The organism is Streptomyces sp. HUAS TT11 (assembly GCF_051553595.1).
Classification (GTDB): domain Bacteria; phylum Actinomycetota; class Actinomycetes; order Streptomycetales; family Streptomycetaceae; genus Streptomyces.
On sequence record NZ_CP196184.1, the window covers coordinates 8370978 to 8428648 of the forward strand.

46 protein-coding genes and 3 pseudogenes (2 of these 49 cut by a window edge) are annotated in these 57671 nt (G+C 70.9%); 30 read left to right on the plus strand and 19 right to left on the minus strand.

Annotated features, from left to right (window positions below; all coding sequences use genetic code 11):
- Positions 1–649 carry the end of a SpoIIE family protein phosphatase gene (locus ACSHXN_RS37660; protein WP_383358242.1) on the plus strand. It extends 1691 nt beyond the left edge of the window, so 649 of the gene's 2340 nt are visible here — the last part of the coding sequence; its start codon lies beyond the left edge, outside the window; its stop codon occupies positions 647–649.
- Positions 650–711: 62 nt separating this feature from the next.
- On the opposite strand, the gene ACSHXN_RS37665 is transcribed toward ACSHXN_RS37660, so the two are convergent.
- Both ACSHXN_RS37665 and ACSHXN_RS37670 read right to left on the minus strand, forming a co-directional pair.
- Entirely contained in the window at positions 712–1158 is a 447-nt protein-coding gene (locus ACSHXN_RS37665) for a nitroreductase family deazaflavin-dependent oxidoreductase (protein WP_355137559.1), read from the minus strand.
- A 191-nt stretch (positions 1159–1349) separates the two neighbouring features.
- Positions 1350–1982, minus strand: coding sequence for a LysE family transporter (locus ACSHXN_RS37670; RefSeq protein ID WP_383358243.1), 633 nt, complete (start codon positions 1980–1982; stop codon positions 1350–1352).
- 328 nt (positions 1983–2310) lie between these two features.
- Between ACSHXN_RS37670 and ACSHXN_RS37675 the strand changes: the two genes are divergently transcribed.
- Together ACSHXN_RS37675 and ACSHXN_RS37680 are read left to right on the plus strand one after the other, a co-directional pair.
- Positions 2311–3519, plus strand: a complete 1209-nt coding sequence (locus ACSHXN_RS37675) for a cytochrome P450 (protein ID WP_355137515.1) — start codon at positions 2311–2313, stop codon at positions 3517–3519.
- Between the two features lie 13 nt (positions 3520–3532).
- Positions 3533–3763 carry a ferredoxin gene (locus ACSHXN_RS37680; RefSeq protein WP_252125051.1) on the plus strand — a complete coding sequence of 77 codons (231 nt, stop codon included), beginning with the start codon at positions 3533–3535 and terminating at the stop codon, positions 3761–3763.
- Positions 3764–3926: 163 nt separating this feature from the next.
- On the opposite strand, the pseudogene ACSHXN_RS37685 reads toward ACSHXN_RS37680, so the two are convergent.
- Positions 3927–4091 (minus strand): annotated as a pseudogene (locus tag ACSHXN_RS37685) (CapA family protein); the annotation flags it as partial.
- Positions 4092–4151: 60 nt separating this feature from the next.
- Positions 4152–4706, minus strand: coding sequence for a TetR/AcrR family transcriptional regulator (locus tag ACSHXN_RS37690; RefSeq protein WP_355137517.1), 555 nt, complete (start codon positions 4704–4706; stop codon positions 4152–4154).
- Between the two features lie 119 nt (positions 4707–4825).
- Between ACSHXN_RS37690 and ACSHXN_RS37695 the strand changes: the two genes are divergently transcribed.
- The 3 genes from ACSHXN_RS37695 (at position 4826) to ACSHXN_RS37705 (ending at position 9025) form a co-directional block, all read left to right on the plus strand.
- On the plus strand, positions 4826–5359 hold the full coding sequence (locus tag ACSHXN_RS37695; protein ID WP_355137519.1) for a flavoprotein: 534 nt from the start codon (positions 4826–4828) through the stop codon (positions 5357–5359).
- A gap of 78 nt (positions 5360–5437) precedes the next feature.
- The gene (locus ACSHXN_RS37700; RefSeq protein ID WP_355137521.1) at positions 5438–6325 is read left to right on the plus strand and encodes an alpha/beta fold hydrolase; all 888 of its coding nucleotides are present in this window, start codon (positions 5438–5440) and stop codon (positions 6323–6325) included.
- 759 nt (positions 6326–7084) lie between these two features.
- Entirely contained in the window at positions 7085–9025 is a 1941-nt protein-coding gene (locus ACSHXN_RS37705) for a ricin-type beta-trefoil lectin domain protein (RefSeq protein ID WP_438305443.1), read from the plus strand.
- Positions 9026–9046: 21 nt separating this feature from the next.
- Here ACSHXN_RS37705 and ACSHXN_RS37710 read toward each other — a convergent pair whose 3' ends face one another.
- A complete protein-coding gene (locus ACSHXN_RS37710; protein WP_438305445.1) occupies positions 9047–11449 on the minus strand; it encodes a SpoIIE family protein phosphatase in 2403 nt (800 codons plus the stop codon).
- A gap of 211 nt (positions 11450–11660) precedes the next feature.
- Here ACSHXN_RS37710 and ACSHXN_RS37715 point away from each other — a divergent pair, with 211 nt between their 5' ends.
- Positions 11661–14753 (plus strand): glycoside hydrolase family 2 TIM barrel-domain containing protein, encoded by a 3093-nt coding sequence (locus ACSHXN_RS37715; RefSeq protein ID WP_438305447.1) that lies wholly within the window; start codon positions 11661–11663, stop codon positions 14751–14753.
- Here the strand turns inward: ACSHXN_RS37715 and qcrB are convergent.
- Both qcrB and sigJ read right to left on the minus strand, forming a co-directional pair.
- On the minus strand, positions 14664–16211 hold the full coding sequence (gene qcrB / locus ACSHXN_RS37720; protein ID WP_438305452.1) for a cytochrome bc1 complex cytochrome b subunit: 1548 nt from the start codon (positions 16209–16211) through the stop codon (positions 14664–14666). The genes ACSHXN_RS37715 and qcrB overlap by 90 nt on opposite strands.
- Positions 16208–17164 carry an RNA polymerase sigma factor SigJ gene (gene sigJ, locus ACSHXN_RS37725; RefSeq protein WP_356294394.1) on the minus strand — a complete coding sequence of 319 codons (957 nt, stop codon included), beginning with the start codon at positions 17162–17164 and terminating at the stop codon, positions 16208–16210. Before sigJ ends, qcrB begins: the two co-directional genes overlap by 4 nt.
- 343 nt (positions 17165–17507) lie before the next feature.
- Between sigJ and ACSHXN_RS37730 the strand changes: the two are divergent.
- Together ACSHXN_RS37730 and ACSHXN_RS37735 are read left to right on the plus strand one after the other, a co-directional pair.
- A pseudogene (locus tag ACSHXN_RS37730) lies at positions 17508–17693 on the plus strand (toxin Doc); the annotation flags it as partial.
- 567 nt (positions 17694–18260) lie between these two features.
- Positions 18261–19868: an RICIN domain-containing protein gene (locus ACSHXN_RS37735; protein ID WP_438305455.1), complete on the plus strand. Its 1608-nt coding sequence runs from the start codon at positions 18261–18263 to the stop codon at positions 19866–19868.
- Positions 19869–20243: 375 nt separating this feature from the next.
- Here ACSHXN_RS37735 and ACSHXN_RS37740 read toward each other — a convergent pair whose 3' ends face one another.
- Complete coding sequence (locus ACSHXN_RS37740) at positions 20244–21266, minus strand: LacI family DNA-binding transcriptional regulator (protein ID WP_355137535.1); 1023 nt, start codon at positions 21264–21266, stop codon at positions 20244–20246.
- Between the two features lie 138 nt (positions 21267–21404).
- Here ACSHXN_RS37740 and ACSHXN_RS37745 point away from each other — a divergent pair, with 138 nt between their 5' ends.
- Genes ACSHXN_RS37745 through ACSHXN_RS37760 form a run of 4 tightly spaced genes read left to right on the plus strand, consistent with a single transcriptional unit; the run spans position 21405 to position 26866 of the window.
- The gene (locus tag ACSHXN_RS37745; RefSeq protein WP_355137537.1) at positions 21405–22709 is read left to right on the plus strand and encodes an ABC transporter substrate-binding protein; all 1305 of its coding nucleotides are present in this window, start codon (positions 21405–21407) and stop codon (positions 22707–22709) included.
- 7 nt (positions 22710–22716) lie between these two features.
- Positions 22717–23673, plus strand: a complete 957-nt coding sequence (locus tag ACSHXN_RS37750; protein WP_355137539.1) for a carbohydrate ABC transporter permease — start codon at positions 22717–22719, stop codon at positions 23671–23673.
- Positions 23670–24488, plus strand: a complete 819-nt coding sequence (locus ACSHXN_RS37755) for a carbohydrate ABC transporter permease (RefSeq protein ID WP_355137541.1) — start codon at positions 23670–23672, stop codon at positions 24486–24488. Before ACSHXN_RS37750 ends, ACSHXN_RS37755 begins: the two co-directional genes overlap by 4 nt.
- Positions 24485–26866 (plus strand): glycoside hydrolase family 3 N-terminal domain-containing protein, encoded by a 2382-nt coding sequence (locus tag ACSHXN_RS37760; RefSeq protein ID WP_355137543.1) that lies wholly within the window; start codon positions 24485–24487, stop codon positions 26864–26866. The genes ACSHXN_RS37755 and ACSHXN_RS37760 overlap by 4 nt, the downstream gene beginning before the upstream one ends.
- Before the next feature lie 67 nt (positions 26867–26933).
- Here ACSHXN_RS37760 and ACSHXN_RS37765 read toward each other — a convergent pair whose 3' ends face one another.
- Both ACSHXN_RS37765 and ACSHXN_RS37770 read right to left on the minus strand, forming a co-directional pair.
- A complete protein-coding gene (locus tag ACSHXN_RS37765; RefSeq protein ID WP_355137545.1) occupies positions 26934–27908 on the minus strand; it encodes a 2-hydroxyacid dehydrogenase in 975 nt (324 codons plus the stop codon).
- Positions 27905–29074 (minus strand): lactate 2-monooxygenase, encoded by a 1170-nt coding sequence (locus ACSHXN_RS37770; RefSeq protein WP_356294442.1) that lies wholly within the window; start codon positions 29072–29074, stop codon positions 27905–27907. Before ACSHXN_RS37770 ends, ACSHXN_RS37765 begins: the two co-directional genes overlap by 4 nt.
- 116 nt (positions 29075–29190) lie before the next feature.
- Here ACSHXN_RS37770 and ACSHXN_RS37775 point away from each other — a divergent pair, with 116 nt between their 5' ends.
- Complete coding sequence (locus tag ACSHXN_RS37775; RefSeq protein WP_355137547.1) at positions 29191–30357, plus strand: PucR family transcriptional regulator; 1167 nt, start codon at positions 29191–29193, stop codon at positions 30355–30357.
- A 124-nt stretch (positions 30358–30481) separates the two neighbouring features.
- On the opposite strand, the gene ACSHXN_RS37780 is transcribed toward ACSHXN_RS37775, so the two are convergent.
- A complete protein-coding gene (locus ACSHXN_RS37780; protein WP_355137549.1) occupies positions 30482–31162 on the minus strand; it encodes a cyclase family protein in 681 nt (226 codons plus the stop codon).
- Positions 31162–32748, minus strand: a complete 1587-nt coding sequence (locus ACSHXN_RS37785; protein WP_355137551.1) for a purine-cytosine permease family protein — start codon at positions 32746–32748, stop codon at positions 31162–31164. Before ACSHXN_RS37785 ends, ACSHXN_RS37780 begins: the two co-directional genes overlap by 1 nt.
- A 423-nt stretch (positions 32749–33171) precedes the next feature.
- Here ACSHXN_RS37785 and dnaK point away from each other — a divergent pair, with 423 nt between their 5' ends.
- Both dnaK and grpE read left to right on the plus strand, forming a co-directional pair.
- A complete protein-coding gene (gene dnaK, locus ACSHXN_RS37790) occupies positions 33172–35034 on the plus strand; it encodes a molecular chaperone DnaK (protein WP_438305459.1) in 1863 nt (620 codons plus the stop codon).
- Between the two features lie 2 nt (positions 35035–35036).
- Positions 35037–35558, plus strand: coding sequence for a nucleotide exchange factor GrpE (gene grpE, locus ACSHXN_RS37795; RefSeq protein WP_383353603.1), 522 nt, complete (start codon positions 35037–35039; stop codon positions 35556–35558).
- A 30-nt stretch (positions 35559–35588) separates the two neighbouring features.
- Here grpE and ACSHXN_RS37800 read toward each other — a convergent pair whose 3' ends face one another.
- Complete coding sequence (locus tag ACSHXN_RS37800; protein ID WP_438306528.1) at positions 35589–36101, minus strand: hypothetical protein; 513 nt, start codon at positions 36099–36101, stop codon at positions 35589–35591.
- 412 nt (positions 36102–36513) lie between these two features.
- Here ACSHXN_RS37800 and ACSHXN_RS37805 point away from each other — a divergent pair, with 412 nt between their 5' ends.
- Complete coding sequence (locus ACSHXN_RS37805) at positions 36514–36948, plus strand: protease inhibitor (RefSeq protein WP_355141939.1); 435 nt, start codon at positions 36514–36516, stop codon at positions 36946–36948.
- A 138-nt stretch (positions 36949–37086) separates the two neighbouring features.
- On the opposite strand, the gene ACSHXN_RS37810 is transcribed toward ACSHXN_RS37805, so the two are convergent.
- Positions 37087–37275 carry a hypothetical protein gene (locus tag ACSHXN_RS37810; RefSeq protein ID WP_355141941.1) on the minus strand — a complete coding sequence of 63 codons (189 nt, stop codon included), beginning with the start codon at positions 37273–37275 and terminating at the stop codon, positions 37087–37089.
- Positions 37276–37337: 62 nt separating this feature from the next.
- Between ACSHXN_RS37810 and ACSHXN_RS37815 the strand changes: the two are divergent.
- A pseudogene (locus ACSHXN_RS37815) lies at positions 37338–37478 on the plus strand (RNA-guided endonuclease TnpB family protein); the annotation flags it as partial.
- An 824-nt stretch (positions 37479–38302) separates the two neighbouring features.
- Positions 38303–39169: a Cof-type HAD-IIB family hydrolase gene (locus ACSHXN_RS37820; protein ID WP_355141943.1), complete on the plus strand. Its 867-nt coding sequence runs from the start codon at positions 38303–38305 to the stop codon at positions 39167–39169.
- A 13-nt stretch (positions 39170–39182) separates the two neighbouring features.
- On the opposite strand, the gene ACSHXN_RS37825 is transcribed toward ACSHXN_RS37820, so the two are convergent.
- Complete coding sequence (locus tag ACSHXN_RS37825; protein ID WP_356114917.1) at positions 39183–40424, minus strand: PP2C family protein-serine/threonine phosphatase; 1242 nt, start codon at positions 40422–40424, stop codon at positions 39183–39185.
- Positions 40425–40506: 82 nt separating this feature from the next.
- Positions 40507–41511: a zinc-binding alcohol dehydrogenase family protein gene (locus tag ACSHXN_RS37830; protein ID WP_356114921.1), complete on the minus strand. Its 1005-nt coding sequence runs from the start codon at positions 41509–41511 to the stop codon at positions 40507–40509.
- Between the two features lie 137 nt (positions 41512–41648).
- On the opposite strand from ACSHXN_RS37830, the gene ACSHXN_RS37835 reads away from it, so the two are divergent.
- The 8 genes from ACSHXN_RS37835 (at position 41649) to ACSHXN_RS37870 (ending at position 51501) form a co-directional block, all read left to right on the plus strand.
- Complete coding sequence (locus ACSHXN_RS37835; protein WP_355141947.1) at positions 41649–42446, plus strand: VOC family protein; 798 nt, start codon at positions 41649–41651, stop codon at positions 42444–42446.
- Between the two features lie 129 nt (positions 42447–42575).
- Positions 42576–43265: a ribonuclease H family protein gene (locus ACSHXN_RS37840; RefSeq protein ID WP_355141949.1), complete on the plus strand. Its 690-nt coding sequence runs from the start codon at positions 42576–42578 to the stop codon at positions 43263–43265.
- 206 nt (positions 43266–43471) lie between these two features.
- Complete coding sequence (locus tag ACSHXN_RS37845) at positions 43472–45553, plus strand: SpoIIE family protein phosphatase (RefSeq protein WP_355141951.1); 2082 nt, start codon at positions 43472–43474, stop codon at positions 45551–45553.
- Positions 45554–45715: 162 nt separating this feature from the next.
- On the plus strand, positions 45716–46153 hold the full coding sequence (locus ACSHXN_RS37850; protein ID WP_355141952.1) for a PPOX class F420-dependent oxidoreductase: 438 nt from the start codon (positions 45716–45718) through the stop codon (positions 46151–46153).
- Positions 46154–46325: 172 nt separating this feature from the next.
- A complete protein-coding gene (locus ACSHXN_RS37855) occupies positions 46326–46616 on the plus strand; it encodes a hypothetical protein (RefSeq protein WP_438305464.1) in 291 nt (96 codons plus the stop codon).
- A gap of 77 nt (positions 46617–46693) precedes the next feature.
- Complete coding sequence (locus tag ACSHXN_RS37860; RefSeq protein ID WP_356114914.1) at positions 46694–47908, plus strand: PP2C family protein-serine/threonine phosphatase; 1215 nt, start codon at positions 46694–46696, stop codon at positions 47906–47908.
- A 116-nt stretch (positions 47909–48024) separates the two neighbouring features.
- Complete coding sequence (locus ACSHXN_RS37865) at positions 48025–48762, plus strand: SDR family NAD(P)-dependent oxidoreductase (RefSeq protein ID WP_438305467.1); 738 nt, start codon at positions 48025–48027, stop codon at positions 48760–48762.
- Between the two features lie 513 nt (positions 48763–49275).
- Positions 49276–51501: a glycoside hydrolase family 127 protein gene (locus ACSHXN_RS37870; protein ID WP_438305470.1), complete on the plus strand. Its 2226-nt coding sequence runs from the start codon at positions 49276–49278 to the stop codon at positions 51499–51501.
- A gap of 284 nt (positions 51502–51785) precedes the next feature.
- Here ACSHXN_RS37870 and ACSHXN_RS37875 read toward each other — a convergent pair whose 3' ends face one another.
- Entirely contained in the window at positions 51786–53306 is a 1521-nt protein-coding gene (locus tag ACSHXN_RS37875) for a hypothetical protein (RefSeq protein WP_438305472.1), read from the minus strand.
- 61 nt (positions 53307–53367) lie between these two features.
- On the opposite strand from ACSHXN_RS37875, the gene ACSHXN_RS37880 reads away from it, so the two are divergent.
- A complete protein-coding gene (locus ACSHXN_RS37880; protein WP_356110004.1) occupies positions 53368–54147 on the plus strand; it encodes a TetR/AcrR family transcriptional regulator in 780 nt (259 codons plus the stop codon).
- 74 nt (positions 54148–54221) lie between these two features.
- On the opposite strand, the gene ACSHXN_RS37885 is transcribed toward ACSHXN_RS37880, so the two are convergent.
- Together ACSHXN_RS37885 and ACSHXN_RS37890 are read right to left on the minus strand one after the other, a co-directional pair.
- Positions 54222–55250 carry a helix-turn-helix transcriptional regulator gene (locus ACSHXN_RS37885; RefSeq protein ID WP_438305475.1) on the minus strand — a complete coding sequence of 343 codons (1029 nt, stop codon included), beginning with the start codon at positions 55248–55250 and terminating at the stop codon, positions 54222–54224.
- 329 nt (positions 55251–55579) lie between these two features.
- A complete protein-coding gene (locus ACSHXN_RS37890; RefSeq protein WP_438305477.1) occupies positions 55580–56011 on the minus strand; it encodes a hypothetical protein in 432 nt (143 codons plus the stop codon).
- Between the two features lie 120 nt (positions 56012–56131).
- Here ACSHXN_RS37890 and ACSHXN_RS37895 point away from each other — a divergent pair, with 120 nt between their 5' ends.
- Complete coding sequence (locus ACSHXN_RS37895) at positions 56132–56761, plus strand: DUF3887 domain-containing protein (protein ID WP_438305479.1); 630 nt, start codon at positions 56132–56134, stop codon at positions 56759–56761.
- A gap of 581 nt (positions 56762–57342) precedes the next feature.
- On the plus strand, positions 57343–57671 hold the start of the coding sequence (locus ACSHXN_RS37900) for an MFS transporter (protein ID WP_438305481.1). 1177 nt of this gene lie beyond the right edge of the window; only the first 329 of its 1506 coding nucleotides appear in the window; the start codon lies at positions 57343–57345; its stop codon lies beyond the right edge, outside the window.

Genomic DNA, 57671 nt, shown 5'->3' on the forward strand with positions numbered 1-57671 from the left:
CATGTCCGCCGGGCCGCCGCTCGGCGTCGGCGGACTGCCCTTCGAGGAGACGGTACTGCAGCTGCCGGAGGGCTCCCTGATCGCCCTGTACACCAACGGGCTGATCGAGGGGCGCGACCGCGATCTCGACCGCGGCGCCAACGAGCTGTGCCGGGCCCTGCAGACCTCGCGCGGCTCCCTGGACGACCTGTGCGACAAGGTCGTGAAGTCGGTGCTGTCCGACGAGCCGGGCGACGACGTCGCGTTGCTGCTGGCCCGTACCCGGGCCCTGGGCGCGGACCAGGTGGCGACGTGGGACGTGCCCCCGGACCCGGCACAGGTCGCCGTCACACGGCAGTGTGCCATCGAGCAACTGGCCGAATGGGGCCTCGGCGAGGTCGCCTTCGTCACCGAACTGGTCGTCAGCGAACTGGTGACCAACGCGATCCGCTACGGCGGGGCGCCCATCCAGCTGCGGTTGATCCGCGACCGCTCGCTGATCTGCGAAGTGACCGACGGCAGTTCCACCTCACCGCATCTGCGCCGTGCGCACGTCTTCGACGAAGGAGGCCGCGGTCTGCTGCTGGTCGCCCAGCTCACCCAGCGATGGGGTAGCCGGCAGACCAACGAGGGCAAGACGATCTGGGCCGAACAGCCCCTGCCTGCCTGACCCTTCCGGCAACGGCGAAAGGCCGCACGGGCGCAGCCGTGCGGCCCGCGGAGCGGGTGCGCTCACTTCCCGGCCGGCTCCAGCACGAAGACGGGGATCTCTCGGTCGGTCTTCTTCTGGTAGTCGGCGTACGGCGGGTAGGCCGCGACCGCCCGCTCCCACCACGCCGCCTTCTCCTCGCCCGTGATCTCACGGGCCGTCATCTCCCGGCGCTCGGGGCCGTCCTGGAGCATCACGGTGGGGTGGTCCGTGATGTTGTAGTACCAGACGGGATGCTTGGGCGCGCCGCCCAGTGAGGCGACCACGGCGTAGCGGCCTTCGTGCTCGACGCGCATGAGCGGAGTCTTCCGGATCTTGCCGCTCTTGGCTCCCAGGGTCGTGAGGATGATCACCGGCAGGCCTGTGTCCTGGAGCGTCGTCCCCCGGGTGCCACCGGAGCTCTCGTACAACTCGACCTGCTCGCGCACCCACTGAGTCGGGCTGGGTTCGTACTCGCCCTCAAGAGGCATGGCATCCGTCCCATCGTCGTGTACGACTGCTGTCACGTCCGTGGTGTCCTGGTACGGGAGTTCCATACCTGGGACCACACGTGTCGAAATTCAACACCAGCCGCTCACGGTTTCATCCGCACCCCACGTCCGACACGGCCGCCCCGACAGGGATCGGCCAGGCGCGCGCGGATGCCGGGGGGCGATTCCGGTCAACTCGGCGCCACCAGCATCCGCACCGCGAGCGCCGCCATCACCGCACTGGAGGCGAACGCCGTCAGCAGCCGTCCGCGGGGTCCGGTCAGCGCCCTGCCGAGCAGCGCGCCGCTCCCGGCCAGCGTCAGCTGCCAACTGGCGGACGCGGCGAAGGCCGCGAGGACGAAGAGCCCCTGCTCCAGCGGCTCCGCCGAGTCGGTCGCACGGCTCCCGAGGACCAGCGCGGCGAAGTAGATCACGGTGGTCGGGTTGAGCAGCGTGACGCCCAGCAGTCCCAGATAGGCGCGCACGGGTCCCGGAGGCGCCGCGGGGACCGCGGCGGCGTCTCCCGCGGAGCAGTATCTGCGCAGACCGGTCACGGCCGCGTGCAGGGCGAGGGCGGCCAGTACCAGGGCCGAGACCCAGCGCAGGGGCACCAGCACCGGCTGCAGCGCGGCGGCGAGGGCGGCGCCGCCGGCGGTCGCGACCAGGGCGTAGATCCCGTCGGCGCTGGCGACGCCGAGGGCGGCGCACGCACCGGTCCGCAGGGACGTACGGGCCGTGAGGGAGACGAGGTAGGCGCCCACGGCTCCCACGGGCACCGCGATGCCGTAGCCCGCGACCAGCCCCGCGACGAGCGCGCCGGTCATGACGGTGAGAGCGAGTGCCTCCGCTGACGGCCGGGCTGCTGTCGGCGTCCCACCGGGCAGGCGGCGGAGGAGGTCGGCGGCAGAAGGGCTTCGAACGTCGGCATGCGCAGATCTTCGGCGAACGACGACGCCCCGGCAAGCGGTTTACGATGGCACTTGCGCAAGCGCGCGGCGCGTCCCGGCGTCGCGGCGCCACGAGCCGACCGACGACACGTTTCGGCCCTCAGGGCATCCGGCGGCATTCGACCGAACTTCGGGTGGCCCTGTAGATGCCTTGGGCATCTAATGGAGCTCGGCAAGAGGTGAAACTTCGCGTGCGAGGTCATTCATGATGAAACCCGCTACAACCGCGTCAGAACCGGTCACGTTCCCCCAGGACCGCACCTGCCCCTACCACCCGCCGACCGCCTACGATCCGTTGCGCGAGGGAAGGCCCCTGAGCCGGGTCACCCTGTACGACGGGCGGGACGTGTGGGTGGTCACCGGGCACGCGGCCGCCCGTCAGCTGCTCGCCGACCCCCGGCTGTCCTCCGACCGGACCCGCGTCGCGTTCCCGATGACCAACGAGCGCTTCGCCCGTTCCCGCGACCGCAGGCTCACGCTGCTCGGCGTCGACGACCCGGAGCACCACGACCAGCGCCGCATGCTGGTGCCCAGCTTCACCGTCAAGAGGGTCACCGCGATGCGCCCACGCATCCAGGAAACGGTCGACCGGCTGCTGTCGGCCATGGTGGCCGCAGGACCTCCGGCCGAGCTGGTGCGCGCGTTCGCGCTGCCCCTGCCGTCGATGGTGATCTGTGACCTGCTCGGCGTCCCCTACGCCGACCACGAGTTCTTCGAGGAGCAGTCCCGCCGTGTGCTGCGCGGCCCGTCCGCGGCCGACACCCAGGACGCCCGCGACCGGCTCGACGGGTATCTCGGGGACCTGATCGACAAGAAGCGCGCGGAGCCGGGGGACGGACTGCTGGACGAGCTGATCCAGGAGCAGCTGCGCGACGGCGCGCTGGACCGGGCCCAGCTGGTCTCCCTGGCCACGCTGCTGCTGGTCGCCGGGCACGAGACGACCGCCAACATGATCTCCCTCGGCACGTTCACCCTGCTCCGCCATCCGGAGCAGCTCGCGGAACTGCGTGCCGAGCCGGAGCTGATCTCGGGTGCGGTGGAGGAACTGCTGCGCTTCCTGTCCATCGCCGACGGGCTGCTGCGGGTGGCCACCGAGGACATCGAGTTCGCGGGTGCGACCATCCGGGCAGACGAGGGCGTGCTCTTCTCCACGTCCGTCATCAACCGGGACACCGCGGCGTTCGCCCAGCCGGACACCCTGGACTGGCACCGCCCGGCCCGCCACCACATCGCCTTCGGGTTCGGGATCCACCAGTGCCTCGGCCAGAACCTGGCCCGGGCCGAGCTGGAGATCGCCCTGCACGCCCTTTTCGAAAGGCTGCCCGGCCTGCGGCTGGCGGCCCCGGCGGAGGAGATCCCCTTCAAACCCGGCGACACGATCCAGGGGATGCTGGAACTCCCCGTGACCTGGTAAGAGGCTGGACTCCATGACCGGCGACATCTCCATCACCATCGACAGGGACGTCTGCATCGGTGCGGGCCAGTGTGCCCTCGCCGCGCCCGGCGTCTTCACCCAGGACGACGACGGCTACAGCGAACTGCTGCCAGGCAAGGAGGACGGCGGCGGTGACCCGCTGGTGCGGGAGGCCGCGCGCGCCTGCCCGGTGAGCGCCATCACCGTCACCGAGAAGGGGGCCGAGACCTCTCCCGCACACTGAGCCGAGCACACTCACGCGTCGAGGACGGCCGGGGAGAGCCGCCGCAGCCGTACGGGATCACCGATCGCCTCGTACGAGGCGACGCTGCCGTCCTCGACCGTGACCGCCCGCGAGGGTTCGCGGCGGCCCGGGACCGGGTGACCGAGCTGGCGGCCCGCCAGTTTGGTAGCGCCACGCCCCAGGGCCGTCGGAAGGGGGCCGGTCGGGGAATGTGCCCGTTCGCCTCCTCGGCCAGGCCGACATGGGCCCGGGCGTCGTGTACGTACGACTCCCGCAGCGCCGGATCTCCGGGGTGCGGAAGGATCTGGTCGACGCCCCGGCCGGGCATCACGTCACCGGGCACCTCCCCAAGCTGAGACTGCGCAGGGCGCGGTGCGCCGGTGCCGCTCTACCGGTGGGCCTCCAGCAGGAGACCGGCCGCCAGGCCCGCCTGCGCGGCGGGTTCCGCGGTGCCCTCTATGCCGGCGGTCACCATGGCACCCTCGGCCAGCAGATACAGCTGACCGCCCAGCGGCACGGGGAGTCCCGCGTCGGCCACCAGGCCGGCCAGATAGGTCCTGAACGCCTGTTTGTGGGCCCGCACCTGGGCGAGTACCCGTGGGGACGTGGCACCCAGTTCCCCGTACGAGTTGATCCACGCGCAGCCGCGGAAGTCGGGCTCCAGGAACCACAGCCGAAGCCAGTCGAACACCGACAGGATCCGCTCTCGGGGGTCCGTGCAACGGTCCACATGGGCGGCCAGTCGCTGCCGCCAGACCACATCGCGCCGCTCCAGATAGGCCTCGACCAGTTGCTCCTTGGCCGGGAACAGCTGGTACAGCCGCTTCAGCGACAACCCCGACGCGCTGCGGATGTCGTCCATCCCGACGCTGTGTATGCCGCGGCCGTAGAACAGCTTCTCCGCGGCGTCCAGGGCGCGGTCCCGGGCGACTTCGCTGTCCATGTACGAGCCCTCCTGGGCGCCCTCGGGGAGAACCGGCGTTCTCTACCGTAGCAGTCATACCGGACCCGAGGTCGTTCAGGGCCCGGCGGCTGGGGTCCGGCACCCCCTAGAGTGCTCGGGTGACCGAAGTCGCTTCGAAGCCCTTTCTGTACGTCGTCGTCTGCGCCTCGGGCATCGCCGAGGACATCAGCAAACTGATCACCGCCGCACAGGAGCGGGACTGGGAGGTCGGCGTCGTCGCCACCCCCCTCGCGCTCCGCTTCTTCGACACCGGCACGGTCGAGACACTGACGGGCCGGCCGATCCGGTCTGCCTGGCGCACCCCGGGCGAAGCCCGGCCGTTCCCGGCCCCGGACGCGATCGTCGTCGCTCCGGCCACCTTCAACACGGTCAACAAGTGGGCCGCCGGCCTGGCGGACACCCTCGCGCTGGGCACCTTGTGCGAGGCGTACGGCCTCGGCGTCCCGATCGCGGCGCTGCCCTGTGTGAGCGAGGCGCTCGCGGCCCATCCCGCCTACCGCGCCAGCCTCGAACGGCTGGGCGGCATGGGGGTCAGGTTCGGCGAGCCCTATGCCGGGGGCACGGACAAGAAAGGCGGGCGCCCGGACTTCGGATGGGAGCGCGCCTTCGATCTGCTCACGCCGGTGAGGTGACTCGCGGGGCCGCAGCGCCGAAGGACCTGCCGCCCTGTATGTCCCGTCTGTCCGGACTGGACGCTCTAATGTCGTTCCATGACCGGAGACCGTATCGAGCTGGCCGTCCAGGATCACGGGGGCAAGGGTCCGCCGCTGCTGCTCCTGCACGGCGCCGGACGCACGCTCACCGACTGGGCCGCCGTCGCGCCTCTGCTGCTGTCGCGCCACCGCGTGCTGGCCGTCGATCTGCGCGGCCACGGCCGCTCCCCGTCCGGACCGTGGCGTCTGCCCGCGGTGCTGGGGGACCTCGAGCGGGCACTGGCGGCACACGGGATCTCCGAAGCCCTCCCCGTGGGGCACTCGCTGGGCGGCGTGCTCGCCGTGCTCTACGCACTGCAGCACCCGGAGGTGACGCCCGGGGCCGTGAACCTCGACGGATTCGGCTGGGGACGCCCCGACCAGTACGTGGGTCTTGATCCGGACTACGTCCTGCGGCACCTCGGCCTGGTCCGGGCACTGACCGCCGAGGGACTGGGCAGAGAGCTGTCCGCGGACGGGCTGAAGGAGCTTCTGGCCGAGCAGCGTGCGATGTCCGACCGGCTGGGCGTGCCGTACGAACTGCTGGAGGCGGGCGTGCTGCGCTCCGTACACGAACGCGAGGACGGGATTCTGGAGGTACGGCCCGGCCGGGGCGAGGTCGTGCAGATGCTCGCGGAGATCGACACCCTCGACCTCTTCGCCCTGTTCCGCGCGATGCCCACTCGACTGCTGCTGGTCCGCGCCCAGCGGGTGGAGCCGGCCGTGTCCGGCCTGGGCTGGTTCGAACCGATGATGGCCGCCTATGCCAAGGGGCTGGCACGGGACCTCGGTGCGCTGGCCGAGGAGCGGCGCCGGGTGACCGTGGCCTGTGTCGACGCCACGCACGCCATGCTGCTGGAGAACCCCAGGGCGGTCGCGGAGACCGTCCTCGGCTTCACCGCCTGAGCGGCTTCACCGCGGCTCCACGGTCGTGACCTCCGAGCCGCGCGGCCCGCGCCCTCGTTTCTCGGGGCGCGACGGGTGTGCCGTCCTTCGGGGCGGTCCGGTGGAAGCGGCCGTTGCGCAGGATGCCTGCCCGCGGGCCCCGAGCGGCTTGAAGGGGAACTTGCTCTGTGCGGTCGGCACCTCCTCGCCGAGGAGCGCCTCGAGAATCTCGCGCAGTTCCGGGTCGTGCCTGGTGACCGTCGGACGCTTCGGGCAGCGCCCGGAGCGCGACGCCAACCGACCGCAGAGCGCGGGCAGTTGGCCGTTCACCTGAATGACCGGAGGACGCGGGGCGGTCCTCCGGGGCGGTACCCGTGTGCCGGCCGGGCCCGGCGACCCCGTGGTGCCGGACCGGCCACCGAGGCGTCGGCAGGCGAATTTCCGGGAGCAACCGGCCGGACGGTCCCGGAATTCCGGGCACCGGTTCCTGTTTGACTGACTTTTTGTCAATCAGGTGTCGGGGGAGAGGGGAAAGGGAAACCGAGGGGGTCCCTTGTTGGCGCTCGGCGATCTGTGAAAAGGTGTCACCGTCGGCGCGCGGACCTCGACCTTTTTTCCCGCTGCGCATACCGGTGTTGTCGTTCACCGCCCCCTTCGAGGCAACCGTGCGGGGCGGGTGCTCGAATTGCCGGAGACCTCATGGGCACTTCCCGCGTGGGCGGTCGGGCCGTGCCTGTTCAGGTCTGTACCGAAGAACTTCCGCGTGGGCTTTGGAGGATCGTGGACGCGCAAGTGGGGGTCCAGCAGAATTCCCCCGGCCCCGTTCCTTCGTACGGCCCGACCGACGAACAGCTTGCCGCCGAACTGAAGAAGTCCGCCGGGAAGAGACCCGTACATCAACCGGTCGGTGAACTGCTCGACCGGCACTGGGAGTCCGCCTACGTCTACGCCCGGCTGTGCACGGACGGCGCCCATCCCGCCGGAATGCTCACCACGGCGGCGTTCACCCGGCTGTTCGAGGATTCCGCGGGCCAGGGCGGGCCCACGGCCGCATGGCGGCCCCAACTGCTCGTGACGGTACGGCGACTGGCCGGCCAATGGGACACCGACCACCGCCGCACGCTCCTCCACCCGGACCTGCGCTCCCGGCCCGGCAGCGCCGAGCGCGCCGCGCTGCGCCTGCTCCCGTCCGAGAACCGGCGGCTCGTGTCCCGCGCCTTCCAGCGGCTTCCCGAGCCCGCGCGCTGTCTGCTGTGGCACGTCGAGGTCGAGTGCGAGGAACCGGCCCTGCCCGCTGCCCTGTTGGGGATCGACCCTCTCGACGCCATGATGAGGCTCGAGCGGGCGCGTGAGGCGCTGCGCGAGGTCTGTCTGGACATCCACCGTGAGTCCGCCCCCGACGAGGGCTGCCGCCGCTACGCCCGACTGCTGGACGTCTCCCTGCGCCGGAACGGCACGCCTCTCGATCCCGATCTGCGGCTGCACATGGACGGCTGCGCGCACTGCCACAACGCGGCCGAGCAACTGGACGGCTTCCACAAGCGGCTTGCGGTCCTGCTCGCCGAAGGTGTGCTGGGCTGGGGTGCGCAGGCGTACCTGGACGCCAAGAGCGCTCAAGCCCGGGCGGCGACGGCGTCCGCACCCGGGCCCGTGGGGGGAGAGCCGCTGATCGACCCCGCCCACGCGACCTCGTCCCCCGAGCCCCCCGCACCCGCCGTCGTGGCACCCGGCGCCCCTGGCGGCGGACTGCGGCGCTTCTCCGGCGCCGCTTCGGCCGTTCTGCGCGCCCGTTCCTCCGCCGCCCACAAGGCCTCCCGCCCCTTGCCGCACCGCCGGCAGATCGCGCTCGCCGTGGCCGCTGTCAGCGCGCTCGTCCTCATACCGCTGGCCGTGTGGTCCGGCTCGAGAGCGGACGGGCGGGCCGCGACGGGCGCGGGCGCACCTTCCGGCGACCCGGGAGCCGCGCCGCAAGGCGCCTCCGCTTCGCCCTCGTGGGTCGGTGCCGCCGCCGATGTGCCCACGGGTGCCTTCACGGGCCGGCTCCGTCACCAGGACAGCGGCCTGTGCATCGGCCTCGACCAGCAGGGAGCGGTTGTCGGCGCGGAGGCCGTACTCGTCTCCTGCACCTCGCCCGCGGCCCAGCAGTGGTCGTACGAGGCCGACGGCCTGCTGCGCAGCGCGACCGACCCCGGCCTGTGTCTGGACTCGCACCTCGGCTATGCGGTCCAACTCGCCGCGTGCGCGGACGAGTCGCAGCCCGAGGCGAAGAACGTGCGGTACGACATCACCCTCCAGGGCGCCATCGTGCCGCGCTGGGACCAGGGCCTCGCCCTGGCCCCAGCGGCGCCCACGGCCGACGCGGGGATCGTGGCCAAGGCGCGTGCGGAGGACGGCACCCAGCGATGGGCGGCCGACACCCCGAACGCGCAGCAGATGCAGTCGCTCGACCCGGCGGCCTCCGGTGCGGCGAGCGGTGACCCCTTCGCTGCTCCCTCCGACGTGATCGGGGAGCCGACCGCCCCACCCGGGTCCCCCGCGGGGGCGGATCCGTCCTCCGCCCCGGGACGGGACACGTGCCCCGCCGGGGACTGTGCGCCGGGCGACCAGGGTGACCAAGGCGACCAGGGTGACCAAGGCGACCAGGGTGACCAGGGCGGTCACGGGGGGTGGGGCGACCACGACGGTCGGGGATCGCACCGGGACCGGGGCGGTCACCACTGACGCCGCCCGCGTCCCGCGACGTCACTCCTCGAGCAGGTTCAGCTCCGCCCAGATCGTCTTGCCCTCCGCGGTGTGGCGGCTGCCCCAGCGCTGGGTGAGCTGGGCGACCAGGAGCAGACCGCGGCCGCCCTCGTCGTAGGTCCTGGCCCGGCGCAGATGCGGGGCGGTGTGGCTGCCGTCGGAAACCTCGCAGATCAGCGTGGCGGTGTCGTGGATCAGCCGGAGCCGGATGGGCTGTTCGCCGTACCGGACGGCGTTGGTGACCAGCTCGCTGACCACCAGCTCGGCCGTGAACAGGGCCTCGCTCAGCCCCCATGCCGCGAGCCTGCCGACCACCTCCTTGCGGATCGCCGCGATGCGTGACGGCTGGGAGGGCACCGACCAGGTCGCGACCCGTGCGGCGGGCAGCTCCCGGGTACGGGCGACCAGCAGCGCCACATCGTCGGCCGTCCCGTCGACGGGGAGCAGGGCGCGCAGGATCCGGTCGCAGGCGTCGTCCAGCGAGTCCGCGGCCGACGCGGCGCCCTGGTCCGCGGGGACCCCGGCGAGCGCCCCGTACAGCAGCAGGCGCCCGGCGTCGACGTCATGGTCGCGGGTCTCGATCAGCCCGTCGGTGTACAGGCCGAGCACGGTGCCCTCGGGCAGCACGATCTCGGCCGACTCGAACGGCTGCCCGCCGAGGCCCAGCGGGGGGCCGCCGGGCAGCTTGATGTCCCGGGGCGGCTGTCCCGGCGCCATCATCACCGGCGAGGGGTGGCCGGCACGTGCGAGCGTGCACCGGCGTGAGACCGGGTCGTACACCGCATACAGGCAGGTGGCGCCCACTTCGCCGGTCGTGCTGTCCTGTCCCGCCTCCTTGGAGAGCTGTACGACGAGGTCGTCGAGGTGGGTGAGCAGCTCGTCCGGCGCCAGGTCGATGTCGGCGAGGGTGCGCACCGCGGTGCGCAGCCGCCCCATCGTCGCCGATGCCTGGATGCCGTGGCCGACGACGTCGCCCACGACCATCGCGACCCGCATCCCGGACAGCGGGATCAGATCGAACCAGTCGCCCCCCACTCCGGCGCGTGCGGCCGGCAGATAGCGGGAGGCCGCCTCCAGCGCGGCGGTCCGCGGCAGGGTGCGCGGCAGCAGGCTGCGCTGAAGGGCGAGCGCCGTTCTGCGTTCGCGTGAGAAGCGGCGGGCGTTGTCGATGCAGACGGCGGCCCGGGCCGTGATCTCCTCGGCGAGGAGCACGTCGTCGGGGGTGAAGGGGTCCAGGCGCCGGTAGCGGGTGAGCACGGCCACGCCGAGCGTCCCGCCACGGGCCAGGACCGGCACCGACATGGTCGAGTGCACGCCGAACTCGCGCACCCACCGGCGACGGGCCGGGTCCCAGTCGAGCCACGTGGTGAGCATGGTGGCCGCGTCGGCCACGACCGTCGTCCGGCGGGCCATCAGTGACTCCGTCTGCGGCGCGCCCTCGGGGTAGAGTCCGATCCCGCCCGGCTCGACCAGCACCTCGGGGGAGCCCGGGTTGACGGACTGGTGGGCGGCCCTGCGCAGCGCGATCGGTGCGGTGAGCGAACTCGGATAGGTCTCGGACCCGTCGGTGGGCGGATCCAGCAGATCCACGGCTACGAAGTCCGCGAGAGCCGGCACACAGACGTCGGCGAGCTCCTGAGCCGTGCGGGTCACGTCGAGTGTGGTGCCGATGCGCACGCTCGCCTCGTTGACCAGCTGGAGTCGCTCCCGCGCGAGGTAGTGCTCGGTGAAGTCGTGCGAGGCGATGCACACACCGAGCACCCGGCCGTCACCGTCCGTCAGAGGGGCGTACCGCACCAGCCAGGCGTGCGCGCTTTCCTCGCCGCTCGAGCGCAGGTAGGTCTGCACATCGCGTCCCTGCCCGCTCTCCAGGACGTCCCGCGCATGGTTTTCCAGGGCCTCGATCTCGGGCGTGGGACTGACCTCGGAGATCCGAAGACCGCGGATGCGCTCCGAGGGCAACCCGATCACACCGGCCATCGCCTCGTTGACGTCGCACAGCCGCAGGTCGTGGTCACAGACCGCGATGGCACAGGGCAGGTACGTCATCGCGCTCCGGACCAGCGCGTCCTGCGTGGGACGTGCCCCGTGGTCCAGCGGTGCGACCACGAGCCAGCCGCCGCCGCGCTCGGGCGGGCGGTGATTGGCGAGCAGCCACACCGAAAGGCTGCGGCCGTCCCGATGCCGCAGCTCGACCGTGCCGCTCCACCGGACTCCGCCCGGCGGGTGCGGCGGCACGGGACTTCCCGGGACGAGCAGCTCGGCGGCCGGACGGCCCACGGGCTCGTCCTGCGTATAGCCAAGCAGCCGGCGGGCGTGCTCGTTCCACTGAGCCAGGATGCCGTTGTCGTCGACGACTGCCCGAGCCGTGGCCGCCTCGCCTGAGGGATGGACCGGGCTCATCGACCCCACTCCCTTGAGCGACTCCCAGTGACCAAGCGCATCACTCGTGTTTCCAGCGTAGTGCGTGGCCGGATTTAGTACCGAGCGGATGTGACCCGCGCGCCAGAAGTGTGGGGACGGACCCTTGACGCACGACTGTGCCCCACCGTCAGAATCTGTTTGGTCACGATCAGTTGTGAGTACTTCTGGGCCCTGATGAGGGAGAGCCGCCATGACGGTCACTCGCAGATCGATATTGATCGCCGGTACGGCAGCCCCGGCAGCCGGCGCACTTCTCGGAGCCGCCGTCGAGGAGGCCGCGGCAGCCACGGGCACACCCGGGCGCCGGATCGTCGCGCTGCGCGACGGCTGGCGGTTCGCGCTGGTGGACCCGGGCGGTGTCACCGACCCGACGGGCGCCTACGCGGACGCCGCCGCCCCCGGCTACGACGACGCGGGGTGGCGCCGGGTCGCCGTGCCGCACGACTGGAGCATCGAGCAGACACCCACCACGGAACACGGCACCACCAGCGGCACGGGCTTCTTCCCCGGCGGCCTCGGCTGGTACCGCATCGCCTTCACCCTGCCGCCCGGCTCGGCCGGCAAGCGGATCTCGGTCGAGTTCGACGGCGTCTACATGGACTCGTACGTCTACTGCAACGGCACCGAGGTCGGCAGGCACCCCTACGGCTACACGGGCTTCGCCCTCGACCTGACCGATCTGGTGCACACCGACGGCAAAACCGAGAACGTCATCGCGGTCAAGGTCCAGAACCAGCTCCCCAGCAGCCGCTGGTACTCGGGCAGCGGCATCTACCGCGAGGCCCGTCTTGTGATCACCGAGCCCGTGCACGTCGCACGCTGGGGCACCTACGTCACGACGCCGGAGATCACCGCGTCGCGGGCGCTCGTACGCGTGCGGACCTCGGTGGTCAACGACTCGGGCGCGGCCAAGGAGGTGGAGGTCCGATCGAGGATCACGGACCCCGACGGCCGTACCGTCGCCCATACGTCGTCCACGGTGTCCGTCACCGACACGACGACCGAGACCCATGAACTGACCGTCCCGGAGCCCCGGTTGTGGGACTTCTCGACCCCACGGCGCTACACGCTGGAGACCGAGCTGCGGGTGGGCCGGACGAGCACGGACACCTACCGCACCACCTTCGGCATCCGCTCCTACCGCTTCGACCCCGACGAGGGTTTCCACCTCAACGGTGCCCACGCCAAGATCAAGGGTGTCGATCTCCACCACGACCTGGGCGCCCTCGGCGCCGCGATCAGCATCGACGCCGTACGCCGGCAGATGACCATCATGAAGTCGATGGGTGTCAACGCCTTCCGCACCTCGCACAACCCGCCCTCACCGGAGATGATCCAGGTCTGCGAGGAGCTGGGCATCGTCATGATGGTGGAGGCCTTCGACTGCTGGCACACCGGCAAGACGACCTACGACTACCACCGGTTCTTCGACGACTGGTGCGAGAGGGACGCCACCGAGATGGTGCTGGCGGCCCGCAACTCCCCGGCCGTGGTGCTGTGGTCGATCGGCAACGAGGTCCCCGATTCCACCTCCACCGCCGGGCTCGCCATGGCCGACCGGATCATCACCGCCATCAGGGCGGCGGACGACACCCGGCCCCTTGTCATCGGCTCGGACAAATACCGGAACCTTCCGGCCAAGGGCTCGGCAGCCGACCTGATGCTCGCCAAGCTCGACGGGCTCGGCCTGAACTACAACACCGCCAGGTCGGTGGACGCACTGCACGCCGCCTACCCGCACCTGTTCCTCTTCGAGTCGGAGTCGTCGTCGGAGACCTCGACCCGGGGTGCCTACCAGGAGCCCGAGCATCTCAACACCGGCGAGAACCACACGCCCGGCAGACGCGCGACCTCCTCCTACGACAACAACCTCGCCTCCTGGACGATGAGCGGTGAGTACGGGCACAAGAAGGACCGGGACCGCAAGTGGTTCGCCGGCCAGTTCCTGTGGTCGGGCATCGACTACATCGGAGAGCCCACGCCGTACAACGTCTTCCCGGTCAAGGCCTCCTTCTTCGGTGCCGTCGACACGGCCGGATTCCCCAAGGACATGTACCACCTGTTCCGCAGCCAGTGGACGAGCGAGCCCATGGTCCATCTGGTGCCGATGAGCTGGAACCACGAGGAGGGCGACACCGTCGAGGTGTGGGCGTACGCGAACGTCGACACCGTCGAACTGTTCCTGGACGGAAAGTCCCTGGGGACGCGGACGTTCGACACCAAGACGACCACGGACGGGCGTACGTACCTGGAGACCACCGAGGAGACCGGCGACGACAAGACGTTCACGAGCGGCCCGCACCCCGGCAGCTACACAAGTCCCAACGGCAGTGCGGGCAAGCTTCACCTCACCTGGAAAGTGCCTTACAGGCCCGGTGAGTTGAAGGCCGTGGGGCGGCGCAAGGGCAAGGTCGTCGCCACCGACGTCCTGCGAACCGCTGGCGCCGCGCACGCCCTTCGTCTCACGCCCGATCGTTCCTCGCTCGCCGCCGACGGCCGCTCGCTCCTCTTTGTGACCGCCGAGGTCGTCGATGCCCATGGCGTGGTGGTGCCCGACGCGCAGCATCTGATGAGCTTCCAGGTCACCGGCGGATCCCTCGCGGGCCTCGACAACGGACAGGAAGAAAGCGCCGAGCGGTACCAGGCGAGCACCCGAACCGCCTTCCACGGCAAGGCACTCGCCATCGTGCGGTCCGGCACCGAGGAGGGCCGGCTGAAGGTGACGGCCCGCGCGGACGGGCTGCGCACGGCCACCACCACCGTACGCACCACCCGCGCCTCTTCGAGGGCGACCACCCCGGCGCCCGTGTTCGAGCCCGACCATCCGGCGGCCCCCACCTACCCCCTGGCGGACGCCGGTTACTCGGGCCGCCCCGACACGCTGCCCGCCGCCATGCTCGACGGCAACCCGGCCACCGGCTGGTCCAACGCCTTCGCCAAGTCGGCCACCGCCCTGCTGCCCGCGTTCAACGGTGCCCGGGCGAAGGACTGGGTGTCGGTGGACTGGGGCCGGACACGGCGCTTCGACCGCGTCGAGGTGTCCTTCACGCTCGACGCGACCCACGGCCTTCCCGCCTCGGCCGAGGTGTCGGTCTGGGACGGCAGGCGGTACACACCCGTCGAGGACGCGGTCGTGGACTGGGCCACGACGTCCGACTCGCCCACCGTGATCACCTTCGACGCGGTCCGCGGCTCACGCGTCCGTCTCCTCCTGACCAGCGCCCACCCGGGTGCCGCCGACGGCGCGCTGCGCATCAGCAGGCTGGAGGTGCCCGTCGGCTGACGCGCCGTCACGCCGGTGTGCGGTGAGCGTGTACCGCCGGGCCGGGGAGAGCGGCTGCCGTATCTCGACGTACTCGCCGTGCGGCAGCCGCTTGACGATGCCCGTCTCGCGTCCGTGCTCCACCAGCTCGCGGTCCTTGGCCTGGAGCCCCAGACAGATACGCCGGGTCACGACGAGGACGAGGACCGGAACGACCAGTACCGCGATCCTGATGGTCCATGTCAGCGCATTGATGGACAGATGCAGATGCGTGGCCAGGATGTCGTTGCCGCCCCCCGCGAGAAGGATCAGATAGATGCTGAGCCATGCCGCGCCGAGTGCCGTGCGCAGGGGCCGGTTGCGCGGCCGGTCCAGCAGATGGTGTTCGCGTGTGTCCTTGGAGACCCATGCCTCCACGAACGGGTAGACCCCGATGAGGACCAGCAGCAGGGGGAACACCACCACCGGGATCAGCACGCCGAGGATCAGCGTGTGTCCGCCCACGGTGATCTCCCAGCCGGGCATGATGCGGACCAGTCCCTCGGCGAAGCCCAGATACCAGTCCGGCTGGGCCCCCGTGGACACCTGGTCGGCGCGGAAGGGCCCGTAGGCCCAGACCGGATTGACCGTGGCCACTGCGGAGACGAGCGCGATCACCCCGAAGACCAGGAAGAAGAAGCCGCCCGCCTTCGCCAGGTAGACCGGGAAGAAGGGGGCTCCCACGACGTTGCGTTCCGTCTTCCCCGGCCCCGCGAACTGCGTGTGCTTGTGGTAGACGACGAGCAGCACGTGGGTGACGACGAGTGCCGCCATGATCCCGGGGACGAGCAGCACATGGAGGGAGTAGAAGCGGGAGACGATGTCGTGGCCGGGGAACTGCCCGCCGAAGACGAACATCGACAGATACGTGCCCACGATCGGCACCGACAGCAGGGCGCCGTTCACGAACCGCAGTCCGGATCCCGACAGCGCGTCGTCCGGGAGGGAGTAGCCGAACAGCCCCTCGAAGATGCCGAGGACGAGCAGCAGCCAGCCGAACAGCCAGTTCACCTCGCGCGGCTTGCGGAACGAGCCGGTGAAGAAGTGGCGCATCATGTGCGTCAGCATCGCCGCCACGAAGATCAGTGCGGCCCAGTGGTGGATCTGCCGGATCAGCAGCCCGCCGCGCACGTCGAAGCTGATGTGGAGCGTCGAGGCGTACGCGTCGGACATGCGGATGCCGTTCAGCGGTACGTAACCGCCGTGGTACGTCACCTCGGTGGTCGAGGGGTGGAAGAAGAGCGTGAGGTAGATGCCGGTGAGCACCAGCACCACGAAGCTGTAGAGGCATATCTCGCCGAGCAGGAACGACCAGTGGTCGGGGAAGACCTTGCGCAGGTACTTCCGGCCCAGCGAGTGGATGCCGAGCCGTCCGTCGAACCAGTCCGCGACGCGCTGCCCGGACGAGGCGGGTGCGGACCGTCGCCCGTTTGCCGTCATGCCGACACCTCCTCGGCCGCGGTCCCCGCGTCCCGTCGAACGTGCGTGAGCTTGTCGGGGTTGGTGACGATGAAGACATCAGAGATCTGTTCGCCGTCGGGCGTCAGATCCATGACCATCACCGCGTAGGGTGCGTCGCCGTCGAACACCACCGCGGAGTCGTCGCCGTTGACCCGGCGGTAGCGGATGTCGAGGCCGGCCCCGCGCCGGGTGGCATACCCCGCCAGCAGACGTGCGGCCTTGTCGCGGCCGCGCACGGGCCGCAGGCCGGCCGCCGCCTTACCGCCGCCGTCCGCCCATACGGTGACGTCCGGTGCCAGGATCTCCATCAGCGCGGCGATGTCCCCGCCGAGCGAGGCCCGGACGAACCGCTCGGTCGCCTCCTGACGCACTCGTGGATGCGCCCGGTAGCGCGGGCGTCGGGCGTGGACGTGTGCTCGGGCGCGGTGCGCGAGCTGGCGAACGGCGGCGGGACTGCGGTCCAGAACGTCCGCGATCTCCGTATGGGCGTACCCGAACGCCTCGTGAAGGACGAACACCGCCCGTTCCAAGGGGGTCAGGGACTCCAGCACCACGAGCAGCGCGAGCGAAACCGACTCCGAGCGCACCGCACGCTCGGCCGAATCGTCGGGTGCCGCCTCGTCGAGCAGGGGCTCGGGGAGCCAGGGGCCCACATAGGTCTCGCGGCGGCGGGCGATGGCGGCGCGTCGCGCCAAGGCGTGGTTGACCGCGATGCGCACCAGGTAGGCGCGCGGGTTGTCGATGCGGTCGGCTTGGGCGTGGGCCGTGCGACCGGTCCACGACAGCCAGGTGTCCTGAAGGACGTCCTCGGTGTCGGCGACACTGCCGAGCATGTTGTAGACGATCGCGAAGACCAGTTCGCGATGGTCGACGAACACCTGGGTCGCGGTGGCGGCCTGGTCGCCTGCCGGGTGGTCGGTCCTTTCGGGCATGTCGGTCCTCCCTGGGGTGCGCTCCTCCAGTGCGACTCCCGGAAGGGGGGAGAATGTGACACGACACGGTCCGACGTGACGCAGATCTCACTCGCCGGAACGCTCCGCGGCCCTGGTGCCGGGCGGCGTCCGCAGCCGCGGCGCCTTCTAGAGGAGCGGGGGAGACAGTGGCGGTCCCGCTTTCGACCCGCCCTGATCCAGGTGGTATTCGTGAGCAATTGCCCTGGCGGTGGTGTGGGGACAGGCCGGCCGCCAGCATGGAGTTCGGCGAACGGGAACCGGCGGACTGCGGCAGATCGCCAGGGAACGCGGTACTTCGACGAAGGCTCTGGTGCGGGAGGCCGCCGCCGTCGCCCGCCGCCGTGTGGATCCGCCCCGACTCGGAGTCGACTTCGACCCGGCCCGGCGCGCCGCCGTGGCGGCGTACATGGTCGTCAGTGGCGTCGGCGTCGACCCGCCGTACGGCGCGTCGGCGGATCCCACCCGTGACCTCGTCTCCGGCAGGACCGACGTCCATGGCGCCGCGGACGGCCGAGGTCCTGGCCGACATGACCTGACGGCGGTCCGGGTCTGCTCGGCCCCGCCCTCGGGGTCGAACCCGCGGAGTCGCCTTTCCGCGCGGTCCCCGACGAGGATGCCCTTCCCGCGGGAGGCCGGTGGCGCAGGCAGGATGTGCGTGAGCGGCACCGGGGCGCGCGGGCCGCACACGCGGTGCGGGAAATATCGAATGCCGGTGCGAGCGGCCGCAGTTGACGTGGTGTCCAATTGAATTTCCCTAGGGTGCCGATGTTGTCCAAGTGCCTTGTTGGTCGTGAGTGACGTGTGCAAGGGTGAGCCTCCCCAGGCATGGGCAATGGCCGGGTCCGAACCGCTGCTCTTCAATTCGGATCGTCGGCGGGCTCAAAAGGCTCACGCTCCGACGGTCGTCGCGCAGCCCTCGCACGCGGCCCCTTCCCGCGCCAGCCAAAAAGGTCCGCACCAATCCCGCTCCGTTTTGGCGACCGCAGAACTCCGTGTGCCACCTTGCGCCTTGGAAGGAAACCGCTCAGTGCACACCCCCCACCCGCCGCGTCCGCTACATCCTCCCCGTCCCGGCATGCCGCCCGGGGAGTCCGACGAGACCCTGGCCACCCGGCTCAGAGGCCGTCCCGTGGGCGAGGACACCCAGCCCGTCGCGCTGCTGATGGCGCGGCACTGGCAGGCGGCGCACGACTACGCGGCCATCTGCCTCGCCTCCACGGCGGATGTCGCCTCGATGGTCACCGCCACCGCCTTCCACCGCATACTCGGCCAGCTCCAACGCTCCGGCTCCGCGGCCGCGCTGCGTCCCCAACTCCTCGTGGCGGTACGGGACACCGTCCGGGAATGGTCGGCGCAGGACCGGATATCCGGCGCGGTGCCCGCGTTGAGAAAACCCGCGGGGGGCCGTGGGATGCGCACCGCGAAGTCGCTGACACGCGAAAATCGAGCCCTCGCCGAACGCTCTTTCCAATCGTTGCCCCAACTCGCCCGGTGTCTGTTGTGGCACGCGGAGGTCGAGGCCGAGCACATTTCCGTTCCAGCCGTCCTGCTGGGCATGGACTCGGAGAGTGCGGCTGCCGCACTGGAGCAGGCGCGCGAGCAATTCCGGGCGGCCTGTGTGCGCTCGCACCGTGAGCTCGCTCCCACCGACGAATGCCGCTATCACAACCGGTTGCTCGACGTGCCCATGCGCCGCGGCAGCGCCCTGCTTCCGGAGGTGCAACAGCACGTTCTGGAGTGCCGCTTCTGTCGTTCCGCCGCCGAGCAACTGAGCCATTTCGAAGGCGGACTCGGCGGACTTCTCGCCGAGGCGGTCCTCGGCTGGGGCGCACACCGCTACCTCGACTCGCGTCCCGGACGCGCCTCGTCCTTTCCCCGCGGTGGCGGCGGTTCCGGCCTCGGCGGAAGACGCGCGGGCGCCGGCGGGCGGCACCGGCTGCTGCCGGGGGTCCCCGCGCGGGTCGGCCGCGGCATCCTGGCCGGGGAGCCCCAGACCCGGGCGCTGCTGACCGGTGCGGGCATCGCCGCGGCGGTCGCGATCGCCACGCTGCTGGCCGGCGGCATCTGGTCGGACGACGGCGGTGCCGACCCCGTGGCCACCAGCGCGAGCGGCGGGCTCGCACCCGGTGCGGACCAGGACACACCGCCTGCCGTGCCCTCGCCGCCCGACTCGGCCGGTCTGTCCACACAGCCGCAGCAGACCAGGCTGCGTTATGCCGCGGGCGACCTCTGTCTCGACATTCGCGGCACGGTGAAGTCAGGCGCGAACGCCCGGCTCGCGGCTTGCTCCTCGGCATGGACCCAGCAGTGGTCCTACGAGAGCGACGGCCTTCTGCGCAGCGTCGCCGACCTGGGGTTGTGCCTGGACTCCCACGCCACCGACGGGGTCGTCGCGCTGGCCCGGTGCGACACGGACGAGGCGCGCGCGAACGACGTCCGCTACGACCTCACCGTCCGGGGCGAACTGCTGCCGCGTTGGAGCGAGGACCTCGCCGTCACCCCCGCGGACGCCGATCCGAACGCCGACGTCGTCGTCAGGAACCGGGACGGCTCGGGCATCCAGCAGTGGGCGACCGACCGGCAGCCGGCGCAGTCCCCGTCCCTGTCGATCGCCGGCACGGGCGGACCGCCGGCCGCGCCGGACCCTCGGCTGCCGTCCCGGGCGCAGGGCCGCGGTCTCTGAGCACCGCCGGGTGAGCGGGCGGCGCCGGCCGCGTCGGCCCTGAGCCGGCCGGTGGGCGTCACGCCCCGGGTGTGGCCGCCGTCAGCCGAACGGCGCCGGCGGAGGGCGTGTGACCAGGGCCGAAAGTTTCGCCACGTTTGCGGTGCTCTGCCGTACCGGTCGATGGGACGCGCGTGTGCCGCGGGGAACGGGACGTGCCGATACGGCCGTTGCGTCCCAGGGCGGTCGGCCGGTGTCCACGCACGGCGTGGTCCGGCGGGCTCCGCCGTGCCAGGCCGAAGTCCGCTATGGGCAAGGACAGTTGACGAGGATCAAGGGGCGGCGGCCCGCTGCCGGAACGGGCCGTAGCTGCCACGCGGCACCCGCGCGGAGCACTCAGCTGCTCTTCGGGGGAGCGGTGCTCTGCCGCACCACCAGGTGGGTCGCGAGCTCGATGCGCAGTGCGGACTTGCCCGCATCGTGCGGGCGCAGCAGCATCCGGGCCGCCTCCTCGGCCATCTGCCGCAACGGCTGGTGGACCGTGGTCAGGGAGGGGCTCGACCACTGCGCGAGCGGTACGTCGTCGTAGCCGACCACGGACAGATCGTCCGGCACACTCAGACCCTTCAGCCGTGCCGCCTCCAGCACGCCGAGCGCCTGCAGGTCGCTGCCGGCGAAGATGGCGGTCGGCCGGTCCGGGCGCTCGAGCAGGTCCATGGCCTGTTCGAAGCCGCCCTGCACATGGAAGTCACCGAAGCGCACCAGGGCCGGGTCGGGCTCCAGGCCCGCCATCGTCATGGCCGAGCGATAGCCGTCCAGCCGCGCGAGGGAGCACATCATGTCCTCCGGGCCGGTGATGATGGCGATGCGCTCGTGCTGGAAGTCGGTGAGGTGCCGTGTGGCCGCCAGACCGCCGGCCCAGTTGGCGGAGCCGACGGAGGGCACGTCCGGATCGGGGTCGCCCGCCGGATCGACGATGACGAACGGGATCGCCCGCGACCGCAGTTGCTTCTTCACCTTGTCCGGCAGCGCGGAGAAGACCAGGACCACGCCCAGGGGCCGGCGGCGCAGCACCCCTTCGATCCAGTCGGCTCCGGGCGCGTGCCGCGTGCCGCTCTCCGTGAGTACGACGCTCGCCTTGTTCTGCTTGGCGACGTTCTCCACGCCTCGGATGAGTTCCATGGCCCAGACGCTCTCCAGCTCGTGGAAGACGAGCTCGATGAGCGGGGCCTGGGGCGGGGCCTGGGACCGGCGACGGTAACCGTGCATGTCGAGGAGCTGTTCGACCTTGGTGCGGGTCGCCTCGGAGACATCGGAGCGGCCGTTGAGGACTTTCGAAACCGTCGACAGCGACACACCGGCTTGCTCGGCCACCTCGGCCAGGGTCACTCGGCCGTCCACCTCGTCGTTATCGCGCATGTCCGAAGGATAGGCCACGAGTGGCCGATAACGGTTTGGTCGCGCGCGTGCACCCCCGTTGACCGTGTGGGGTGCCTCCCATACTGTCCGACAGCAGCGACTTTCGGCGACGTTGCCGAAACTTTCGAAAGGCAGACGATGAAGATACGCGCACGGTTGCCCCGTCTAGTCGCCGGTGGCGCGACGCTTGCCCTGGCGCTGAGCCTCTCGGCCTGCGGGAGCGGAACCGGCGGGGGCTCGTCGGACGACGGGAAGATCCACGTTCTTGTCTACGGAGATGCCAGCAACAAGGTCGAGAAGCAGATTGTTGCGACGTTCAACAAGACTTCGGACGTCAAGGCCGTCCTCGACACCATCCCCGGTGCCGACTACCAGCAGAAGCTGCAGACGATCATCAACACGCCGCAGGCCCCCGACGTGTTCTTCAACTGGGGCGGCGGCAGCATCCAGCCGTTCGTCAAGGCCGACCTGCTGCTGCCGCTGGACGACTTCATCAAGAACGACCCCGGTCTGAAGTCCAACTTCCTGCCGTCGGTGTTCAACAGCGCCGTCGTCGACGGGAAGGCCTACGGCATCCCGATGCGCGGGACCCAGCCCGTCCTGCTCTTCAACAACAGCAGCGTGCTGAACGACGCGGGTGTGCAGCCGCCCAAGACGTGGGACGAGCTGCTGAGCGCGGTCAAGACGCTCAAGGGCAAGGGAGTCACCCCGATCGCACTCGGCGGCGGCGACCAGTGGCCCACGCTGATGTGGTTCGAGTACGTCTACGACCGCGTCGCGGGGCCGGAGCTGTTCGAGAAGGCGCTCGGTGGTGACAAGAGCGCCTGGGAGAGCCCCGAGAGCAAGAAGGCGCTGAGCATGCTCAAGGAGCTGGTCGACGCCGGCGCCTTCGGCACCAACTTCGACTCCGTGAAGTACACGAACGGCGCGTCGCCTGCTCTGGTGGCCAAGGGCAAGGCGGCCTTCGAGCTGATGGGTTCGTGGTACTACGCCCAACAGCAGCAGGACGCCAAGGACTTCGCGGCCAAGGGCCTGGGCTACACCACCTTCCCGAGCGTGTCGGGCGGCAAGGGCGACGAGGCGGACGTCGTCGGCAACACCAACAACTTCTACTCGGTGCTGAAGAAGACGAAGCACCCCGAGGCCGTCGAGAAGTTCCTGAAGCTCATGTACTCCGACGAGTTCGTCAAGGCGCAGATGGCGATCGGCAACCTGCCGACCACCACCAACACGGAGAAGTTCCTCGACACCTCCGCGAGCCCGGCGTACTCGCACTTCCAGTACGACCTGGTCAAGAAGGCACCCTCGTTCCAGCTGTCGTGGGACCAGGCGTACCCGCCGTCGGCCATCACGCCGATCCACCAGGCCGTGCAGCAGTTCTTCAACGGCCAGATCGACGCCGACGGATTCATCAAGGCCATGCAGGCCCTCCCCACTGAATGAACCGCTCATGACCACAGAAACGACGAGCGCCCCTCCTGCCGCCGGCTCCCGCACCCCGGCCCGGCGGCGGTCGGAGGGCTCCTACACCGCACACGTGGGACGCCCGGGCTTCGCCTGGGCGGTCCCCGCCACCCTCTTCTTCCTGATCTTCGCCATCGCACCGCTGGTCATGGTGGCGGTGCTGTCCTTCATGAGCTGGAACGGCCTCGGGTCGCCCCGATTCGTCGGTATGGACAACTGGTCCCGGGTGCTCGACGACCCGGTGATGATCAAGAGCATCTGGCTGACCCTGCTGGTCACCGTGCTCGGTGTGGCCATCCAGACACCGCTGAGCATCCTGCTGGGCGTCTGGGCCGCGGGACAGCAACGCAACCGCGCGGTGCTGTCGGTGATCTACTTCATTCCGCTGCTGCTCTCCTCCACCGCCGTCTCGGTGCTGTGGCGGGCGCTGCTCGACCCGAACTTCGGTATCCCGGCGCAGGCCACCTGGCTGTTCGGTGACGGCAACCTGTTCGGCAAGCAGGCCAGTGCGATCGGTGTGCTCGCGTTCGTGAGCACCTGGCAGTTCACCCCGTTCCACACGCTGATCTACCAGGGTGCCGCCCGCGCGATCCCGCAGGTCCTCTACCAGGCGGCGGAGATCGACGGTGCGGGACGCTACCGCCAGTTCTTCCACATCACCCTGCCGCAACTGCGCAACTCGGTCGTGACCTCGATGATCCTGATGATCGTCGGCGGACTCACCACGTTCGAGACGGTCCTCATCCTGACCCAGGGCGGACCGGGGACCGACACCACCATCAGCGCCTACTACATGTACCAAAAGGCCTTCAAGAGCTTCGACTTCGGCGCAGGCGCCGCCATCGCCCTCGTCCTGGTCGTCGCCGCGACGATCATCTCGCTGATCGTCGTGCGCGTGTCCGGCTACGACAAGATGCGCAGTTCCATGGAGGGTCTGTCATGAGGCGACGCCCCAACCATCTGGCCGGCGTGGGCTCGGTGGTCTGGCTGTTCCTGGTCGGCCTGCCGCTCTATGTGATGGTCGTCGCGACGGTGCAGCCCCAGTCCGAGTACACCCGGAACGGTCCGCTGTCCTTCCCGCACAGCTTCACCTTCGACAACTACACCGGGGCCTTCGACTCCGGCTTCGGCCAGTACTTCCTCAACACGGTGATCGTCACGGCGTGTGTGGTCGGACTGGTGCTGCTGCTCGTCCCGCCGCTCGCCTACGCGATCGTGCGCAGCCGCAGCAGGATCACCTCGCAGGTCTTCCGGCTGTTCCTGCTGGGGCTCGCCATCCCGGCGCAGGCCGTGATCGTCCCGATGTTCTACCTGATCAGCAAGGCCGGTCTGTACGACAACCTCCTCGGTGTCATCCTGCCGACCGCCGCCTTCTGCCTGCCGATGTCGGCCCTGATCCTCAGCGGCGCCATGCGCGACATCTCCCCGGAGCTGTTCGAGGCCATGGCCATGGACGGGGCCACTCCGCGGCGCATGTTCTTCCAGCTTGTGGTTCCGCTCTCCGGGGGCGGCCTGTCCACGATCGTGGTGTTCTCCGCACTCCAGGCATGGAACGGCTTCCTGTTCCCCCTCGTCCTGACCCAGTCCGACTCCACCAAGCTGATCACCCTGGGTCTCTACAACTTCCAAACCGAACACGGCATCAACATCCCCGGGCTGCTGGCAGCCGTGGTGTTGTCCATGGTTCCCGTCCTGCTCGTCTACCTGTTCGCCCGTCGCGCCCTGGTCCAGGGGCTCATGGGCGTCGGAGGAAAGTGACCGCCAACGTGGCAGTTGAGACCACCCCCGAAATCCCCGTCTGGAACGATCCGGCCCACGACATCAACACCCGGGTGACCGCCCTGATCGGCGCCATGACCCTCGAGGAGAAGATCGCCCAGCTCTACGGTGTGTGGGTCGGCGCGTCCGACGAGGGGGGTGAAGTGGCCCCCCATCAGCACGACATGGAGGAGGCCGTCGACCTCGACACCCTTCTGCCGAACGGCCTCGGCCAGTTGACCCGTCCCTTCGGCACCGCCCCCGTCGACCCCGCTCTCGGCGCGCTCTCCCTGCTGCGCACACAGGCGCGCATCACCTCGGCGAACCGTTTCGGCATCCCCGCCGTCGCGCACGAGGAGTGCCTGGCCGGCTTCGCGACCTGGAAGGCCACCGCCTATCCCGTCCCGCTGTCCTGGGGCGCCACCTTCGACCCCGAGCTGATCCACCGCATGGCCGCCGCCATCGGCCGCGACATGCGGTCCGTGGGTGTGCACCAGGGCCTCGCACCCGTGCTCGACGTGGTCCGCGACGCCCGCTGGGGCCGCGTCGAGGAGACCATGGGCGAGGACCCCTACCTGGTCGCCACCGTCGGCACGGCCTATGTGCGGGGACTTCAGTCCTCCGGCGTCGTCGCCACGCTCAAGCACTTCGTCGGCTACTCCGCCTCGCGGGCCGGGCGCAACCTCGCCCCGGTCGGCATGGGTTCACGCGAATGCGCCGACATCCTGCTTCCGCCCTTCGAGATGGCGGTCCGCGAAGGCGGAGCCCGGTCCGTCATGAGCGCCTACAACGACACGGACGGCGTGCCCGCGGCGGCCGACGAGAACCTGCTCACCGGGCTGCTGCGCGATGTCTGGGGATTCGACGGCACCGTCGTGGCCGACTACTTCGGCATCGCCTTCCTGCGGACCCTGCACGGGATCGCCGGCGACTGGAGCGAGGCGGCGGGCACCGCCCTCCGCGCCGGAGTCGACGTCGAACTGCCCACCGTGAAGACGTTCGGCGCACCTCTCGTCGAGGCCGTGACGGCCGGACGGGTGCCGGAACGCATCGTCGACCGTGCCCTGTACCGGGTGCTTTCCGAGAAGGCCAGGCTGGGACTCCTCGACGCCGACTGGAGCCCGGTACCGCCCGCCCTCTCCGGCGCCGACCTCGACGACCCGGACGCGCTGCGCGGCACGGTGGACCTCGACACGCCCGAGAACCGGGACCTGGCCCGGGAGGTCGCCGAACGGGCGGTGGTGCTGCTCGCCAACGACGGCACACTGCCGCTGGACCGGCCCCGCCGTATTGCGCTGGTCGGCCCCAACGCCCAGGAGCCGACCGCCGTGCTGGGCTGCTACTCCTTCCCCCTGCACGTCGGCGTGCACCATCCCGAGGTCGCGGACGGGATCGTCCTGCCCACCCTGCGCGAGGCCGTGGAACGCGAGTTCCCCGGAGCGGACGTCACGGTGGCCCGCGGGACGGGAATCGACGACGGCGACACCGCCGGCATCGACGAGGCCGTCCGTGTGGCGCGTGAGGCCGACGTCGTCATCGCGGTACTGGGCGACCGCGCGGGACTCTTCGGCCGCGGCACCAGCGGCGAGGGCTGCGACGCCGAGTCGCTGGCGCTGCCCGGGGCCCAGCAGCAGCTGCTCGACGCGCTCCTGGACTCGGGCACCCCGGTGGTGACGGTGCTGCTCGCCGGGCGGCCCTACGCGCTCGGCCGTGCTGTCGACGGGGCCGCCGCGATCGTGCAGTCCTTCTTCCCGGGAGTGGAGGGAACCACCGCCCTCGCGGGTGTGCTCAGCGGCCGTACCGACCCCGGTGGGCGGCTTCCCGTCAGCGTGCCGCGGGGTCCGGGCGCCCAGCCCGCCACCTACCTCGGTGCGCGGCTCGCCCAGTCCAGCGAGGTGTCCAACATCGACCCGACTCCGGCCTTCGCCTTCGGGCACGGACTGTCGTACACGGCCTTCGACTGGAGCGACCTCGCGGTCGAGGAGAAGGAGACGGGCACGGACGGCGCCTTCCGTCTGGCGTTCACGGTGCGCAACACGGGGGAGCGGGAGGGCACCGAGGTCGTGCAGCTGTACCTGCACGATCCGGTCGCCTCGGTCGTCCAGCCGGTGCAGCGGCTCATCGGATACACCCGGGTGCCACTGGCGGCCGGCCAGGCGCGGCGGGTGCGGGTGACGGTTCCGGCCGACCTCGCCTCCTTCACCGGCCGCGGCGGACGGCGCATCGTCGAACCGGGGGATCTCGAGCTGCGTCTGGCCGCGTCCAGCGCCGACCCGCGTCTGACGGCGACGGTGACGCTCACCGGCCCGGAGCGGTCCGTGGACCACACAAGGCGGCTCCACGCCGTCTTCGGTGAGGAGGCCGGGACGGCCGAGTGACGCGGCGGCGGCCCGGACCGGTCTCGAACGGTCCGGGCCGCCGCACCGCCCGAGCGTGGTGCCGGTCTCAGGAGACGATGTCCCGCGGCGCCTTGCCGGACAGGAAGTCGGCCGCGTTCTGCACCGCCGCCAGCGCGATCCGCACAAGGGTCTCCCGGGTGACGCCGGCGACGTGCGGGGAGAGCACCACGTTCGGCGCCTTGAGCAACCTCAGGGCGGACGTGGGCGGTTCGGGGTCGAAGACATCGATCCCCGCACCGGCCGGCGTGCCCTTCTCCAGCGCGTCCGCGAGTGCGTCCTGGTCGATCAGTGCGCCCCGCGCCGTGTTGATCACGAACGCGGTGGGCTTCATCAGCGCGAGGCGCTCGGCGTCGAGCAGATGCCGGGTCGCGTCGGTGAGCGGCACGTGCAGCGTCACATAGTCCGAGATGCGCAGCAGTTCGTCGAGCTCCACGTGGCGGGCGCCGAGCCGTGCCTCGACGTCCGCGTCCACGCGCTGAGGGCTCGCGTACACGATCGTCATGTCGAAGGCGGTCGCGCGGCGTGCGACCTCCTGACCGATATGACCGAGCCCGATGACGCCGAGTGTCTTGCCGGACAGCTCGGTGATCGACCGCTGCAGCCGCGGCAGCGCCCAGTCGGCCTCGACGAGCGCCGTGTGCGCCGGCACCAGCTGCTTGGCGAGGGCGAGCATGAGGGCGAAGGCCTGCTCGGCGACGTTCTGCTTCTCCGCGCCGCTGGAGCCGATGTTGCAGACGGGCACGTCACGGGCGCGGGCCGCGTCCAGGTCGACGTAGTCGAAGCCGTGGCTGGCGCACTGGATGAGTTGCAACTCGGGTGCCGCGGCGATGTGTTCGGCGGTCACGGGGGCCAGCCCCGTGACGATGACGTGTGCCGCGCGCAGCGCCGCCGGATCCTCGTCGGGCCGCTCCACCACGGTGACGTGGGCCTCGCCGGGGAAGACGGAGGCGAGCCCGGCGCCGGTCGAGCGCCCGCCGACGTGCGGCGAGACCACGGCCAGGACGTTCTTGACGGGGGTCATGCGGATTCCTCGATCAGGTCGCCGATGCCGAGCGTGCCGGGACCGGCGTGCCCGGACAGGGCGAGGGTGAGATCGAACTCGGCCAGCAGACACCGGATGACGTGCTCGACGCCCGCCTGTCCGTCGAGCCCGAGCCCGTAGGCGTACGGCCGTCCCAGCAGCACCGCCCGCGCGCCCAGCGCGAGGGCCTTGAACATGTCGTCGCCGGTGCGGACTCCGCTGTCGAACAGCACCGCGAGCCGGTCCCCGACGGCCTCCACCACCCGCGGCAGGGCGTCCGCGGCCGCCACGGAACCGGCCACCTGCCGGCCGCCGTGGTTGGAGACCACCACGCCGTCCATCCCCGCGTCGACGGCCCGGCGGGCGTCGTCCGGGTGCAGGATGCCCTTCAGCACGATCGGGCCGTCCCAGTTCTCCCGCAGGAACGCCAGATCGGGCCAGGTCTTGCCGGGGTCCGCGAACATGCCGACGAAGTGCATCACGGCCGCGTCGGGGTCCTCGTGCACCGGTTTCGCCAGGCCCGCCTGGAAGGCCGGATCGGAGAAGTAGTTGGCGGTGCCGACACCGTGCAGGAACGGCAGGTAGGCCTGGTCGAGGTCGCGGGGCCGCCAGGCCAGCATCGGCGTGTCGAGCGTGACGAGCAGCGCGGTGAACCCGGCCGACTTCGCCCGGGCCAGGAAGCTGCGCGTGACCTCGCGGTCCTTGGCCCAGTACAGCTGGAACCAGCGTTCTCCGTCGCCCGAGGCCTCCGCCACCTGCTCCATCGGAGTGCTGGAGGCCGAGGACAGGACGAACGGCACGCCCTGCGCGGCGGCGGCGCGCGCCGCCGCGGGCTCGGCGTCCGGATGCATGATCGACAGGACGCCGATCGGCGCCAGGGCCAGCGGAGCGGGCAGTGAGCGCCCCAGCACCTCGACCGACAGATCGCGCTCGTGCACGTCCCGCAGCATCCGCGGCACGATCCGGCGCCGCTCCAACGCCGCCCGGTTCGCCCGTGCCGTGCTGCCGGTGCCGGCGCTGCCCGCCACATACCCGACCGGGCCGGGCCCGAGCCGCTGTTCGGTGAGCTGCTCAAGCCTGGTCAGATCCGTGGGCAGCCGCGGTACCGCGCCCGTCATGCCGTGCAGATATATCTCGTACTGGAAGTCCGCCCAGTGCCTTGTCATCCGTACGTCCCGCCTCTCGTCCCTGAGACCGAGCTCTGTGCCCACGATCCTTCCGACTGTGACAAGGCCCGTCCAGCCTGGTGCACACAACGCGCGACTGGGATCATCACCATGTGATGAACCAGCCCCTCGAGGCCCGCATCCGCGTCCGGGACGAGATCGTGGCCGATCCCCGGGTCGTGGAGGCGGTTGTCGCGGCGGTCAACACCCAGGTGCCGGTGTACGCCGCGCTCGACGACAGCCGGCTGCCCGAGGTGCGGGCCATCGCCGCCTGGGGTCTGACCCGGCTGCTCGACCTCTGGGCGGGCGACGGCAGTCTCGGTCCGGCGGACCTGCGCCGATTCCGTGGCATCGCGGCGGCGCGCGCGGCCGACGGCCGGCCCGTGCAGGCGGTGCTGCGCGCCTACCGGGTGGCGGCGGCCGTCGTCACCGAGGAGGTCGCCGCCCGCGCCCACCACCTCACGGCGACGGACGGCCTCTCACTCGCCCGGGTGCTGCTGACGGCGCTGGACACCCTGTCGGAGGAGATGGCCACGGCCTACGCCGCGACCACCGAGGACCTCGCGGGGGATCGGGACCGCGCGCTGCGGTTGCTGCTCGACGATCTCGTCGCCGGCAGGCACGCCTCGGTCGGCGCGCTCACGGACCGCTCGGCCCGGCTGGGCGTCCATCTCCCGGATCCCTACTGCCTCCTGGTGGCCGAGCCGGTGACGGGCGAGGGCCCCGACATGCCGTACGAGGCCGCAGCCGGACTGGTCGGTGCGCTCGGTGACGGCGGTACGGCACTGTCGACGGTCCGGGGCCCGCGCGCCGTCCTGCTCTTTCCCGCGACGGCCCTGCACCGCGCGTCGGCCCTCCTCGTCGAGCGGCGCTGGCGGGGCTGTGCGATCACCGGCGAAGGGCTGGACCGGGTGGCCGTCGCCCACCGGCTCGCCGCCGACGCGCTCGACACGGCGCCCGACCACGCCCATCGGCCCGGCCGCCTTCTCACCGATGCCGACGCGCACGTGCTCGCTCTGCTCGCCGGGCATCCGGCCGCCACCGCGGACCACATCGCCCGCCTCGTCCTCGGGCCGCTGACCGACCCCGGACAACGCCATCTGCTGGAGGCGCTGAGCGCGTACATCGACGCGGGGTCGGCGACGGCCGCGGCCCGAGCACTGCATCTGCACCCGCAGTCGCTGCGCTACCGCCTGCGACGCGTGCAGGTACTGACGGCCCGGGACCCACGCGACCCCTGGCAGCGTCTGACCCTGGACATCGCCCGCACGATCAGGCCCTGACCGGTGCCGCGGCCCGGACCGCGGCGCCGAGGACGCCGAGGACGCCGAGGGGGCCGGGCGAGGGCGCCGATGCGCTGCGGGGTCGCCCGCCCGACCGGGTGACCCGGGCGGGCGGCACGGCGTACTACGCCTGCCTCGTCGGTCCCCCGACCCGGGCCACGGCTCGGACCGGGGCGCCGTCCGAGCCGGGCAGGTGCAGCGGGAACAGGAACACGTCCACCGGGCGGCCGGTCTCCTGTGCGGCGAGGACGCGGTCGAGGCCGGTGAGGTTCTCGGCGATCACACCGGCCGCGCCGCACAGCACGCGGTGCGCGGGCAGGTCCGCATTGCCCGTGGGATCCACACTCAGCGCGTCGACCCCGATCGTGCGTACGCCCGCGTTGACGATCGCCTGCGCGGCCTCCGGGGTCAGCCACGGGTGTTCCAGATAGGCGTCGGTGCCCCAGTACGCCGACCAGCCCGTGGCCAGCAGCAGGATCGCGCCCGGCTGCAGACGCAGCAGGCTCAGCGCGGGCGCGAGCAAATCGGCGGTGACGGCCGCCCGGGCCCGCAGACCCCGTACGTCCGCCACCACCGCCGGACCGGCGAACCGCTCCAGCGGCAGCGCGTCCAGTGCGGGCCAGGCGGAGTTCACGTGATACGGCGCGTCGACATGGGTGCCCGACTGGGAACCCAGGTGCAGGGCGAGGACGTTGACGCCGTCCGTGGCCACGCGCAGCGCCCGTTCCACCTCGACCTGCGGGTCACCGGGATACACGGGCATCCCGGTGACCACGGGCACCGACAGGTCGAGCCAGGTGTCCATCAGCCGCCCTCGACCGCGAGCGCCGGGGCCTTCTCGTCCCGGGCGCCGGGGCCGGTGATCGGCGGCACCGGCGACTCGACCGTGCGGGCCAGTCGCGCGCCGTGCGGTCCGTATGCCGCCCGGGGCTCGGGGAAGAGCCTCAGCAGCGCCAGGAACAGGACCGCGGCGACGGCCAGGGACAGCGGCAGGCTGATGTCGACACCGTTCGCCAGGTCGCCCAGGGGGCCGACGAACTGGCCGGGAATGTCGGTGAACAGCACACCGATCACGGCGGAGACCCACCAGGCGGTCATGCCCCGCCAGTTCCAGCCGTGCGAGAACCAGTAACGGCCGCCGCGCTGGCGGCGGTTGAAGACCTGAAGCGCGTCCGGGTCGTACCAGCCGCGCCGAGTGTAGAAGCCGAGCATCATCACGACCATCCACGGAGTGGTACAGGTGATGATCATCGTTGCAAAAGTGGAGATCGACTGCACGAGGTTCAGCCCGAATCGGCCGATGAAGATGAACGCGATGGACAGCACGCCGACGACCAGCGTCGCCTGCACCCGCGACAGCCGCGGGAAGACCGACGAGAAGTCCAGCCCGGTTCCGTACAGCGACGTCGTGCCCGTCGACATGCCGCCGATGAGCGCCAGCAGACATACCGGAAGGAAGAACCAGGTCGGGGAGATGGCGAGCAGGCCCCCGACGAAGTCCGGGGCCGCAGGGTCGACGTACTTCGGCGCCTGTTTGGCGATGATGCTGGCGGTCGCGAGACCGAACACGAACGGCAGCAGCGTCGCGATCTGCGACAGGAACGCGGCGGTGACCACCTTGCGGCGCGGGGTGTGCGCGGGGATGTAGCGCGACCAGTCGCCGAGGAAGGCGCCGAAGGACACCGGGTTGGACAGCACGATCAGCGCGGCGCCGATGAACGACGGCCAGAACAGCGCCTTCGTCGCCGGATCGGCCGAGGCGGTGAAGGTGCCCGCGTACGACGGGTCGAAGTCACCGCCGAAGGCGATCGCCCCGAGCAGGAAGAGCACGGTCGCCGAGGTCACCGCGATCTTGTTGACGAACAGCATGAACCGGAAGCCGTACACGCACACCGCGAGCACCAGGCCGGCGAAGAGCGCGTAGGCGACGACGTACGACAGATTGCCGCGATCGAGGCCGAAGAGCCGGTGTGCGCCGCCGACCAGTGCGTCGCCCGAGCTCCACACCGAGATCGAGAAGAAGGCGACGGCCGTGAGCAGGGAGAGGAAGGAGCCGACCACACGGCCGTGCACACCGAGGTGGGCGGAGGAGGAGACCGCGTTGTTCGTGCCGTTGACCGGGCCGAACACCGCCATCGGGCAGAGGATCAGCGCGCCGACGACCACACCGAGGAGGGTCGCGGCGAGTCCCTGCCAGAAGGAGAGGCCGAACAGGATCGGGAAGGCGCCCAGAACACAGGTGGAGAAGGTGTTCGCGCCGCCGAAGGCGACTCGGAAGAGATCGAACGGCGTCGCGGTGCGGTCCGCGTCGGGGATGCGCTCGACGCCGTAGGTCTCGACCTCGGTGAGGGACGGGGGCGCGGCGGCGGGGGAGGCGGGGTTCTCGGGCAACGGAGCTCCTGCTGGGGAAGGGCGGCGGAGCGCGTTCGTGGCGCGGTGGGCCGGTCCGGCCCGTGCCGTCGCGAGGGTGTGCGGGGCGTGGTGGGCCGTCCGTAAGGGTTTCGCAGACTTTAGGCGCGTCCGCACGCACCGCACCAGTGGACGTTCCATCCAGCTTCCGTTGCCTCGATGGATGGTTCATCCACACCGGCCGATGGAGTGCGGGGGGCCCGGCGTCCGGCCTCGAGCAGGGCGTTCTCCCCGCTGCGCGTGGAGCCATGGTCAAACTTGACAAGAGGCAACTCAAGTTTTATTCAGGCAGTAGAGGCAGTCAGCGGAACGCGGAAGCGGCTCCACTGCCCTGCAGTGAAGACGTCGGCGCGGGTACTCGCGGAGCGGACCTCTACAGGAACGATGCGAGGAGGCAGGAGCCCCATGGCACGTCCGGTCGGTATCGACCTCGGCACCACGAACTCGGTGGTCTCGGTCCTCGAGGGCGGTGAGCCCACCGTGATCACCAACACCGAAGGCGCCCGGACCACACCGTCGGTCGTGGCCTTCGCCAAGAGCGGCGAGGTGCTGGTCGGCGAGGTCGCCAAGCGGCAGGCGGTCACCAACATCGAGCGCACCGCGCGCTCCGTCAAGCGGCACGTGGGCGACTCGTCCTGGCGCTTCCCGGAGAGCGGCACCGTCGACGGCAAGCAGTACACCGCACAGGAGATCTCCGCGCGGGTGCTGCAGAAGCTGAAGCGGGACGCGGAGGCGTATCTGGGCGAAGACGTCACCGACGCCGTGATCACCGTGCCGGCGTATTTCGACGACGCCCAGCGACAGGCCACCAAGGAGGCCGGTGAGATCGCCGGCCTGAACGTGCTGCGGATCATCAACGAGCCGACGGCGGCGGCCCTGGCCTACGGCCTCGACAAGGAGAACGACCAGACGGTCCTCGTCTTCGACCTCGGCGGCGGCACGTTCGACGTGTCCCTGCTGGAGATGGGCGAGGGCGTCATCGAGGTGAAGGCCACCAACGGCGACACCCGTCTCGGCGGTGACGACTGGGACCAGCGCGTCGTCGACCATCTGGTGCAGCAGTTCAAGAACGCGTACGGCGTCGACCTCGCGAAGGACAAGATGGCCGTGCAGCGTCTGCGCGAGGCCGCCGAGAAGGCGAAGATCGAGCTGTCCTCGTCCACCGAGTCCTCGATCAACCTGCCCTACATCACAGCCTCTTCGGAGGGCCCGCTGCATCTGGAGGAGAAGCTCACCCGGGCGCAGTTCCAGCAGCTCACGGCCGATCTGCTGGAGCGCACCAAGGGGCCGTTCCACCAGGCGATCAAGGATGCCGGGATCAAGCTGTCGGACATCGACCACGTGATTCTCGTGGGCGGGTCGACCCGGATGCCCGCGGTGACGGAGCTGGTGCGGGAGTTGACCGGCAAGGAGCCGCACAAGGGTGTGAACCCGGACGAGGTCGTCGCCGTCGGCGCCTCGCTCCAGGCCGGTGTCCTCAAGGGTGAGGTCAAGGACGTCCTGCTGCTGGACGTGACCCCGCTGTCCCTCGGTATCGAGACCAAGGGCGGCATCATGACCAAGCTGATCGAGCGCAACACCACGATCCCGACCAAGCGGTCCGAGATCTTCACCACGGCCGAGGACAACCAGCCGTCCGTGCAGATCCAGGTCTACCAGGGCGAGCGTGAGATCGCGGCGTACAACAAGAAGCTCGGCATGTTCGAGCTGACCGGTCTGCCGCCGGCGCCGCGCGGTGTGCCGCAGATCGAGGTGTCCTTCGACATCGACGCCAACGGCATCATGCACGTCACGGCGAAGGACCTCGGCACCGGCAAGGAGCAGAAGATGACCGTCACGGGCGGTTCGGCCCTGCCGAGGAACGACATCGACCGCATGGTCCGCGAGGCCGAGCAGCACGCCGAGGAGGACCGCAGGCGGCGGGAGGCCGCCGAGACCCGCAACCAGGCCGAGCAGCTTGTCTACCAGACCGAGAAGCTCATCGGTGAGAACGGGGACAGGATCCCCGCCGACGCGAGGAGCGAGACGGAGAGCGCCATCGGCGAACTCAAGGAGGCGCTCAAGAGCGAGGACACCGCGGAGATCCGGCGGACCATGGACAAGGCCGCCGCCGCGGCGCAGAAGATCGGCAGCGCCCTGTACGAGCAGGCGCGCCCCGAGGGCGGCACCGGGCCGGAGCAGGGCACGGCGAGCGGCGGCGCCCGGTCCGAGGACGACGTCGTGGACGCCGAGATCGTGGATGACGACAACACCTCGCAGGCGGGCTGACCATGGACCGGAGCCGGCCGCAGAGCCCGGAGTTGCTCCGTCTGCTGGACGAGCGCACCGCCGATCTGCAGCGGGTGAAGGCCGAGTACGACAACTATCGCAAGCAGGTCCGCCGCGACCGTCTGGCGGTGCGCGAGATCGCCACGGAGAACGTGTTGCGGGCGCTGCTGCCCGTCCTGGACGCGGTCGAAGGGGCCCGTCGTCAGGAGTCCATGACGCCGGGCCTCAAAGCCGTCGCCGACGTCCTGGAGGCGCAGCTGGCGTCTCTGGGCCTGAAGGCGTTCGGGGAGGCGGACGAGCCGTTCGACCCCACACGCCACGAGGCGGTGACGCATGTCGTCGCGCCGGGAGCCGAGCGGCTGACCTGTACCGAGATCCTGAGCCGCGGGTACCTGGTCGGTGACCGGCTGCTGCGTGCCGCGCGCGTCACGGTCACCGGCCCGCCCGCCTCCGGCAGGGGCGGGGGAGCGGAACGGACCGCCGGAGGCGGAGGCGGCGGCGAACACCGGGACCCGCGGGGGTGATCCGGTGTATGTGGTGACAGCGGACCCCGGTCATTCCTCCTCGGTGGGTGCGTCGGCCGGTCGGTCCCCGAACTCCGTGTCGGGTCCCTGGGCCCGCACCCGCTGCACCTGCTCCAGCGACTCGCGCAACTCCGAGAGCCAGTCGTCGGTGTGCCGCTGCACCAGGCGCACACACCAGGCGAGCGCGTCGCTGCGGCTGCGGGCGACCCCGCCGGCGATGAGCGTGTCCAGCACCTGACGCTCGGGCTGGCGCAGCCGGGTCATCACGGGAGCCGCGATGTGCGTGAACAGTGCACGCTGACCCCCGCACTCCACGCCCCAGGAGACCTTCTTGCGGAACCGGTGCTCCGCCTCGCGCGCCACCGCGACCCGGTCCTCGCGCGTGCGTTCACGGAACTCCTGGACACGGGCCCCGATCGCCGCCTCCCTCTCGGCGGGCGAGGCGCCCTCGGCGAGCCGCGGCTCGGGGACACGGCCGACCACGGTGATCTCCTCGCGGTCGACGACGACCTCCACCAGGCTCTCGAAGAGGTCGTCGGGCAGGCGGCCGGCGAACCAGCCGCGTAGCTGTTCGTGCTGTTGTAATGACGATTACTCCACCTCGGCGTGAAGGCAAGGGCGCGGAGGGGGTGTTTGCCAGGAGCTGAAGACAGCGCTTGCGGTCATGGCCAAGCGGAATGTTTCAGGCCGATTGCCGAGCTGTGGGATTCCGGCCAGAAGGCCGCTTTCCGTCCCCGCTGCCCGTGCGATGCCGGGCCGCACACGTTCGAATTCCGTGACTTCACGCCACTGATTCAATACTCAAAGTTACCGAAACGAGGGGGGTCGATGTGAGTTTCCCGCTCGGACTCGGCAGACTCCGGCTCGCCGAACCGGCACCTCGAACGGTCCGGGATCCCGCACAGGCACCACCGACCCGGACCGCGACCCCGTCACGAGCGGAAGGATGCACACAATGCCGAACACCGCGCGCTGGGCAGCGGCCCTCACCCTCACGGCCACCGCCGTCTGCGGCCCCCTCACCGGGTCCGCCCTCGCCGCCCCGGACACCGCCCCCGTCTCTCTCTACGCCCCCTCGGCGCTCGTCCTGACCACAGGTCACGGCGAGAGCGCAGCTCTCGTCACGCCCCAGCGCGCGGTCACCCTGACCTGCGCTCCCGGCGCCTTCGGCAGTCATCCGGACGCCGTCGACGCCTGCGCCGAACTACGCGCCGTCGGCGGCGACTTCGACGCGCTGGCGATCAGAGACGGCGTCTTCTGCACCAAGCAGTACGACCCTGTGGTCGTCACCGTCCAGGGCGTCTGGCAGGGCAAGCGCGTCGACTACGAACGGACCTTCGCCAACGAGTGCGTGAAGAACACCTACGGGACAACCGTCTTCACGTTCTGAGAGACGCGGATCGCGAGGTGCCCGCACATGTCGATCCAGGGCTTGTGACTGGGGAGTGCAAGCCCTGACGCGGTGCTCCACGCGATCTCGCAGCGGAGCCGGCCGGACGGAGTGGGGCCGTCCGGCCGGCCTCCGCAATCACTCGCCGCTGATGGACCAGCGCCCGACCTCGCGATAGCCGGAGTCGTGGACGGCCGATCCGTCGCCGGGCTCGAGCGCGAAGTGCCCGAGGTTCCCGCCCCAGTAGCGCAGGATCCGCCCCAGCTCCGAGGCGGCCTTCCCGTCCCAGCCCGTGTCTCCCATGTCGACCTCGAGAACGAACTTCACCGGGTTCCTCCGAGGATGCCCCGGCCTCTTCAGGCCGGGGAGGAATCGGATTCCTGCGGAGCACGTATACCTGCACGCGATGCGGAGCCATGCGCCCTCGGGACAAGAATTCCGCGTTCGTGATGCTGGTCCGGGCGGGTTGGTGCCCGGCAGGTGCTGAGGGCGTAAGACCTTCCGGGCCGCTGGCCCGGAAGGCTGCCTGAGCCTGGAATCCCCGCACACGCCCGAAGGCACCCCGCAAGGGGCGTCCGGCCGCAAGGCCGGACGGGAATCCCCGCCTTCAGGCGGGGGAGCCTTCAAGTACGCGTCTCCCCTTCCCCCCATACAGTGATCGTCCGTAGGCCCTCGGCTCCATCGTTTCATCGACGCCCTCGTCGGGACCCGGCAATCCCGGCAGCGGCCACAGGCGGGTGAGCAGGCCCGCCGCGCGGAGCGCCGGCCCGAGGAGTCCCTCGGCGGAACCGGGCGCCGTCGGCCCGGCCGCGGTGGACTCCGGGTGCCCCCGGGCGGTCGGACGGCAGACCGTACGATGGGGTCCACGACGAGGCGACGGCGCCGACGACACAGGGACCCTACGACAAGGGATGCGATGGAGATCCGCCGAGCGCCCGCCGGGGCCGGCCTGCCGGACATGGCTCCGGTCCGTGAACCGGCCTTCCGGATCGTGCCGGACACCGATTCCCAGCAGACGCCCGCGGCCCGTGCACGCCCGGCCGGCACGGCCACGGTGCGGAGCAGGGCCCACGACAGGCATCCCCTCGCCGTGCACGAACCGGAGGCCGGATCGGCTCTCCTGCAGATTCACGCCTCGACGGCACTGCCCCGTTCCCCCCGGCCGGAACGGCTGTTCCGGCCGCTGCGGACGCCGCCGCCGGTGACCCCCGCGAGTCGGCGCGCGCCCGCAGCCGTCGCCCCGTGCCGTGGCGGACCGCGCATCCGAGCCCGTAACGACTGACCCGCACCTGGAACCGCGCTCGCTCGGACGCGGACACCTCCCCGATCGCCGCCCCGCACAAGAAAGCAGGCCATGTCCTCCACCGCGCCCTCGTGTCTCCCGACCTCCCCCGAACTGCCGAGCGAGCCCGTGGACATCCGACTCGTCGTCACCGACATGGACGGCACGCTCCTCGACGGCACCGGGCGGATACCCGAGGACCTCTGGCCGCTCCTCGCCGAACTGCGCCGGCGCGGGGTGCTGTTCAGCCCGGCCAGCGGACGCCAGTACGCGACCCTGGCACGGCAGTTCGCCGACGCGGGGGACGGCATGGTCTTCGTCGCCGAGAACGGCACCTATGTCGTACGCGACGGCGTGGAACTCGGCTCCGATCCGCTGGACGCAGCGGTGGCCGCCCGCGTGATCCGGACGACACGGCGGCTCGCGGCCGAGGGAGTGGACATGGGCGCGGTCCTGTGCGGCAAGCAGTCCGCCTACGTCGAGCGCGCGGACGAGGCCTTCGTGGCCGAGGCGAAGCGGTACTACGCCGTGCTGCGCATCGTCGACGACCTCACCGCCGTCGAGGACGAGTTCCTCAAGGTGGCGCTCTACGACTTCGGGCCCGTGGAGCGGACCACCGCCCCCGCCCTCGCGCCGTTCGCGGCGAGCCATCAGGTCGTCGTCTCGGGCGAGCACTGGGTGGACATCATGAACGCCACCGCCAACAAGGGTGCCGCTCTGCGCAGGCTCCAGCGGGAGTTGGGCATCACACCCGCGCAGACGCTGGTGTTCGGCGACTACCTCAACGACCTCGAGATGCTCGATGCGGCCGAATGGTCCTTCGCCATGGCCAACGCGCACCCGGACGTGCTGCGGCGCGCCCGCTATGTGGCACCGCCGAACACCGAGAACGGCGTCCTGCGCACGATCACCCGGCTGCTGGGGTTGCCCACGCGCTGAGAACGGCCGCGGCTCACACCTCCGGGCGGCGGCGGATGCGGGCCGCCAGGACCGCGACGTCGTCCTCCGCATGGCGGGCGTCGAGCCGGGCCAGGACGTCGGCGAGCAGGTCCTCGACGCTCGTTCCGGGCCGCAGCCGCAGCCCGGCGAGCCGGGCCAGGGAGACGTCGATGTCCTCCTCCCGCCGCTCCACGAGCCCATCGGTGAACAGCAGCAGCGTCTCCTCGGGCGCGAGTGTCCGGGTGATGAGTTCGTAGCCTCCCACTCCCGTCCCGAGCGGCGGTCCGACCGGTACGTCCAGCAGCTCTCCGGTTCCGTCCGCGCCGAACAGCGCCGGTGGCAGATGCCCCGCGCTGGTCAGCGATGCCGTGCCCCGCGCCGGGTCGACCTGGACGAGGACACAGGTCGCCGGACGGCGGCTGCCGTCCTCGGCGACGGCGGCGTCCAGCCGGCGCAGCACCCGATGGGGCGGCAGGTCCGTGGAGGCGATGTACCTCAGCATCGAGCGGTAGGCGTTCATGTCGACCGCCGCGTCCAGGCCGTGGCCCATGACGTCGCCCAGGACCAGCAGGGTCCTGCCGAAGTGCAGCCGCACCGTCTCGAACCAGTCTCCGCCCACCAGGGTGCCGCCACCGGCCGGCAGATAGCGGGTGGCCAGGTCCAGGTTGGGATGCGGCCGCCCCGGCTCGGACAGCAGCGCCCGCTGGAGGCGGTACACCGTGCCGCGCATGTCCGTGTACCGGCGTGCGTGCCCGAGGTGCACGGCCGCCAGTCGCGCCGCGAGATGGGGGACGGCGGTGTCCCGGTCCGCGAACGCCGGGCCGTCGCGCACCGCCAGGAGCACCCCGTACAGCCGGCCGTGCCCGACCAGCGGAACGGTCATGACCTGGCATGGCGCCCGCCCGGACGGGTCCACCGTAGCGGTGGTCGGACGGCCTTCGTCCAGCGCCCGCACGGACAGCGAGCGGGAGCCGCCCTCGCCCGATGCTGCGAGGAGCTCCGCCGGTCCCGCCGTCGCCACCCGCTCCAGGTGCGGGTCGGACACGGGCACCATCGAGGGGATGTCCTTGGGCAGCAGGTCAACGGCCGCCGCGTCGCAGACCAGGTCGCACACGTAGTCGACCAGTTCCTGGCAGGTGGTGTGCTCATCGAGCGTCGTGCCGATCGACTCCAGCGCGTTGTCCAGTCCGTACAGCGTCGACGACACCTCGGAGCCCACGCCGTACGGCGGGTCTGCAGCGTGGCCACCGCCCACAGTGCACCTCCGCGACGACGCCTCTCCGAGTCCATCCACGCACGGGACCGCCCCGTACGCACCCGGGCACCTGCGCCCCTGGTCAGAGATCGTTCACCAGCACGGCAGCCCCGTCGAAGCGCCCGGCCTTCAGATCGGCGAGGGCGCGCTGCGCCTGTGACAGCGGATAGGGGTGTGTCGTGGCGCGTACGCCGTAACGGGCCACGAGCTCCAGGAACTCCCGGCCGTCCTGACGCGTGTTGGAGGTGACGCTGCGCAGTTCCTTCTCGTAGAACAGCTCGCTCTCGTAGCTCAGGCCGGGCACGTCGCTCAGATGGATGCCGGCGACCGCGAGGACCCCGCCCCGGTCCAGCGCCCGCAGCGCCACCGGGACGAGGTCGCCGACCGGTGCGAACAGGATCGACCCGTCGAGCGGCTCCGGCGGCGCGTCGTAGGCATCGCGCGCCGACGTGCACCCGAGGTCGAGCGCGAGTCGCCGGGACGCCTCGTCCCGGGTCAGGACGTGCACGGTGGCTCCTTGGGCCAGGGCGACCTGCGCGCACAGATGAGCACTGCCGCCGAAGCCGTACAGCCCGAGGCGCCCGCCCGACGGCAGCGACGTCCGCAGCAGCGCCCGGTATCCGATGATTCCCGCGCACAGCAGCGGGGCCAGCGCGACGTCGGGCACGTCCGCCGGGAGCCGGTAGGCGTACGCGGCCGGCACGGTCGTGTACTCCGCGTAGCCGCCGTCGGAGGTCCAGCCGGTGTACTCGGAGTCGGGACACAGGTTCTCGGCCCCGCGCACGCAGTACCGGCAGGTGCCGTCCGTGCGGCGTAGCCATGCGGCCCCCACCCGCTCGCCGACGGCCCATCCGCTCACGTCCGCGCCCGTCCCGGCGACCTCGCCCACGACCTCGTGGCCGGGTGTCACCCCGGATCGGCGCACCGGCAGATCACCCTCGGTGACATGCAGATCCGTACGGCACACACCGCAGGTCCGCACGTGCACCAGCAGCTCGTCGGGCGCCGGCTCCGGGACCGGTCGCTCCACGAACCGCAGCGGCTCCCGCTCGACGGGAGCCGGTCGGTCCACCACCCATGCGCGCATCGTCAGTGCCCCGTCCCGTCCCATGACCGTCCCCGTTCCAGTGTGGATCAGGACCGCGGTTCGGCGCGCGGCGCGGCACGGGCCTGGCTAACGTGAGGAACGCAGCCCGATCCGTCGTACGGGGAAGGTCGAACGCCATGGCGGTTCAACCCGAGGGAACCCCCTGCTGGGCCGACGCGATGTTCACCGACGTCGAAGCGGCCATGTCCTTCTACGGCGACGTCCTGGGGTGGACGTTCGGTGAGACGTCGTCCCGGTACGGCAACTACACGCAGGCGTACGCCGACGGCAGGGCGGTCGCCGCGGTCGTGCCGCCCATGGACGGTCAGGAGGGCCAGTCGGCCTGGTGCCTGTACCTCGCCGCGGCCGACGCCACCGCGACCGCGAGGAGGATCAAGGACCACGGCGGTGCGGTGCTGATGGAACCGGTGCAGGTCGGGGACTTCGGCACCATGGCCTTGGCCCGTGACCCGAGCGGCGCGGTCTTCGGCGTCTGGCAGGCCGGCGTCCACGAGGGTTTCGAGGTGCGGGGCGTGCCCGGCGCCTATTGCTGGGCCGAGGTGTTCACCCGCGAACCGGACCGGTCCGACGCGTTCTTCCCCGCCGTCTACCCCTACCGTGCCAAGCAGATCGAGGACGAGGCGATCGACTTCCGCGTCTTCGAACTCGACGGGAACCCCGTGCTCGGCCGGATGAGGATGACGGACGACTTCCCGCCGGAGCTTCCGCCGTACGTCAACGTGTACTTCACCGTCGAGGACTGCGACGCGGCCGTCCAGCGGGCCACCGAGCACGGTGGCGTCCTGCGGTTCGGCCCGATGGACAGCCCCATCGGTCGTTTCGCCGCGCTGAGCGACCCCCAGGGCGCGAACTTCTCGGTCATCGACGTCACCACCACCCGGGGGCGGATGCCGGAGACGACCGATGTCTCCTGACGGCTGACACCGGGGCACCTGCGCGCACGTCCCGGCGGCATGCACGGGCGCCGGCCGGCCCGCGGTCCAGCCCCTCCCCGGCAGCAGGCGCCCGCACCCCGGGAGCCGTGGCGAGGTCCGGAGCGTGGCATGATCGGGGGCATGCCTGAACGTGTTGTGGCCGCCTGTGACGGGGCTTCGAAGGGGAACCCCGGACCTGCCGGATGGGCCTGGGTCGTCGCCGACGAGGACGAGATCCCGACCCGCTGGGAGGCGGGCCCGCTGGGCAAGGCGACCAACAACGTTGCCGAACTCACCGCGCTGGAACGTCTGTTGACCGCCGTCGCGCCGGATGTCGCGCTGGAGATCCGGATGGACTCCCAGTACGCGATGAAGGCGGTCACGACCTGGCTGCCCAACTGGAAGCGCAACGGCTGGAAGACCGCGGCCGGCAAGCCCGTCGCGAACCAGGACCTGGTCGTGCGTATCGACGAGCTGCTGGACGGCCGTGAGGTCGCGTTCCGCTACGTCCCCGCGCACCAGGTCGGCGGCGACCGCCTCAACGACTTCGCGGACCGCGCCGCCAGCCAGGCGGCCGGCGTGCAGGAAGCGGCCGGCAGCGCGTACGGCTCCCCGGAGCCGCCGGCGTCTGCGCAACCGGCGGCGGCCGCCGCGTCCCGCCGCCCCGCACCCGCGAAGAAGCGCGCCACCGGGCGCACCCTCAAGGCGAAGTTTCCCGGCCGCTGCGTCTGCGGCCGCCCCTACGCCGCGGGCGAGTCGATCGCCAAGAACGCCCAGGGCTGGGGCCACCCCGAGTGCCGGACGGCCGGCGACGCCTGACGGCCGGGGAACCCTCCACCGCGGTGGCGTGACGGCACGGGCCGCCTTGCCCCCATCCGGCGAAGCGCTTGTTGTCCGGTCCCGGTCACATGGCGCGGCGGAGCGCGCCGGTTCGCCGGATGCACAGGGGCGGAGTACACCGGAAGAGGGACACCCGAGCCGCTCGCGGTGCGCACCGCCGTCGTGCGGCACTGGAGGTGACTTCCATGGCAGAACGCCGTGGGGGCAGCGACGCACGTGACGCCGGGATGGCGACGCTGGACGCCTTGTTCGCCCGGTCGCCGATCGGTCTGGCCGTGCTGGACACCGATCTGCGGGTGCTGCGGATCAGCACCGCGGGCCCGGCCACGCGTGGCCTGCGGGAAGAGGACCTCGTCGGGCGGCCGCTTCCCAACGCGCACCACATGGTGGAGGAGAAGGCGGCCAGGGACCTCCTGCGGGGTGTGCTGAAGGACGGCGTTCCGGTGCAGGGACGGATCATGCGGGCGCGGCCGCCCACGAACCACGGTCACGAACGTCTGTACGAGATCTCGGCCTTCCGGCTGGAGGAGCGTTCGGGCACGGTCCTCGGCGTGGCGATGACGGTGGTGGACGTCACCGACCGGGAGAAGGCCCGGATCCGGCTCGGCATTCTGGACGCCGTGCGCGAGTGCGTGGGACGCACCCTCGACGTGGTGGCCACATGCCAGGAGCTGGCCGACGAGCTGGTCCCCGCGTTCGCCGACGTGGTGGTCGTGGAGGTGGTGGACGCCGTGATCCGGGGCGACGACCCCCCGCTGTCCCCGCTGCCCCGCGATGCGCGGCTGCGGCGTGTCGCCTTTCGCAGCAATGCCGCCGGAGTGCAGCCCCAGGCGTACCCGGTGGGGGACGTCCGGGCCATTCCCGGACCGACCCCCTACAGCCAGGCCGTGGCCGACCTGCGACCGCGTACCGTGGCGCTGCGCCCCGACCTGCCGTGGCTGACGGCCGACCCGGCGCGTGCACGCGCCATCAGCGAGACCGGGTCGCACAGCCTGCTCGCCGTCCCGTTGGACCTGCGCGGCGCCGTGATCGGTCTGGTGTCCCTGTACCGCGCCAGGACGCCCGGCGCGTACGACGAGGACGACCTCGAACTCGCCCGGGACGTGGCCCGGCACACCGCCCTGTGCATCGACAACGCCCGGCGCTACACCCGGGACCACACGGTGGCGGCCACCGTCCTGCGGCACATCCTCCCGCTGTTCCCCGCCTCGCTCACCGCGCTGGAGTCCGCCGGCATCGCCCGTCCCGGTGAGGGCGGCAGCGGGTGGTTCGACACCATCGGCCTGTCCGGCGCACGGACCGCCCTGGTCGCCGGAACGGTCGCGGGGGGAGGCATTCAGGCGGCGGCGACCGTCGGGCAGTTGCGCACCGTGGTCCATTCCTTCGCCGCGCTCGACCTCGACCCGGAGGAACTCCTCGCCCGGCTGAACGACACCGCCGCGCTCCTCGCGGCCGAGCGCGCGGCGGTGCCGCCCGGCACCCCGCTGCACCGCGAGCCGCTGACCGCGAGCTGTGTGTACGGCGTGTACGACCCGCTGACCCGGATGTGCACCGTCGCCCGGGCGGGGCACCCGGCTCCGGTCGTGGTGCATCCCGACGGCACCGTCGACCGTCCGGACACCCCGGCCGGGCCGGGGCTGGGCAGTACGGATCGGGCGCCGTTCGCCGCCGACCGCATCCGGCTCCCGCACGGCAGCGTGATCGCCTTCGCCGGCAACGCGGTGCTGGCCTCGCACCTGACCTGTGAGAGAAGTCCGCTCCGCCTGGCGGTGGCGGACGGCGATCAACCCGTGCAGCAGCTCTGCGACGACATCCTGTACGGCCTGCCGGCCGACATGGAGGCGGACGACGCCGTTCTTCTGGTGGCCCGCACGCGTCCCTTCCCCTGCGACCGCATCGCCACCTGTCGACTCGACGACGAGCCCACCGCCGCCGCGACGGCCCGGCGGTACGCGCGCGACCGGCTCGCCGACTGGCGGGTGGGTCAGGAGACCGCGCTCAACGCCGAGCTCATCGTCAGCGAACTGGTCACCAACGCTCTGCGCTACGGCGGCCCGCCCCTCGAGTTGCGTCTGATCCTGGACCGGGGACTGACCTGCGAAGTCAGTGACTGCAGCGCCACGGCACCGCACCTGCGGCACGCCCGCACCACGGACGAGGGCGGACGCGGACTGTTCATCGCCTCGCAGCTGTCCCAGGCCTGGGGGACCCGTTACTCGCCCGACGGCAAGACCGTGTGGACCGAGCAGGCGCTCGAACCACCGTGATCGCACACGCCCCGGCGGAGCCCTGCCACGGCCGGAGGGGTTCGATGCGTGTGCCGCGGTGAAGCCGCCGGAGCCGGGCTCAGGAGTCGGTCGTTCGAGGGAAGCCGCACCGGGCGCCGGCCTGCACGCGTGTCCGCCCGCGCGGGGCGGCGTTGAAGGAGTGTGACGAACCAGAACACCCGATTGCCCCGGGAACTGCGGGAACTGATCGAGTCCGGCCCCATGGCCCACCTGAGCACCGTCAACCCCGACGGCAGCCCGCAGGTGACCGTCATCTGGATCGGACTGGACGGAGACGACGTCGTCAGCGGCCACATGGCGCGGCATGTGAAGCTGCGCAACATGGAGCGGGACGCCAGGGTCGTGCTGTCCTTCGACGCGCCCAGGGTCCGGGGCGCCTTCTTGAACGAGTACGCCGTGTTGCGGGCCCGTGCCACCGTGCAGCCGAGCGACGGCACCTGGGACCTGCTCAACCGCCTGGCCAAGGTCTATGTCTCACCGGAGACCGAGTTCCCGGCGCCGAAGGGCCCCGGCTACATCGTGCGCTACGCGGTCGAGCGCATCGGCGGGGTCGGCCCGTGGGCGGCGCCCTCGCACTGAGGCCGACCGGGCGTCCGCTGCCGGACATCGGTGCCTCCCGAGCGGTGTGCGCGCAGGCGCGTGGCGCACCCCGGTCCGCGGTTCGGGGGCACGCCACGCGGATGTGCCGTTCCGTCAGTGATGTGCGGCGGGAGGGGGGGATCTCCTGTCGGCGCCACGGGAGCCGTGGTGCGTGCTCGCAAGCCAGCGCACCTGCTCCGGGGCCGGTTCGGCGGCCGCGGCGGACGTGGCCACGACGTGTGAGGCCGATGCCCGGGTGCGCAGGGTGCGCAGCAGGACGGGGACGGTGATCGGCCAGGGCCGCGCCGGGCCGGATCACGTTGTGCAGGGCGGTGGTGATCGCGTCGGCGGCGACCGGGAGGGTGGTGCGGACCTCGCCGTTGAGCCGCTCGGTCACCGCCGCGGGGCCGGAGACCGTGTCGCGGATCCGGCCCGGGGCGCGGGCGGCCCCGACGCCGGGTGAGGCAGCCGCCCGCGGCGCATACTGGAGAAGGTGGGGCGGGACAGGACGACCGGTCATGAGCGTTTGTGGGAAGCGCGGTGACAGAACCGGGGATCGACTACCGAGCCGTCTTCGAGGCGTCGCCCAGCGCGATGCTGGTACTCGACGCCGCTTTTGTGATCCTGGACGCGAACGCGGCCTATCAGCGGCTGGTGGGCCGCACCCGCGACCAACTCGTGGGCCAGTACCTCTTCCAGGCCTACCCGGACAACCCGTACGACGGTCACGGCGCGGGGCGCGACGACATGGAGTCGTCGCTGCGCCGGGTGCTGAAGACCGGCTGCCCGGACGCGGTCGGTCCCATGCGCTTCGACGTGGAGGATCCCGGTCGGCCGGGGGCCTTCGCCGAGCGCTACTGGAGCCCCATCAACGCCCCCGTCCTGGACGCCGACGGACGCGTCGCCCTGATCGTGCACCGTCTCGCGGAGGTGACCGACCTCGTCGTGTCCGGTCCCCCCGGCATCGACGACCGGCGCCTGCAGATGGAATCGGAGCTGTATGCGCGCTCCCGCGAGCTGCAACGGGTCAACGAGTGGCTGCGCGAGGCCAACGCCCGGGAACGGCAGGTGGCCCTCACCCTCCAGAGCGCGATGCTGCCCGCCCCTCAGCCGCTGGCGCACCACCAGGCGGCGGTGCGCTATCGCCCCGCGCTCAACACCCTCAACGTCTGCGGTGACTGGTACGACGTCACCCGGCTGGCGACCGGCGACCACGCCGTGGCCGTCGGGGACGTCGTCGGTCACGGCCTGGCAGCGGCCGGTGTCATGGGTCAGCTGCGCAGCGCCCTCAGCGCCGTCATCCGGGTCGCGAACGGCCCCGCCGCGGCACTCGACGTGCTCGACACCTACGCCCGCTCCGTCGACGGGGCCCTGTCCAGTACCGCCGTGCAGACCGTCATCGCCGCGGACGGCCGTCGCATCGCCTACAGCAGCGCCGGTCATCCGCCCCCGCTCCTGGCCGACCCGGACGGCACCGTACGCTTCCTGGACCGGTCGACGGACCCCCCGCTCGGCGCCGCTCCCCGACCCACCCCGCGCCCCCAGGCCACCGCCACGTGCGCGGGCGGTGCCACCCTCGTGCTGTACACCGACGGCCTGATCGAACGTCGCGGGGAGGACATCGACGAAGGCCTGCGACGTCTGGCGGACCGCCTCGCCGAACACCACCGGCACCGGGTCGAGGACCTGGCGGACGCGCTGATCGAGCTGAGCGCCGGGACCGACGACACGGCTCTGGTCGTCCTCCGGCTGTGAGCGAGCAGCCACTGCGGTGCCGACCTCTGCAAGAGCAGAGACGGGCCGCCTCGCAAGCCTCGTTCCCGGTGCCCGGCGAACGAGGCCCGGGCAGCACATCACGAAGGAAAGACATCATGGAAATGTCCGGACGCACGGCCCTTGTCACCGGTGCCACCGCAGGCATCGGTCGCGCGGTGGCCGTTCTGCCGGCGCGCGAGGGTGCGGAGGTCGTTGTGCACGGCCGCGATGCCGAGCGGGGTGCCGCAGTTGTCGGGGAGATCCAGGACGCGGGCGGAACGGCCCGCTTCGTGCAGGCCGACCTGGTCGACCCCGAGGACGTCCGGCATCCGGCGGACGCGGTGGGTGATGCCGACGTCCTGGTCAACAACGCCGGCATCTACGAGTTCCGGCCGACCGGGGGCATGAGCGTCGATCTGTTCGACCTGCACATGGACCTCAACACCAAGGCGCCCTACCTACTCGTGCGCGCGCCGGCTCCCGGCATGGTCGAACGCGGCCGCGGCTCCGTCGTGAACATCAGCACCCTGGCCGTCGCGGTCACCACCGCGGGCACCGGTATGTATGCGGCGTCCAAAGCGGCGCTGGAGCAGCTCACCCGGGTCTGGGCGGCCGAGTACGCCGAGGGCGGTGTGCGCGTCAACGCCGTCGCACCCGGTCCCATCCGTACCCCCGGAACCGATGCCATGGATCCGGCCACCGTCAGGGCCATCGCCGACACCACGGCCATGCGCCGCATCGCCGAGCCGGAGGAGGTCGCCGAAGCGGTGGTCTTCCTCGCCTCCGACCGGGCGAGCTATGTCACCGGGGCCCTCCTGGAGGTGGCCGGTGGCCGCCGCGCGATCGGTGGCTGACCTTTCGCCGTCGTTCCGGGCCATGTCCTGCCGACCCCGGGGGTGCCGCTCGCGTGCTGCTGCCGATCAGGCCCGACCGCACATGGACCGCCTCCTGAACGCCGTCATCGTTCTGTGGAACGAACGAGCCGGAGCGTAGGGTGCCTGTGGTGGCGTGTCAACGGCCCACGTCCGGTGCATAGTTGTGGGCCATTCCACCCCGATGTGCCGGCCACCGGCCGCCGGCAGCCGTTCTTCGAACCGAACCTTCATGTCCCCATTGACACTCTGGAAACGGCCCACATACTGTCACTCAGCAACTCGAACAACGGTCGAAATATCGAACAATCGGTAGGGGTTGATCTCCCGCGGATCCCGACCGCGCGCCCGCGCCGTCCGGCCCCGCTCGTGCCCCGTCACGCACCCGCCCCGTACGCACTTGTCGGAACGTCACGGCTTCCCCGTCCCCGGCCGGAACACCCAGGCGGGCCGCCCGAGCCTGCCGTCGCACCGCCCCGGCCGTACAGGACCCCCGTGGCCTCCGCCGTCACCGAGGAGTTCACCATGCCCGAGTTCTCACGGCGCGACGCCCTACGGCTGACCGCGCTCGCCACCGCCATCCCCGCGTTCCAGGCGATGTTCCCGGCGGCGGCCGGCGCGGCGACTGCCCCGACGGCCGCCGCGGTGGGGGAGGGCTCTGCAGCGGGGGCCGTCCTTGCCTCCGCCTCGCCCGTCCCCTCGTCCTGGGTCGTCAAGCCGTTCGACAACACGCGTGTGACGCTGGCGCCGAGCCTGTTCACGGACAACCGCGACCGGGTGCTGAATTTCCTGCACGCCTACTCGGCCGACCGGATGCTCGCCGTCTTCCGCACCAACGCGGGGCTCGACACCCTCGGCGCCCAGCCGCCCGGCGGCTGGGAGACCGCGGACGGCAACCTCAGAGGCCACTACGCCGGACACTTCCTCAGCGCACTGTGCCTGGCGTACGCGGGCACCGGCGAGCCGGCCTACAAGGAGAAGGCCGACTACATGGTCACCGCGCTGGGCGAGTGCCAGGACGCCCTCGGCGCCCTGGTCGGCACCGGCGACCCGGCGGCGCCCAGTCACGCCGGCTATCTGGCCGCCTACCCCGAAACGCAGTACATCCGGCTGGAGCAGTACGCGACGTACCCCACGATCTGGGCACCCTGGTACACCTGCCACATGATCATGCGCGGGCTGCTCGACGCCTATCAGCACACGGGCAATCACCAGGCGCTGGAGATCGTTCTGGGCATGGGCGACTGGGCGTACAGCCGGCTCGGCCACCTGCCGCGCACCCAGCTCGACCGGATGTGGAAGATCTACATCGCGGGCGAGTACAACGCGATGCCGGTGGTCATGGCCGACCTGTACGCCCTGACCAAGGACGAGAAGTACCTGACCACCGCCAAGTGCTTCGACAACACCTACCTGTTCGACGCCGCCGTCGCCGACGAGGACACCATCGACGGAGAACACGCCAACCAGCACATCCCTCAGTACCAGGGATACCTCGAGATCTACGAACAGACCGGGGAGCGCGCGTACTTCGACGCGGCGAAGAACTTCTGGGACATGGTGGTGCCGCACCGCACCTATGTCGACGGCGGCATGGCGGGCTCGGGGGAGATATTCGGAGCACGGGACGTCATCGCTTCCACGATCCAGAAGAGCAACGCCGAGACGTGCTGCGTCTACAACATGCTCAAGCTCAGCCGCAGCCTGTTCTTCCACACCGCCGACCCGAAATACATGCAGTACTACGAGCGGGCCCTGTACGGGCAGATCCTCTCCTCACGGCAGAACACCTCAAGCGACACCAATCCGCTGCTGACCTATTTCGTGCCGGTCAATCCGGGCGCCCGCCGCTCGTACGGAAACCTGGGCACCTGCTGCGGCGGCACCGGGCTCGAAACCCACGCGAAGTTCCAGGACTCCGTCTACTTCAGTTCAAGGGACGGCTCCACCCTCTACGTGAACCTCTACCTTCCGTCCACCCTCCACTGGCCGGAGCGCGGGCTGACCGTCACCCAGTCCACGCAGTACCCGACCGACCCGAGCAACACCAGCAGCCTGACGGTGACCGGCAGCGGCCACCTCGACCTCCGGCTGAGGGTCCCCTACTGGGCCGAGCAGGGCTTCACCGTCCGGCTCAACGGAGTGCGCCAGAGGATCGACGCCGAGCCCGGCGCCTACGTCTCGCTGAACCGGCGCTGGCGCACCGGGGACCGGGTGGAGATCACCGCGCCGTTCACCCTGCGGATCGAACGCGCTCTGGACGACCCCGCCACCCAGGCCGTCGCCTACGGCCCCGTCCCCCTGGTGATCCGGAGCTCGGCCACGGCGTACCAGAACCTCACCCTGTACCGCGACTACCCCCTCAGCCGCGATCTGAGCAGCGCCATCCGGCCCACCGGGGAACCGATGACGTTCACCACCAACGGCCTGACGCTGGCGCCCTTCTACATCAACACCACGGACAACTACCACGTCTACTTCAAGCGCGCCGAACCCGAGATCGTCTTCGGAGCCACGGCCACCGGCATCGAGAACCGGCCCGACGCCGAAGGCCTGACCTTCCTCGACGAGGTCTGGGACCGTGGACCGTTCCGCAACAGGGGCGGTCTGGTGCAAGCGGTCACCGCGGTCAGCCGGGATCGTGTGGCGGCCGGGGAGCTCACGGCCGACGAGCGCAACACGCTGATCAAAGCCGCGGCCCGGGCGGACATCGCCTCCTGACCGCACCCCCTGTCCCGGCTCTGCCCGGCGCCCCGACCGGTCCACGGGGCGCCGGGCGGGGCCGTCCCCCGGCCTGACCTCGGAACGACAGGGCGCCCGGTCGGCGCCATGTCCGGCCGCGCCGGTCGCCGGCGTCGCCGGCGTCGCCGGCTCCCGTTCCGGACGGGCGGGTGGGGCCGCCGTCGTGACTGCTGCCGCTCCGCGCAGCCGGCCGGGCCCGCTGCCGCGACCCCTTCGACGGGCATTCCGGATGCCGCGGCGGACCGTCGCCACGTCCGGCACGGTCAGCTCCGGGGGCCGCTGGAAAGGAACACCGGGGTGACGGTGAGATCCACGTGCACGGTGCCCGCCTGATGTCGGACCGACCGCTGCTCACCGAAGGCGTCGACCGCCCGGACGGTGGGATGGGGCCAGGACCGGGCGACGGGAACCGGGGGCTGGTCCTCGCCCGTGAACACGTCACCGTCGGCCCAGAGAATGTGCAAGGGACCGCGCCCGTCGCGTATCACCTCGAAGGCGAACACGGGGCGCCCGTCATGGCCGCCGTCGAGTCGGCGCACGGCGGTGGTGCCGCGGAGGTGCGCGGTCAGCAGTGCGAAGGTGTCTGCGGCGGGGCGTCGGCCGGTCATCCGCCGGTCCTCGTAGTCCATGAGCGCCAGCTTGCCGAACAGGAACCCCATGAGGTTGAACCGATCGCTGTAGTCCGGGATCTCCGGCGCCAGGTTCCAGCACGCCGTCCTGGTGATCCCCGAAGCGAGGGCGAGCACATTGCGTGTGACGATCTGCCGCTGATTGATTCGGTCCCGCTTCGCCGCCAGCTGAGGGGAGCAGCCCTCGAGGAACATCTGGAGCTGAGGCGGAAGGTCCGGCATCCGGGCGTAGAGGGCGCGCATCGTCCTGCGGTCCGGGGTCTCGGCGGCGCCCTTCTCGGCACCGTCGTCGGCGAGGTCACCCGTGTCCGCCCCCACCGCGGCGCCGGAGCCGACACCGGTGAAGGCCGCCGTCATGGTCTGCTCGAACACCCCTTGTGCCTCGGGGAGTTCGAAGAGGGTCGGCCCGTTGTACTCGCCGGCCACGACGGGCCGTTCGTAACCGTGACGGCGCATCATCCGCCGTACGGTCGCAACCTGCTCCGGGATCGCCCGAGGATCGCCGTAGAGGTGGACCGAGAACAGGTCGAAGGCGTCCCGTCCGTGCTCGACGAGATGGTCGAAGAACCGGCGGGCCTCGCTGTCGGGCGGGCTCGAGAGGACGTCGTACCCGCAGCCGCCGAGCACCACTGCGGAACCCGGGTCGCAGGAGCGGACCGCACGGTGGAAGACGGTCAGCTGCTCGACGTATTCCGGTGCGGTGCCCGCCCAGAGCAGGCCGGTGTTGCTCGGCTCGTTGTTGCACTGCCAGTGGTCGACACGGCCCCGGCAGCGGCTGACCAGCGCCCGCACGAACCGTTCGTACTGCTCGAGATCCTTGGCCGGTGACGACGGCAGGAAGTTCGACGGATGCCGGGTGGCCCACGGAGAACTGCAGCAGACGGTCACCCAGGTCTCGACGGCGGGATCCAGCTGGCCGAGGATCGCGTCGACGACCGTCCAGTCGAAGCGCCCCGGTTCCGGTTCGACCTGGCTCCAGTACACATAGACGCGCACCAGCCCGGCTCCGAGTGTGCGGGACTCGGGCACGAAGCTGTCCGGCGTCCCGAACATGCCATAGCTGATGCCGCGGACGACGCCCAGCCGGATGCCCGCCGGACCGTCGGCGGGTCCGTCCTTGGTCCCGATCGTGCCCTTGCTCATGGTCTCCCTCATGTCCTTGATCCTCGCTTGCGTATATCTCGTATACCTAAGGTTGAGTCTATATACTCGCACCGTGAAGGAAAAATCGGACAGCTCGCCACCCCCCTTGATCTGGACCCAGCCCGCGCCCCGGCGCCGGCAGAGCCCTCTCGAGCGGGACGACATCGTGCAGGCAGCCGTCGCGATCGCCGACGAGGGCGGGGTGGACGCGCTGACCATGGCCGCGGTCGCCCGCCGGCTCGGCCCGTACACGCCGATGGCGCTCTACCGTTATGTGCTGAACAAGGACGGCCTCGTCGACCTCATGCTCGACCGTGTCACCGGCGAGATCCCGCTGCCGGCGGACCCCGGCGACGACTGGCGCGCCGACCTGCGCCAAGTGGCACTCGACAGCTGGCACATGGTCAAGCGCCACCTCTGGTACGCGCAGCTCGTCCCGACACGCCCGCCGCTGGGCCCGCGGATGATGCGCCGCACCGAGTTCCTGCTGCAGGTCCTGATCCGGCAGGGGGCCACGGTCGGTGACGCCATGACCTACACGGCGCTCCTCGACCGGCACATCTTCGGCAGCGCCCAGCAGGAGGCGGAGGAACTGGCCATGCGGCGCCGCCATGGGCTGCACACCCCGGAGCAGCTGACGCAGGCGATCACAGCGGCGCGCGAGCTGGCGGCGGCGGGGGGCCGACATCCGGCGCTGACCGCGTGGATGACGTCCCCCACGGGGCCGGACATGGACGAACAGTTCGCGCTGAGTCTCGCCTTCCTGATCGACGGTATCGCGACCCGACTGCCCGGCCCGGAGCGCAGCGCCGATACGACGTTGGACCTGAATCCCCCAAGGCCGGTGCGGTAGGCGTGGTGCGGGTTCAGGTCACGTGGGGGCAGGGTGTTGCCGTGGCGGTGCGGCGTGCCCGCAGGGCTACGGCGTCAGGTGACGGCCCCTTGACGCAGCCAGCCTCGTTCGGCTGCGAGGAGCGCGATCTGGAAGCGGGTCCGAGCCCCGAGGGCGCTGCCCGCCTCGCTGACGTGCTTCTGGACGGTACGGCGGCTGACGTTGAGTACGCGGGCGATGGCGTCGTCCTTCATGCCCGTCGCCATGAGGCTCAGGATTTCGCGGGTCCGTTCGTCGACCTGCGCCGGCTCCCGGCCCTGCCGCGGCACGGGCGAGTCCTGCCTGCTCTCCAGCGTCGCAGGCGTCGCGTGCTCCCAGATCGTTTCGAACAGGGCGACGAGTGCGTGGACGAGGGCGGGGGAGCGTACGACGAGCGACCCCGTCGAGGGCCGGTCGCTGTGCAGAGGCAGCAGAGCGGTGGTCGCGTCGAACAGCACCAGTTTGATGGGCACATGCGCGCTCAGCCGGAGCCGGCCGCCGCCGACCGTGCCCCGCAGAGCCGTCTCCAACGACACCGTGTCGGTGAGACCCTCGGTCTCGTAGACCGACCGCAACCGAACACCTTCCCGGACGGCTGCCTGAGCGGCATCCGCGTGGGCCGGCCCGTCCGAGGGCCCGGTCACATAGGGCGGCTTGGCCAAGTGCAGCACCTCGTGGCTGCTGCTTCTGAGGAGATGCACATAGCGCGCGGCGACCTCTGCGCCGTCTTCCACTGCTTCCACCAAGTGCGTCTGTGCGCGGGACGCCGAGTCGTAGATCTCGTGAAGCCGCTCCATGTAGAGCTCGGTCCGGGCCAGTTCACCGCGTCTGCGGGCGAGCAGCGGCCCCAGCGACGAGCGTGGCGGGACGGCCTTCCACCGCGGGGGACGGGCTTCGACGCGGATCACGAGGAGAGCAGCCTCAAGGGCCTCAAGCGCTCGCTCGGTCTCTTCGGGAGAGGCGCGGACCGCATCGGCCACGGCGAGGCAATCGGCCGACGGCCGGCCCACCAAGTACTCCAGGACCCGCCCGCTGAGCGGGTCGAGGCCGGTTCCCGCCCACGGGCTGTGCGACGTGACGTCCATGGGGCCTGACGCTCCTGTGGTGTGCATGATTGCTGTTGATCGTATGTCCTCGCCGCCGGACGTGCTCCCGTGCCGGGCCGCGCCGTTGCTTTCGGGCGCGTCCACTTGCTCGCCCAAGTGGCCTTGCACGGCATCCGCATGAACCCACCCACGGCCTTCTCGCTCGGGACCGGAAGCGGCGGACGTCGGCACCCTGGGCTCGTGCCGGACCGTTGGCGGGGGTGGTGTGCCGGCGCGGCGGAGCGGTGCGAGACCCGGGCTGCGCACGCCACCTTCCCGGCCGCAACGTGCCACCGCCACGATCCGTACCCGGCTGCTGCGAGCGACGCTTAGGCCCGGGTGGCCACGGCGGTGATGCCGGACGCCCGTAACGTGCGGGCCATATGTTCCATCTCCGGGAGCGTTCCCGAGCAGTCGCCGCTCAGCACGCTGTGCAGCACCGCCCTGGTGGCCGCCAGGTCGATGCCGAGCTCGGCTCGGAGCACCCGCATGATCACGACGTTGTTCGATGACGCGCCGAGCACCCGCAACGTCACCGGTCCGTGTTCGGCGAGCAGTTGCTCCCGCCGCTCGCTCGGCATGTCCCCGCCGCACAGGGCGAGGGCGAATCCGCAGGACGAGCATGCCGACTCGACATCCCATCGCACGCGGCCGTCGGCAAGGGACTGGACACCGTGGCACTCCGTCGCCGCGCCGCAGTCCGGACACATCGCGGAGTACGTGACCGATGCAAAAACGGCGTGCTCCATCCTCACCCCCATGGGGTGAGGGTAGACGAAGGCCGACGCGCGGTGAGCGGCCGTTTCCGTTCCCGCAGACATGACCCGGGAAGCCGTAAAGGAGTCCTTGACAGGTCGGCAACGTAAAGGCAGCCTTGACATGTGGCCGACTCTCCGATGTCCCTCGCCGCTCTCAGCGCCCTGCTGGCCGACAAGGCCTCTGCCTTGGCCGAGGCGGTGGGCAGTCCGCTGACACCGTCGGCCCATCTCGACCTGGTCCGGCGTTCCGAGGCCATCGACGAGTTGGCCGAGCGGGTGTTCAAGCTGTGTGTGCAGCAGTCCCGGGACGCCGGCCACACCTGGCAGGAGATCGGGGACCTGCTCGGAGTCACCCGTCAAGCCGCCTTCCAGCGCTTCGGCAAACCCATCGACCCCCGGACGGGAGAACCCATGGACAAGACGGTGCGCATGGCCGACGCCGCGGAACGCGCTCTCACCGTTGTCACGGCTGTCCTCGAAGGCCGGATGGACGAAGCCCGGCGGTCGTTCAACGCCGAGGTGCTCGCGGCATTCACCGACGAGGTGCGAGGGAACGGCCTTGCCGCGGTCATCGGCCTGGTCGGCGCGTTCGAGGGCTTCGGGGAGGGTGAACCCTTCGTCCGGCGCATCGGTGACCACACGGTCGTCGACATCCCGCTCCGGTACGAGGCCGGCGACATGAAGGCCCGTGTCGCGTTCGACACGGACGAGAAGGTCGCCGGCCTCTTCATCCTTCCCCCCGAGACACCGTGACCGGGCCGTATCCGTTCTGCTTCTGCCGCAGCGAGAGAGCCCTGCCCGTGTCGGCCGACTCCTTCGGCACGTCGCCTGTCTGACATTCGGCCGGAACGAGAACCGGTAGCCCGGGGGAGGGGCAGGGCGCGACACCGGCATGTAGGCAGCCGCCGAGGCGGGGCGCGCGCCGAGATCCGTCCGGGCAACGGGGGTTCGACGATGTGTCCTGCCCGTCCGTCGGCCGGGCGGCCGGGGAAATCGCGGCGGAGCGGTTGGCTGCGATCAGGACAATTGTCAACATCCCACGCAGAGTTCAAGTGAGTTGATCTTGCCTCTCCAGGCACCGTCCGGACATCGGACGGGAGGATTCCCCCCGTCGGGGAGGTGGGGGGTGAAGTTTCTTCACGAAGAACCGCCCTCCGGTGACCCCGATGACTCCCGGAACGTGACGCGAACTGCCGTATGGGGCGGCCGATGTGGAGGGGGCGCCGCCGTCGGGCGGGAGTCGGCCCAGGCGGTCGGTGATTCGGTGAATGGCTATTCACCAGCTAGGGTGAATGGGAATTCACCTCACCTCCACACCGACCGCCGGAGCACCCATGCCCCCGATACCCGCGCCGTCCGATCGTTCCGCACCCCCTGCGCGGCCGGTCGGACGCACGGGACTGCGGGACCGGATGACGGTCCCCGTGCTGGCCTTCGGTGGAATCCTCATGGCCGTCATGCAGACCGTCGTGGTTCCGCTGCTGCCCGATCTGCCCCGCCTCACCGGCTCGTCCGCCGGCACCGTGTCCTGGATGGTGACCGCCACCCTGCTGTCCGGTGCGGTGCTGACCCCGGTACTCGGGCGTGCGGGAGACATGTACAGCAAACGGCGCGTGCTGGTGATCGCCCTGGCGCTGATGACCGTGGGCTCACTGATGTGCGC

Excerpts from the sequence above, each read along its gene's own strand:
- ACSHXN_RS37665 (WP_355137559.1), bottom strand. The coding sequence starts at position 1,158 with ATGCCTCTTGAGGGCGAGTACGAACCCAGCCCGACTCAGTGGGTGCGC.
- ACSHXN_RS37670 (WP_383358243.1), bottom strand. The coding sequence starts at position 1,982 with ATGACCGGCGCGCTCGTCGCGGGGCTGGTCGCGGGCTACGGCATCGCG.
- ACSHXN_RS37675 (WP_355137515.1), top strand. The coding sequence starts at position 2,311 with ATGATGAAACCCGCTACAACCGCGTCAGAACCGGTCACGTTCCCCCAG.
- ACSHXN_RS37680 (WP_252125051.1), top strand. The coding sequence starts at position 3,533 with ATGACCGGCGACATCTCCATCACCATCGACAGGGACGTCTGCATCGGT.
- ACSHXN_RS37690 (WP_355137517.1), bottom strand. The coding sequence starts at position 4,706 with ATGGACAGCGAAGTCGCCCGGGACCGCGCCCTGGACGCCGCGGAGAAG.
- ACSHXN_RS37700 (WP_355137521.1), top strand. The coding sequence starts at position 5,438 with ATGACCGGAGACCGTATCGAGCTGGCCGTCCAGGATCACGGGGGCAAG.
- ACSHXN_RS37710 (WP_438305445.1), bottom strand. The coding sequence starts at position 11,449 with ATGAGCCCGGTCCATCCCTCAGGCGAGGCGGCCACGGCTCGGGCAGTC.
- ACSHXN_RS37715 (WP_438305447.1), top strand. The coding sequence starts at position 11,661 with ATGACGGTCACTCGCAGATCGATATTGATCGCCGGTACGGCAGCCCCG.
- qcrB (WP_438305452.1), bottom strand. The coding sequence starts at position 16,211 with ATGACGGCAAACGGGCGACGGTCCGCACCCGCCTCGTCCGGGCAGCGC.
- sigJ (WP_356294394.1), bottom strand. The coding sequence starts at position 17,164 with ATGCCCGAAAGGACCGACCACCCGGCAGGCGACCAGGCCGCCACCGCG.
- ACSHXN_RS37735 (WP_438305455.1), top strand. The coding sequence starts at position 18,261 with ATGCCGCCCGGGGAGTCCGACGAGACCCTGGCCACCCGGCTCAGAGGC.
- ACSHXN_RS37740 (WP_355137535.1), bottom strand. The coding sequence starts at position 21,266 with ATGCGCGATAACGACGAGGTGGACGGCCGAGTGACCCTGGCCGAGGTG.
- ACSHXN_RS37745 (WP_355137537.1), top strand. The coding sequence starts at position 21,405 with ATGAAGATACGCGCACGGTTGCCCCGTCTAGTCGCCGGTGGCGCGACG.
- ACSHXN_RS37750 (WP_355137539.1), top strand. The coding sequence starts at position 22,717 with ATGACCACAGAAACGACGAGCGCCCCTCCTGCCGCCGGCTCCCGCACC.
- ACSHXN_RS37755 (WP_355137541.1), top strand. The coding sequence starts at position 23,670 with ATGAGGCGACGCCCCAACCATCTGGCCGGCGTGGGCTCGGTGGTCTGG.
- ACSHXN_RS37765 (WP_355137545.1), bottom strand. The coding sequence starts at position 27,908 with ATGACCCCCGTCAAGAACGTCCTGGCCGTGGTCTCGCCGCACGTCGGC.
- ACSHXN_RS37770 (WP_356294442.1), bottom strand. The coding sequence starts at position 29,074 with ATGACAAGGCACTGGGCGGACTTCCAGTACGAGATATATCTGCACGGC.
- ACSHXN_RS37775 (WP_355137547.1), top strand. The coding sequence starts at position 29,191 with ATGAACCAGCCCCTCGAGGCCCGCATCCGCGTCCGGGACGAGATCGTG.
- ACSHXN_RS37780 (WP_355137549.1), bottom strand. The coding sequence starts at position 31,162 with ATGGACACCTGGCTCGACCTGTCGGTGCCCGTGGTCACCGGGATGCCC.
- dnaK (WP_438305459.1), top strand. The coding sequence starts at position 33,172 with ATGGCACGTCCGGTCGGTATCGACCTCGGCACCACGAACTCGGTGGTC.
- grpE (WP_383353603.1), top strand. The coding sequence starts at position 35,037 with ATGGACCGGAGCCGGCCGCAGAGCCCGGAGTTGCTCCGTCTGCTGGAC.
- ACSHXN_RS37805 (WP_355141939.1), top strand. The coding sequence starts at position 36,514 with ATGCCGAACACCGCGCGCTGGGCAGCGGCCCTCACCCTCACGGCCACC.
- ACSHXN_RS37820 (WP_355141943.1), top strand. The coding sequence starts at position 38,303 with ATGTCCTCCACCGCGCCCTCGTGTCTCCCGACCTCCCCCGAACTGCCG.
- ACSHXN_RS37830 (WP_356114921.1), bottom strand. The coding sequence starts at position 41,511 with ATGCGCGCATGGGTGGTGGACCGACCGGCTCCCGTCGAGCGGGAGCCG.
- ACSHXN_RS37835 (WP_355141947.1), top strand. The coding sequence starts at position 41,649 with ATGGCGGTTCAACCCGAGGGAACCCCCTGCTGGGCCGACGCGATGTTC.
- ACSHXN_RS37840 (WP_355141949.1), top strand. The coding sequence starts at position 42,576 with ATGATCGGGGGCATGCCTGAACGTGTTGTGGCCGCCTGTGACGGGGCT.
- ACSHXN_RS37845 (WP_355141951.1), top strand. The coding sequence starts at position 43,472 with ATGGCAGAACGCCGTGGGGGCAGCGACGCACGTGACGCCGGGATGGCG.
- ACSHXN_RS37865 (WP_438305467.1), top strand. The coding sequence starts at position 48,025 with ATGGAAATGTCCGGACGCACGGCCCTTGTCACCGGTGCCACCGCAGGC.
- ACSHXN_RS37875 (WP_438305472.1), bottom strand. The coding sequence starts at position 53,306 with ATGAGGGAGACCATGAGCAAGGGCACGATCGGGACCAAGGACGGACCC.
- ACSHXN_RS37885 (WP_438305475.1), bottom strand. The coding sequence starts at position 55,250 with ATGGACGTCACGTCGCACAGCCCGTGGGCGGGAACCGGCCTCGACCCG.
- ACSHXN_RS37890 (WP_438305477.1), bottom strand. The coding sequence starts at position 56,011 with ATGGGGGTGAGGATGGAGCACGCCGTTTTTGCATCGGTCACGTACTCC.